Here is a 57,198-nt window from a genome sequence, read left to right on the forward strand (position 1 = left end):
AGAAAAAAGTGGGGAGGTTAGGCCTGGCCTATATGAGAGAGAGAGAGAGAGAGAGAGAGAGAGAGAGTAGCAAAATATTTGGAATTACCAAATAATTCAACAATTTTTTGCAGGAAAATTTCCCGTTTTCCTGTGCTCCACTTATTCCTTTATTGTATAAAGTAAGATGTTGCTGATCGTTATATCTCTCTAATATATTCAATAGCCATTAGTTAAAATGTAGATGCAAAGGTAATGGAAAAGTTTGAATTGGGCAAGAAAATGCACAGAATAATAAAATCACAATCATTCAAAATACCTTTAAGTTGCACATAGAGTTAACTATTATAATTCCAAGGATTCTCCAAAAATAACTTGGATTTTCTAACCCGTAAAATAATATACGGATATACTCAAAACGATTTTCTGTATTTTTTGGCTTACCGTCGTATAGCTCGGAACTGACAATAGTTGGTTGACGTCGATTATTCCCTCGTATTTCTTCAAGGATTTTCAAGGGAATGTCCAGCAATATGATATAAACCCAATTTTTACTTTCGACAATGGAAACAAAGAAACGGCATTTGGGTAGATACACTTCTATCCAAGTACCGTTGTCTTATAGTCCCTGTTATATTATGGCTGATTAGTGTAAAAGGTAGTTTTTCCAAGCGATGAAACGCTTTATGAGTATCTGCCGTTACCAATATTGTGTCTGTTATTATCCCTAAAAGGCGATGTATGAGCGGGACTTAGAAGAACAATTACTAATCGACTAAGAGTCCTGAACCGTTCTGCAAGGGACGGTTTAGAGCCTTCCGGTATTCTTTATATCAGGCAGAAGGATACATGTGGGGCAGTTATCCTTTTCCTTTTTTCTTTGGAAACAGCCTCATATTCTGAGAGAGACGTCCTGAAGCAAATTCGGAAGCAGTGGTTGAAGGTGGAACGAGAATTGAAGCTCAAGAGATACTCATCTCTCTCGGCGTATGGAGTCGGCGTGATTTGTTTAGTGCATTTTGGGTGGGAAGTGCAAGGATAAATAAAGGATTGTATTCTTTTTATTTTGAATGTAAAGCGTAAGGCGATCGGTTAAAGGTAGTTTTCGTGTGTTTTTAATACTCTGTGTGGCATATCACCGTGGGCTAAGAGCTCTATGGGACATCCGAAGTGTTCTTGGAGCTCTTTTTCAGGAATCTCGGTACAGGCGTGGTAATGCAGCATTCGATTGACACAGGCCACATCTTTCACGTTTTGGAGAATAGTTCCGATGTCGTGACTCACAATGATAACGGCGCAATCGCGGTTGATCGTGCCGAGCATTTGGTACATTTGTTCCTGGAAGCGCTTATCAATGTAAGTATTCGGCTCATCAAGTATTACAACTTCGGGACGTGATACGATGGCACGTGCCAAAAGAACGCGCTGTAATTGGCCCCCGCTTAATATCCCGATGGAGCATTTTTTCAGACTTTCAAGTTCCATCTTGCGAAGGGTTTCGCATACTTGTTCGTGTTGACTGCGGGTATAAGGGCGCAGAAATCTCTTCTGCCGACTGAGTCCCGACAATACGACTTCATAGACAGAGATGGGAAAACGACGATCGATGGCATTGTATTGAGGCAGATAACCCATTGTAATCTCAGGTACTGAACGTCCTTCTCGCAAGTAAACGACTTGCCCCGAAACTGGTTTCATCAGCCCGAGAATGATACGGATAAGGGTTGTTTTGCCGCCTCCATTAGGGCCGATAATACCGAGAAAGTCGTGGTCGAAAACAGTCAAAGAGACGTCTTGCAGTGCAATCTTCTCGTCGTAAGCAGCTGTAACGTGTTCGAGTCGGATAATGGGTTGCATCGCTTTATTTCAAGAGTTCGGATATTTGCACCATTTGCTTATCCCAAAAATAGCTCAACGGATTGATCTCTAAGGGGCGTATTTCAAGCTCTTTGGTGATGATATCAGTATCGCGGTTGGCGAATTCCTGTTGAATGAATATTGTCTGGATATTCAGCTGTTTAGCCGTTTTTAAAAGTTGCTTTAATTGTGCAGCCGAGGGTTCGCGTCCCTCTTCTTCGATCGGAAGCTGGATGAGATCGTATTCTTTAGCAAAATAAGTGAGCACAGGATGATAAATGATAAACTCTTTGGCACCGCTTTTTTTTAGATTAGCACGTATGGTCTTGTCTGTTTGTTTGATTTTGGCAAGCAATCGTTCATAATTGGTTCTGAAATAGGCACTATCCTGTACGTCGACCGACATTACCGCATCGTAGATATTGCGTGCAATGATTTGGGCATTGGCACAACTCATCCATGTATGAGGATCTTCTACATTGTTTATATTGCTGATGGGGGCAATACCGTCTGATGAGTCTATGATAATGGTATGCGGTGCATTGTCAGTGAGTTTTTTCATCCACGTACGTTCAAAACCGATACTTCCTACCTTTATATATATATCGCTTTCGGCCAAATCCATCATTTGTCGAGCTGTGGGTTCATAAGTCTCGGGATTACTGCCGTTGGGAACCATCGTTACCACTTTGTATTTATTACCCACGATTTGGTTGACGAAAAAACGAAGTGGTTCGATGGTCACGGTGATCGTGTGTGGTCCTTCGCTCTTCTGAGGGCCGCACCCGATGAGTGTCAGTGCAGTCAATACAATGAATATATATTTTTTCATATCTTAAAAGAACAAACTTACTCCATAAATTAATAGAACATAGCGCACGATTTTACCTAATGTGACACTTGTAAAAGTGATAATGGCATTAGCCCTCATTAATCCTAATGAAACGGTGATAGCGCTTCCGATGACAGGGAGGAAAGCGAAGAATCCCATCCAGGCGCCGCGCCCAGCCATAAATCGTTCGGCCTTGTCAAGGCTTTCTTGTTTGACGTGCAGGTATTTCTCGACCCATTCGGGCTTACCCAAACGTCCGATTCCGTAGTTGAACATCGATCCTGCCACGTTGCCTATGGTTCCGTAGAGCGCGAGTTGCCACGGATTAAGACCAGCTGCCATTAATCCGAGCATTACAGCTTCGCTACTGAACGGGAGTATGCTGCCTGCTAACAGCGCCGATGTCAGCATTCCCCAATAGCCGTAGTGAATTAACAGGTCGATCAATGCATCCATAAGTTGTATGCGGTTATGCCGATTGATAGCCCGATAATGCCGTAAAAGGCAATGTTTGTCAATCGGGTGCGTGTTAGGGCGATGAAATGGGCGATCAGTGGAGCTGTATTGACAATCAGAATACGCATCAGTATATCAAAGTGTCGAGGTTGCAGAAGGATAAAGACAGCACTACTGATACTCATTGCGATGAAAAGTTCGTAGAGCATTCGTGTACGAATTTTGTCAGCATAGCTGTTGCGTAGATAGTGGATGGTACCTATCGCAGTCATCAGAACAATGTAGGCGAAGGTCACAATTTGATGCTCGGTGACAGCAGAATAGTCGAATAGCGGTTGAAACTGTATTATATTCGTGAAATGTTGAATAAATTTGTCTATCTCATCGGTATAAATATAGTAACCTCCGACAAACCAATAAGGTGCGATTAATCCTAAAACGGAAGCCCAAAATGTTCGATTGCTGAATGCGAGGATATTAACAGTCAGTAGAATCCATAAAATTGGAATGAAGAAAATAATTTGGATAAATACCGTCGAAGCGATTCCGATGCAGAGAAAAGCATAAAATACGTGTCCGGAGGCTTGCTTATTTTGGTAAGCATAGAATAAAGCTGTGTAGCAACCGATGATGCATAATTGCACGATTCCGCCCTCAATAGACGTGAATAAAATATTGGCTGCTGATACCAAGACAAGAAAGGTACTGGAAACCATACGGCTGTAAATACGAATCAACGAGTTGGTATTATTCAATTCGATGACAAGATAAGTAGAAACAATCAGCAGTATCATCTGAATCCACAACCTATCGCTGATAAGTCGGCAAGCAAAACATACGAGAATCGCATACACTGCCGTTATCGGTAATGTAAATCTACTTTCTGCTATCTTATTTTGCATTCTTTTATATACCATCGCTTCTTTGTTATAGTCAGGCCGATAAATCTTTGAAAAAGGATGGGAATCGTCTCGTAAAAACTCTTTTGGTCTGTTACTTATAAATCTTTTCCGATGTCACCGCGGAAGTATTTGCCCTCGAAATCAATCTTTTCAGCCACGGAGAAGCTCTTTTTCAGAGCCTCGTCTTTGTCTTTCCCGTAGCTGCTTATTGCCAATACACGTCCGCCGTTGGTAACGAGCCGACCATCTTTAACGACTGTTCCGCTGTGGAAAACAATGCTGTCTCCCGCTCCGTCAAGACCGGTAATGGGATATCCCTTTGTATATTGCTGCGGATAACCGCCGCTTACAAGCATTACGGAGACAGCTGCGCGATGGTCGAAAACCACTTTTCGGCGGTCGAGATCTCCTTGCGCAATGCCTTCAAAGAGATCGACGATGTCGCTTTTGAGTCTTAACATCACACTCTCTGTCTCGGGATCACCCATCCGACAGTTGTATTCGATAACCATCGGATTACCTTTCACGTTGATCAAACCAAAGAAGATAAAACCTCGATAATCAATCTTCTCCTCGGCAAGTCCGTCTATCGTAGGACGGATAATGCGTTCTTCAACTCGTTGCAGCCACTCTTTCGTAGCGAAAGTAACTGGCGAAACACTGCCCATTCCACCCGTATTGAGGCCTGTGTCGTGCTCGCCGATACGTTTATAGTCTTTGGCTTCGGGCAGGATCTGATAATGTCGGCCGTCGGTTAATACAAACACCGAGCACTCGATACCGTCTAAGAACTCCTCGACGACTACCTGTGCCGAGGCGTCTCCAAACTTTCCGCTGAGCATTTTACCTAATTCGGCCTGGGCTTCGGCCAATGTCGGGAGGATGAGCACGCCCTTACCGGCACACGGACCATCGGCTTTGAGCACGTAAGGAGCCGTTAGCGAGGCAAGAAAAGCTCGCCCCTCATCGAGAGTCTGGCTATTAAACGTGCGATGTTTAGCCGTTGGAATGCCGTGTCTTTGCATAAAGGCTTTGGCAAACTGTTTTGAACCTTCGAGACGGGCACCGCTTTTCGAGGGGCCGATTACAGTGATATGAGCTGTCTGGGGATCGTTCTTGAAAGCGTCGCGAATACCGTTTACCAGCGGGTTTTCGGGTCCGACAACTACCATATCAATGTTATTTGCCACGGCAAAAACTTTCAGTCGGTCAAAGTCATTCACTTCGATGGGCACGTTCTCACCCACTTCGGCTGTGCCGGGATTGCCCGGCGCGATGTAAAGGTGATCTATCTGCGGGCTCTGTGCTATCTTCCAAGCCAACGCGTGTTCGCGCCCGCCACTGCCCAACAATAGTATTCTCATTGCATTTATTTTAAATAGTCATCGAAATATTGTGATATTCGCTCGTGGAGATGCGTACTTTGGTGACCTCGCATATTGTGAGGCTCACCGGGATAGACGAAGAAATCGGGTTGTGTACCTACCTGAATACACTCTTGCAAGAAATTGAGCGCGTGCTGAGGAAGTACCACCGGATCATTCATTCCTATGATAATTTGCAACTTTCCTTTTAAGTTCTTGGCTTTGGGAAGCAAACTGCTCTCGGCGAAACCTTGTGGATTGCTCTGCGGAGTGCCCATATAGCGCTCGCCATACATCGCCTCGTACCACTTCCAATCAATCACAGGACCACCTGCAACACCTACTTTGAAGACCTCGGGATGGGTTGTCATCAAGTTGGTGGTCATAAAACCGCCGAAGCTCCAACCGTGAATACCCATCCTACTGGTATCTACATAGGGCAACGATTTGAGATATTCCACACCCCGCATTTGGTCTTTCATTTCCTCAATACCCAGATGATGGAAAGTGGCTTGCTCGAAATCACGCCCGCGGTTGCAGCTGCCCCGGTTGTCGAGAATAAAGAGCAGATAGCCCTTTTGTGCCATATAAGTCTCCCAACCTCGACTCCAGTAATGCCAACGAGCTTCTACATTGCGTATACCCGGACCTCCATAAACGTATATAATAGTAGGATAGCGCTTTTGGGCATCAAAGTTTACGGGCTTCACCAACCGATAATAGAGGTCGGTTTTTCCGTCGGCGGCCTTGATGGTACCGCACAAATATTCCGGTACTTGGTATCCCAGCCACGGGTCTTCAGCTTTGAAGTAAGACAAGCTCTTGCCTGTTGCTACATTGATAATATCAATATTGCGAGGTATGTCAGGTGTTGTGAAATTGTCGATAATCCAGTTTCCCATCGGCGATAATGCCAATTTATGGCCTCTATCGGACTCATTGATATTGGCGTGACAACCCTTTCCGTTATCAAGCAAGCGTCGCTTACCAGTCTGAATACTGACGGCGAACAGGTTATTTTGTATCGGATTGCACTCGTTCGATAAGATGATGGCCTCTTTCCGAGTTCGGTTGAACCCCATCAAATCAAGTACGAGCCACTTGCCGGCAGTAAGTTGCTTTAGCTGTCGGCCTTTGATGTTGAACAAATAGAGGTGTTTGAATCCATCTTTTTCGCTTTGCAGAATAAATTTAGAGGCATCCCAAGGCAAGAAAGTAATCGGATTGACGGGGTGAACATATTTATCACTATGCTCACGGTATAACGTTGAAACTCGATTTCCGGTCGTTGCGTCGTATGTATCAAGTGAAAAGTCGGTCTGTTTGCGGTTGAGTTCGATGAGGTAAATCAGCCGGTTATCGGGACTCCAACAAATATTCGTGAAGTAACGATCACTCGGATCACCTGTATTGAGATAGATCGTACGACCCGTTTTCAGGTCGTAAACGCCTATTTTAACTTGATGTATAGGTTCACCTGCCATCGGATACTTCTCAGGTTGGAGCATAGCAATGCGTGTGTTGATATCTACTAACGGATAGTCTGTAACCATACTCTGGTCCATCCTATAAAAAGCGAGCTTCTGTCCGTCATTGCTCCAGAATGTACCTTTATATATACCGAATTCGTCGCGATTAACAACCTGACCGTAAACGATGTCTCGACTGCCGTCGGTAGTGAGTTGGTGGGTTTTGCCCTTAGCGTCGGTGAGATAGAGATTGTGGTCTTTCACGAATGCCACGGCACGTGAAGCGGCATTCCATTCGGCGTGTGTTTCGCCGATGCAAGGTTGACTCCAAATGCACTTCTGTTGTTTCCAGTCGAACAAGATACGGTCGGTACCGTTGCTGATGAGTACTAATGGTTGATCCGGATAGGGGAATGTGGCATTATAAAGTGAGTTGAGCTTACGACCGTCAGTAGTCTGACAGCCGTGGTTATTTAGAGTCTCGACCGTAAAAAGCAGCGATTCTTTGCCCGTTTTCTTGTCGATAAGACAGCAATGGTCATAGTCTGTGCGTATCAATTCGTCGCCCCACCACGCCGTGTAGCGGTTCTTCGGCACCATATTGTGATAATTGTTGCCGCCGAAATTGAGGTCTTCAAGTGTGAATTGTTTCTGAGCTGATGCAGTCATAGCGATAAACAGGAACAGGATTAGATTCTTAGTCTTCATCATCTTCATATTGTTTATAGTTTTTCCCCTTGTTGTTTTCATTGCTACGACGACCTCCCCGTCCGGTAAACTTGCTGCCTTTGTAAGCTGGTTTGCTACCTGTGCGCGCACCTCTCGATCGGTCTGTCGGTCGTCTTTCACGTCTTTCGCTCCGTTCCCAACGGTTCTCGCGATTATCTTTACGCTCTAACGAATGGAACGTAAACGACCGAATATCAGCGTTTTCATTCTCTTCCTCCTCATTGAGACGCTTTTTGAATTCGCGATTCTTTTTGAATCGGTGCTTCTCTGCCATTAGTTTACGTTCCTCTGGTGACTTGACTACGCCGCCTTCACTGCGGAATTCCTTCAATTTTCCATCGAAAATAGAGTATTTCCGGAACTCACATTCCAACGAACCATTGAATACCGGAATCTTGATCGATGGTTTCAGACCGATCTGTTCAAAACATTCCTCACGATAACTCAGTATCCACGCGTCGTTGTTCATAAACTGATGCTTGAGCCGTTCACCAATCATTTTGTAGGTTCCGAGTAGATTTGGCGTTGAGATTCGCTCTCCGTAAGGTGGATTCATTACGATAATGCTCTTCTCGGTAGGCTTTATAAAGTTCTTGAAGTCGGCTTGTTTAATGGTAATATCATTCGTTAGGCCGGCTGCTCTTATATTCATTCGAGCCGTGTTGACTGCTTTAATGTCGATGTCATAGCCGTAAATATGATGCGAGAACTCGCGTTCCTGAGAGTCATCATTATAGATTCGGTCGAAGAGTGCAGCATCATAGTCGGGCCATCGTTCAAAAGCGTACTCCTTTCTAAACACGCCCGGACTGATGTTTCGTGCTATCAAAGCGGCCTCAATGGGGATAGTGCCCGAACCGCACATTGGGTCTATGAAGTCGGTCTCACCCTTCCAGCCCGTCATCAAGATCATACCTGCGGCCAAAACTTCATTCAGCGGTGCTTCCACTGACTCTTGCCGGTATCCTCGGCGATGCAAAGACTCACCGCTGGAGTCGAGACTTATTGTAGCATCTTCGTCTGCAATGTGAATGTGGAGACGCATATCAGGATTAGAAACAGAGATGTTCGGACGCGTACCTGTATGTTCTCTGAATTGATCGACGATAGCATCTTTCACCTTGTAAGTAACGAATCGGGAGTTGCGAAATTCTTCTGAGTAAACCACTGAATCAACGGAAAAAGTCTTGCCTTTCTCTATATACAGGCTCCAATCTATTTTTTTGATTTCCAAATAGACGTCATCAGCTGAGCGAGCCTTGAACTTTTTGATCGGCTTTAAGATGCGAATGGCAGTGTGTAATTGGAAGTTGGCACGATACATTATTTCTTGATTGCCGGTGAAAGACACCATTCGGCGCCCGATCTGTACATTGTTTGCCCCCAGTTGGGTAAGCTCTTGAGCCAAAACTTGCTCTAATCCCATAAACGTTTTGGCAATGAGTTCAAATTCCATTATTGTGGTTTGTATGTTAAAAGTGTTTGTTTCAGTCTTTCTTAAACTTCTTAGTGTCGGGCTCCAAATCCTCAGTTACCTGCAATGCAGAGAATGCATCAATGGTCTTGGTCAATGTTTGAGTCAAACTCCTCATACTTATTCAAGCCCGTGTATCAATTATTTTGCCTACAAAATTAGCAATAATAATTTAAAAGTAGATAATTATCTATGTTAAATTGACAATGTTTAAAGATGAATAAAGTAGAGAAGTGAAAAGGTAAAAAGATCGTTTACGGCAATGCCGGTATTTCTTCGTTTTTTCACTTCTTTATTCTTTTATTTTCAATTAACCGTTAATTGCTTTACGAAAAGACGTTAAACAGCGTGCGTTTAACCGTTAAGTGCAGTGCATTTAGATGTCTTTTGTAGAACTGATTATATCTGATTGATTTACAGTAATATACAGGTAATATCTCTTTTGATTTTCAACCTTGAATTATTTTTCGGTGAGTGGGTGTAGCAGTGGAGGATGAACGATGAGAGATAAACGATGAAATCGTGAACTGTAAACCGTTTATATAATAAATACGGTTCTGAATCTTGTCATATAAGAGTGATAAAATAATGAATTGTCAACTTTCAATTGTCGACTCATAACTATTTTCATTTCCGGCGTGCAACTTTCTTTGCCGTTCTGTCGTCTAACATTCAAAAACTTAAAAACAATATGAATATGAAACGATATGTTTTATTTTTCACAGTCGCTGGTTTGTCATTGGGACTCACGTCGTGTTTTCAGAATTGTCGGGCGATGGACAACGGTCCTGTCGTTACCAGCCAGAGAAAGGTCAGTCAGTTTGAAAAAATCGAATCAAGTGTGCCCTATGATGTGTTTTATACACAGGGAGAGAAATGCAGTGTGAAGATTGAAGGTCCCGAAAAGTTGGTGAAACGCATTGCGACCGAGTCAGATGGAACAACGTTGAAGGTGTATTTCCCAATTCGTGAAACATTCCATTTCGGTCGTAACTGCGGTAATGTGGAAATCTTTATAACCTCACCTGATGTGACGAATCTGGTATTACGAGGTTCGGGAACACTCACTGTAAAAGGTAAGATAGATAGCGATACGCTCAATCTTCATCTTCTCGGCAGTGGCGATATGATTGTTCCGGATATCATTTGTGATCGTTTGATTACTTATTTACAAGGTAGCGGTGATCTTACAGTTAAAAAAGCACAGGCCGTTATATCACAGGTGAAGTTATTGGGATCAGGTGATCTGAATGTTGGTCAGCAGAATGTGAGAAATACCAACATCTCTCTTACCGGTTCGGGTGATATTAATATGCGTATGACGGGCTGTAAAGCGGTATCGTGTAAATTGATCGGATCCGGCGATATCAAGTTGACCGGCAACGTGGCGACACTCAACCAATCAGTGACAGGTTCGGGTGATATTGACGTCTCGAATTTAAAGGTGGGACGATAAATTGCAGGCGGGCAGATAGGCCTATATATTTTATTGACTCTGGGCTTATTAAAGTTCAGTCAATAAAACAAAAATGTAATGAAAAGTTTCCCCTTATCATTCAGAATATGTAACTTTGTAGCGCAATAACTGACAAGCAACAATTCTGAATGAAATATGCAATCATTGCAGCAGGTGAAGGCTCTCGTCTGGCTCGTGAAGGTATTTGGGAGCCTAAACCGCTGGTAGAAGTTGGGGGAGAACGACTGATTGATCGGCTGTTTCGGATTTTCACAGCCAATAATGCCGATGAAATCGTTGTAATATGCAATGATCTTACGGCCCTCGTCAGTCAATATTTAGAGAAAATTCAACGCCGTGGTTTAAATGGACTACGCGTTCCTTTGCGGTTCATTGTCAGGACAACGCCGAGTTCGATGCATAGTTTCTTCGAGTTAAGCGGACTTCTTGGCAATGCACCTTTCATATTAACGACTGTTGATACAGTTTTCCGTGAAGAAGAGTTTGCCACTTATGTGGCTGCGTTTGAGCAGACTTTGGCTGACGGGAAAGACGGTCTTATGGGCGTGACAGGCTTTATCGACGATGAGAAACCGCTTTATGTGGCAACCGATGAAGCGCTCAATGTCACGGGATTCTATGATGATAAGGTGCAGAACTGCTGTTATGTCTCGGGTGGAATTTATGGACTGGGCCCTGATGCAGTGGAGACACTGCAGCGATGTATAGCCAACGGCGAGAGCCGGATGCGTAATTTTCAGCGCGGATTGATCAGAGATGGTCGCCGACTGAGGGCTTATCCTTTCAGTAAAGTGTTGGATATTGATCACGCGGATGATATTTCGAAAGCCGAAAGATTCTTAATCGAACTGTGAGCGGATGCGATCCGGGAGAAGAATTATTGCCGTGAGGCGGACTGAGAGATTCTCACCTAACTCCGTGGAGAATGACCGTGCCATCTTGCAGGCTGTTATCGATCGGCTGGGTAGTGACATCCCGATGATTGACGAGGAAAGACTTACGACCGCAACGACCGCTGACGTTTTTCTGTCTATGGGTAGATTGCCTCGCACAACAGCTTTGTTGCGTAAACAGGAAGCAAGTGGGGCCATAGTCATTAACCGTAGTGTGGGCGTAGAAAACTGTGTGCGGAGTCGGCTTGATGCGCTGATGCGCGCTGAGAATTATCCAATGCCGCCGCTGACGAGTCGTTCTGGCTATTGGCTTAAACGCGGAGATGCAGCGGCAGAGTGTGCTGACGATGTTGTGTTTTGTCGTGATGAGACTGCTTTGGAGATTGCTCGTAGGTCGTTTGCGGACCGCGGTGTGGTAGATGTTGTAGTGAGTTCGAATGTTGAAGGCGATTTAGTGAAATTCTATGCAGTATCCGGCGGCTTTTTCCGTTATTATTATCCGAGTGACGATGGGCAATTTAAGTTTGCCGTTGAACGACATAACGGACCCGCACATCACTATGCTTTCGATGTCGATAGATTACAAAGAATAGTGGATCGACTGGCCCATCGTATCGAAATTGACGTCTATGGCGGTGATGTGATCATCGATGCGAACGGACAAATGTATATCATTGATTTCAATGATTGGCCCAGTTTCTCACGCTGTCGTGATGCTGCAGCCGAAGCCATTGTGAATGATTTAAGTACGAAATGAGTAAATTCAACGATCTGTTACAGGCCTCTTTCAAGTCGGTTGATACCGAAGAGTGGCTTGATGTACACTTCACGCGTCCCATTGGATTGGTATTTGCGTTGTTGTGGAACAGACTTGGAGTGCATCCCAACGTGATAACCATTCTCTCGATTTTCCTTGGTGTGGGGGCGGGTGTAATGTTTTATTACACTGATTTTGTGCACAATATTCTGGGTGTAGTGCTGTTGATGTTGGCTAATTTTTGTGATTCGACCGACGGACAGATGGCTCGGCTTACAGGAAAGAAGACACTTGTGGGACGGATTTTAGATGGATTTTCGGGAGATGTATGGTTTTTCGCCATCTATGTGGCTATCTGTCTGCGGTTGCAAGGGCAACAGATGCCGGGCACCGATATCCATTGGGGTGTGTGGATATGGTTGTTGGCTGTCGTGGCAGGCTTGTTTTGCCATTCGCCTCAAAGTTCGTTGAGTGATTATTATAGACAAATCCACCTCTATTTCTTGAAAGGAAAGGCAGGTAGCGAACTTGATAATTCGGCCCAGCAACGTGCTATCTATGATAGTTTGGCCAAAAGAGCGCTTCTCGCCCGTGCTTTTTATTACAACTATTCGAACTATTGCAAGAGTCAAGAGCGACGTACTCCCCGGTTTCAGAAATTCTTCTCGGCTTTTAAAGTCAAGTATTCCAATATAGAAGACGCACCGGATGAGCTGCGCAAACGTTTTTTGGACGGCAGTCGTCCATTGATGAAGTACACCAATATACTTACGTTCAACGTGCGAGCTATTTGTATTTATATGACGTGTCTGCTCAATTTCCCGTGGATTTACTTGCTCATCGAGATGACAGTGATGAATATTCTCTATGTCTATATGCGTAAACAACACGAGGCTTTGTGTGTTTCGTTAAGTCGGGAGGTACTATGATCAAAGGGTATCTGTTCGATTACGGCGGCACATTAGACACGGCCGGCTGCCACTGGGGACAAATGTTGTGGCACGCTTATGAGCGACAGCGGATACCGATAACTAATGAACAGTTTCGAGAAGCCTATATTTACGGTGAGAGGACATTGGGGCGGGCACCCATTATACAACCTGATTACAGCTTTTGGAAGACACTCGACATTAAGATTCGCCTCGAAATGGAACATCTCTGTACGCAAGGTGCGTGGGAAGCGGACGAGCGTGAGTTTGCTACGAGACATCAAGCCGTACTTGACGATGTGTATCAGCGAGTGCAGGAGATAACCGCCCACAGTTGCGAAGTATTGCAACGGCTTGGCGACCATTATCCGATGGTACTCGTAAGTAATTTTTATGGCAATATAAAAAAGGTATTGCAGGAGTTCGGTTTCGACTCGCTCTTTAAACAAGTGGTCGAGTCGACCGTCGTGGGGGTTCGCAAACCTGATCCTCGTATATTCTTATTGGGTGTGAAAGCATTAGGTTTTCAACCGACAGAAGTGGCCGTGGTGGGTGACAGTTTATATAAAGATATCGGACCGGCACGGCAGATTGGGTGCCATACAATATGGTTTCGGGGTGAAGGATGGAGCGTGCAAAAGAGCGACGAGATTATCCCCGACCGTGTGATTACAGATTTATCGCAAATAGGATAACAGATGAAAAGATTGTTCAGGATATACATTACATTGTTGATTTGCGCGTTACCGGTGTCGGTCTCGGCGCAAACGATAACGGGCATTGTGACCGATGCGCAGACCGGCGATACACTGGCATTTCCCAGTGCGTCATATCACGGACATCAGGTGGCCGTTAGTGGCAATGGGTCGGGGCGATTCTCCATTGTGAAACACGTGGGATGGGTGCTCACAATCAGTTCAGTAGGATATAAATCTCAGTCAATTGTGGTACAGGAAAGTACACCCGACATAATGAATGTGCGCTTGAAATCGGATACGAAACAGTTGGCCGAGGTGGTGATCAAGCAAAAACGCGGCAAGTATTCACGTAAGAACAATCCTGCTGTGGAGTTGATGCGCCGTGTGATAGCCGCTAAGAAACGGACCGACTTAGATAATCACGACTTCTATCAATATAATAAGTATCAGAAACTGACGCTCGCTTTCAATGGCATTACACCTCAAGATTTGGACAGTGGACTAATCAGTAAACACAAATGGATGGCCAGTCAGATCGAGCTTTGCCCCTATAACAATAAACTGATATTGCCCGTTTCGGTAGACGAAACTGTCACACGCCATCTCTATCGTAAGAATCCACGGTCTAAAAAAGATATTATTACGGGGCAGAACACTACGGGCATCAATCAATTGATACAGACAGGGGACATCCTTAACACAATGATGAAAGATGTTTTCACGGATGTCGACATCTATGATGATCAAATCCGGCTACTGCAATATCCTTTTACGAGTCCTATCGGTAAAGATGCTATCGGCTTTTATCGCTATTATATTGAAGATACTGTGTATGTAGGTCAAGACCGTTGTTATCATTTGCAGTTTCTTCCGAATAATCAACAGGACTTCGGTTTCAGTGGAGAACTTTATATTTTAGCTGACAGCACACTGCATGTAAAGCAATGTAACCTGCGCCTTCCTAAGAAAAGCGATGTTAACTTTGTTGAAAATTTACAGGTAAAGCAAACTTATACCCGACTTCCCGGTGGCGAGTGGGTGTTGACGGTAGATGATATGATAGTCGAATTGTCTGTGGCGAAATTCCTGCAAAAGTTGATCGTTATCCGCACTACGCGTCTTAACGATTATGCTTTTGATGTATTGCCACATAAACTCTTTAAAGGAAAGGCCCGTGAACGTTACGAAGCCGATGCAATGATGCGTGATGAGGCTTTTTGGGACAGATATAGAACGGTTGAGTTGACTAAAAGCGAGTTGTCGATGAACGAGTTTGTTCATCGTATCGAGCAACTCAAAGGCTTCAAATACATTATCTTTGGGGCTAAGGCTTTGATCGAGAATTTTGTGGAAACAGGCTCTCCCAAGCATCCCAGTAAGGTGGATATCGGACCGATCAATACGATTATTACACGTAATTTTATCGATGGATTCCGCACGAGAGTCAGTGCACAGACTACCGCTAATCTCAATCCACACTGGTTTTTAAGCGGCTATTACGCACACGGTTGGGGTAGTCGTAAAGACTATTACAAAGCTGAACTTACTTATTCGTTTAATAAAAAGGAGTATCTTCCGCGTGAGTTTCCCAAACGCACGCTTACTTTTACATCCACGTATGACATCACTTCGCCCTCGGATAAATTCGTTCATACAGACAAGGACAATGTCTTTACAGCTTTGAAATGGGCCAAGGTGGACAAAATGATGTTCTACAATCGGCAACAACTCGCATTTGAGCGTGAGGAAGAGTGGGGCTTTAAGACGATGTTGAGTTTGAAAACAGAGGCTAATGAAGCAGCAGGTACGTTGTTTTTCCAACCTTTAAAGAATCCCGATCCACGGCTTTCGGATCTTATCTCTAATCTCTCCGATTTGGAGGCAGGCAGACTTTTGCATAACGGTAAGATTCGAACAACCGAGCTGAAACTGAAATTCGAGATTTCACCGGGCCGTACTTATATCAATACCAAGCAGCGTCGGATTCCGATTAACCTCGATGCACCTGTCTTCAGTATTTCGCATACGATGGGATTCAAAGGTCTTTTGGGCGGCGAATACGATTATAACGTGACCGAATTGGGCGTTTACAAGCGCTTTTGGCTGAACAGTTGGGGGAAGGTAGATACCCGAATCAAAGCCGGGGCACAATGGAATAAGGTGCCGTTCCCGCTTTTGATCATGCCTGCGGCAAATCTTTCTTACATCGTTAATGAAGAATCTTTCGGACTGATTAACAATATGGAGTTTCTCAATGACCGCTATGCCAGTATGGAAATGGAGTGGGATTTGAACGGAAAACTGTTCAATCGTATTCCGCTTCTGAAGAAACTGAAATGGCGCGAACTTTTGGGTGTCCGTTGTTTGTGGGGACATCTTACCGATAAAAACAACCCCACACTTGCACAAAATGCCTCAGATGGTGTGCTGATGCAGTTCCCTGACGGTTGCAATGTGATGGATCCACACCGCCCCTACGTTGAATTAGTAGCCGGTATACATAACATTTTTAAGATTCTTCACGTCGAATATGTGCGGCGAATGACCTATAACAACTTACCCACAGCACATAAACACGGTGTCCGACTGATGATGAGCGTTACGTTCTGATAATGGACAGCGAGACTCTTATTTCTCTCCGTGTTTCAGAAATATGATATCTACGTCTTCGGCCGTTATCAGACAACCTTTCGGCAATTCATCAAGTAGAGGTTTGATCGTGGCTAAGTAATCGCGGATTGGGTCTTCGTTATCAATGATTTCTAATGTTACAGGTACTTTTTCTGCGAAATCCCAAAATGAAGGCGCTATATAATCAGACGATGTTCCATAGCCCATTACACCTTTGTAAATGGTCGCTCCTGCAATACCTAACTCCCTTGCTGTGCGTGCTAAATACTCGTAAAGCGGTTCGCGTTTGTATCTGTCAGTGTTGCTCACATAAATTCTCAGCCGTTTGGCTCTGTTGTTTATTTCCATAGCATATTTTTGGGGTATTACGCCAACGTATAAATCAGGATGTGATACGTCAGTCTTGCGTGTAGAATCCTATTGTTCATCGGTGTTGAACACGAAGACTGACGCACTTGGTTTCATCTATTTCATTTTCGTTTGCTTGATTTTCTCTACATAAGCATCAATAACAGCCACGGCAGTAATGTTGACAATGTCGCGGACAGAGCTCTCGAAGTCAGTGAAATGAATAGGTTTGTTCAGTCCCATTTGAATCGGACCAATAATTTCGGCATCTGCATCCAAGGCTTGAAGCAGCTTATAGCTACCATTGGCACTGCTGATATTGGGAAAAACAAGTGTATTGACGTCGAGCCCTTTGAGGCGGGTGAAAGGATATTTGTCGTCGCGCAGTTCGCGATTGAGGGCGAAGTTTACTTGCATCTCGCCGTCAATGGCTAAATCGGGATACTGTTGCTGCAATTGGGCCACGGCATTGTGTACTTCCAAAGAACTGCCGTGATCGTCGGTTCCGAAGTTGGAATAGCTGATCATTGCAATGTGCGGTTCATCGTTGAAAAAGCGAACAGTGTGCGCACTGAGCCGCGCTACATCAATGAGAACATCCTGGTTGGGATGGCGGTTGATCAGCGTGTCGGCGATATAATAAGTTCCTTTCTTGGTATTGAGAATGTGCATCGTACCGAAGGTTTTGTAATCGGGACGGATACCGATGACTTCTTTGGCCACCTTGATCGTATTGGAATAGCGTGTGTAGAGCCCCGTGATGAATGCATCGGCTTCGCCGGTCTCTACCATCATCATTCCGAAATAGTTGCGTTCGTACATTTTGTCGTAGGCTTCTTGGAAAGTGTAGCCCTGACGAGCGCGTTTTTCAAAAAGATGTTTGGCGAAAGTGGCACGGCGACCCTGCTCTTGATCGGCTCGCATATCAATGATTTGGATATCGCTTAGGTCGAGTTTCAGGCGTTGTGCTTGCCGGCGAATGCGATCGGAATTGCCCAACAGAATAGGAAAACACATTCCTTCTTGCTTGGCTTGTACGGCAGCTTTCATCATTGTGGGATGTCCGCCTTCAGCAAATACCACGCGTTGTGGATGACGCCGAGCCGTATCGTGGAGCTTCTGTGTGAGTTTGGTTTCTTGTCCGAGCATCTGTAAGAGCGTACTCTTATAGGCTTCCCAATCCGTAATCGTGCGACGTGCCACGCCACTTTCTATCGCAGCTTTGGCCACAGCAGCGCTTACCTCTGTAATCAGACGTGGATCAACAGGCTTGGGGATGAAGTATTTCGGACCGAAAGTCAGATCATTGACGTGATAAACATCGTTCACCACATCGGGAACGGGTTGTTTTGCCAATGCGGCAATAGCCTGCACGGCGGCCATTTTCATCTCTTCGTTGATAGCTTTGGCGTGTACATCAAGTGCGCCTCGAAAGATATAGGGAAAGCCAATAACGTTGTTTATCTGGTTGGGATAGTCTGATCTACCTGTCGACATCAACACATCGAGCCGACTATTCACAGCATCTTCGTAAGAGATTTCGGGCACGGGATTGGCCAGGGCGAAGACAATCGGATTCTTGCTCATCGATTTGATCATCTCTTGCGTCAGAATATTGCCTTTTGAAAGGCCAACGAACACATCCGCATTCTTGATGGCCTCTTCGAGCGTATGCACGTCTTGCCGGCTCGTTGCGAATAAAGCCTTCTGTGAAGTCAGTTGCTTTCGCTCTTTCGTAATCACGCCCTTAGAGTCGAGCATTACGATGTTTTCTTTGCGGGCGCCCAGCGCACAATACATCTTTGTACACGAAATGGCTGCTGCCCCAGCTCCGTTGACCACAATTTTTACCTTCCTGATATCCTTTCCCGCCACTTCGAGTGCGTTCTTTAATCCTGCGGCCGAGATGATGGCAGTACCGTGCTGGTCGTCGTGCATCACCGGAATGTCGAGCGTTTTCTTCAATCGCTCCTCAATATAGAAGCATTCAGGAGCCTTGATGTCTTCCAAATTGATGCCGCCGAATGTTGGGGCGATTTTCTCTACGGTCTCGCAGAACTTCTCGGGATCTTTTTCGGCCACCTCGATATCGAAGACATCGATGCCGCCGTAAATCTTAAATAGCAGTCCTTTCCCTTCCATTACGGGCTTGCCGCTCATTGCCCCGATGTCGCCGAGCCCCAAGACTGCTGTTCCATTGCTGATTACGGCCACTAAGTTTCCCTTGTCCGTATATTTGTAAACATCATTGGGCGACTTCTGGATTTCGAGACACGGATAAGCTACTCCGGGCGAATAAGCCAGACTCAGATCCGTTTGTGTATGATAAGGTTTGGTGGGTTTGACTTCGATCTTTCCCGGTCGGCCATTCCGGTGATATTCAAGTGCGGCCTCTTTTGTTACTTGTACCATTTTCGAAATATTTTATTGTCGAATCGCAAAGTTACGAAAAAATGGCTTAACACATCCTTTTTTCATTCTTTTTTGTAACTTTGCACGACAAAAGATTGGGTATGCGGAAAACTGTTACACCGACGAAATATCGCCAAGAGCTGAAAGAGCGCATCTTGAAAACCGCTATGGCAGAGTTTAAGCAGCGTGGGGTCAAAGCGGTAAAGATGGATGATATTGCAAATAAATTATCCATTTCGAAGCGCACATTATATGAGGTTTATGCTAATAAAGAAGACTTACTTCTTGCTGGCTTGCGTCGGGAAGTGGAAGAAGAAGACGAGGCAATGCACTGTTTCTGTGAAAAGCCAGGGCTAAATGTTTTGGAGATATGCATTGAGTTTTTTCATCTCAAAATGCGAAAATTATCCGCCATCAATCCGCTGTTCTTTTCCGAACTGTATAAATACAGTCGAGTGGTGAACTTTTTACAGAAAAAGCACGAGCGGAACGACGAGCACGCAAAGATTATTTTTGCGCGGGGCATCAAGGAGGGAGTGTTTCGCAATGATTTCGATTACGACTTGATGATTCGCCTCAACAATACCGTGATGGCCTATGTTATGGAGGAGCAACTGTATAAAGAATATGGTATGGCAGGTATCTTCCGTAATGTCGTTTTGTTGTTTATGCGTGGTTATTGTACGCTGAAAGGTTTAGAGATTTTAGACCGTTCGTTAGAACGTTGGCCGGCAGATACCAATTACTTCGCTGTTAACGGCTAAATACACGGACCTTTTTTTCGCAAAAGTCCTTTCGCTTTCGACGAAAAATGAGTAGCTTTGCAGTGCTAAATCATATAATATGCATACGAGAGAAGAGAAACTGGAAGCTTTTGGACGTTTGTTGGATGTGCAGGACGAGTTACGCGAAAAATGTCCTTGGGACAGAAAACAGACCAATGAAAGCCTGCGTCCTAACACGATAGAGGAAGTCTTTGAACTGTGTGATGCTTTGTTGAAAGGAGACAAAATACATATCAGGGAAGAGTTGGGAGATGTGCTGGAACACATCATTTTCTATTCGATTATCGGTAGTGAGACCGGAGATTTCGATATTGCTGATATCTGTAATCACGAAGCCGACAAGTTGATTTCACGTCATCCGCATATCTATGGCGATGCGAAAGCCGACAATGTAGAGCAAGTTTTGCAGACATGGGAGCAGATTAAGCAGCTGGAAGAGAATGGATATAGACGTGTGTTGTCGGGTGTTCCCAATGCACTTCCGGCTTTGATCAAAGCTTATCGGATACAGGATAAGGCTCGGAACGTGGGATTCGACTGGCAAGATAAAACCGATGTGTGGGAAAAAGTGCGTGAGGAGTTGGATGAATTGGAGATAGAATTAAAGCGTGGAGACAAGGAGCGGTCTACCCAAGAACTTGGAGATTTCCTGTTCAGTGTCATCAATGCTGCCCGACTTTACCACCTGAATCCTGATAATGCACTTGAACATACCAACCAGAAGTTTATGGTTCGTTTCAATTACGTAGAAGATCAGGCTATCAAGGAGAATAAATCACTGAAAGATATGACGCTGACGGAGATGGATCGGTTATGGAATGAGGCTAAGAAAATGGAAAGAATTTAAATGAAATAAATCAATTGGATATGAAGAAACCAGCTCTTTTGATAGGATTTTGTATTGTACTCTCCGCTTTCTTCGGTTGCAAAGACACCAAGAATACGCAAGGTTCGAGTAATGGCTCGGATAGTTTGGGGGGTAAGGGGGCCTTTGCCGACTCGACCGTTTATGGTGTTTGCGGAGAAGAAACAGCAATGCATACGTTGCAACTTATCACGGATCAGGGTGATACATTGAGCTTCTTGATCAATGCGGACAATGAGGAACGTGTACAGGGCGGTTTGCTTGCAGGCGATCGAATGGCCGTTGTAGCCGGGAAAACAGTCGACGGAGAACGTACGGCGAAAGAAGTCATCAATCTGACAACGTTAATTGGTAAATGGACTAGTCTCGACAAGAATTTTGAGATACAAGAAGGCGGCAACGTAAAATCTTATGTAGAGGCTGAGAACAATCCTTGGACGGTGTGGAAGATATGCAATGGTAAACTGCTGTTGAATAAAGACACGTTCACGATCAATAAGTTGGGAGCCGACAGTTTGTACTTAGAAAATGAGAAAGGTATATTTTCTTTCAAACGCCAAAAGTAACGGTGGAATCATTCAAGGTTCATATTCTGGGATGCGGAAGCGCTTTGCCAACATTACGCCATAATCCGTCCTCACAGTTGATAGAGATTCGTGAGAAGTTTTTTATGGTCGATTGTGGCGAAGGTACACAGATTCAACTGCGCCGTTCTCGTACACATTTCAGTCGGATCAGTGCTGTTTTCATTTCCCATTTGCACGGGGATCATTGTTTCGGACTGATCGGACTGATCTCCACTTTCGGTATGCTGGGACGTACCGCACCGCTACACATTTATGCAACAGCTGAATTCAAACCGATGCTGGATGCCCAAATGGAGATGTTTTGCAGAGGACTTGAGTTTGAAGTCATCTTTCATCCCGTCAGCACTACATTGCATCAAACCGTTTACGAAGATAAAAGTCTCACGGTGGAGACAATCCCTTTGGACCACAGAATTGCCTGCTGCGGATACCTTTTCAGAGAAAAAGGCACATTACCGCACATTCGTCGGGATATGATCGACTTTTACCATATCCCTATCAGTCAAATCAATAACATCAAGAACGGAGCAGATTGGACGACGAACGACGGCGAGGTAATTGTTAACAGTCGACTCACTTATCCCGCAGCAGCTCCTCGTTCTTATGCCTATTGCAGCGATACACGTTATATTCCGACCTTATATAAATTGGTAAAGGGTGCAACACTACTCTATCACGAGGCTACTTACACCACCGAATATACCCGACACGCCAAGCAATATTATCACAGCACCGCTGCCCAAGCTGCTCAAGTGGCCCACGATGCACAAGTCGGTAGGTTGGTATTAGGCCATTACAGTGCTCGGTTTGACGATGAAACTGTACTCTTAAACGAGGCTAAAGCTATCTTTGAAAATACAATTCTATCGAATGAAGGTTTGGTTATTGACGTGAAAGAATAATTTATGTTAACTTAATGGGCAAAGAGTTATTGAGATAGTATCTGTTTTGGAGAAAATCAATTACATTTGCATAGAGTTTCAATAAGGTGCATCGCTTATGATCAGAAATATACTTATAGCAACGTTTTTTGTAACTTTATGGTTCGGAATCCCTGCAACAGCCGAGGCAGAACAAATAATTGAGGTTATGGATAATAATGTTCAGAAGGTCACAATATCCATAACCGAATCGACTTTACACATTACCGGAGCCAATAGTGAAGTTCTTAATGTTTATAACTTAGCAGGTGTTCGTGTGTTAAGTTTTAAAGTCGACGGTGCAGATAAGCATTATGAGCTCAACCTTCCGAAAGGTTGCTATATTCTGAAAATAGGTAAAGTAGTCCGTAAAATATCAATCCGATAGCTCACTTTGAAATCTTTCAGATATTTCTTCTTTTTTGTTTTCGTGGTGTTTACATTAGTATCGTGTCGCGAAAAACAAACAAATCCCAATCATAATTTATCCTTAGCTGCTTATGAAGATATGCAAGTAACCGAATTCAGGATGAATCCACATCTCATACGGGCAGCTATTGGTAGATTGGCTACGGTTGACAAGGACTCTATGACGGCCGACTTCAAAACCAAAAAATACTACTTCCGTCACAGCCCTTTCCTGTGGATAGATCGCCACGGAGTTGATTACAGAGCTGATACATTGCTTGCTTATCTCCGTCAGGTGGATAAAATGGGATTCAGTTCGGAACGATTTCGTGTGCAGCAAATTACACAAGATCTTGACAGATTACGTAGATTGCAAGTCGGTCAGTCTATTAATACGATATTGGCGCGCCTTGAATACAATCTTACCAAAGCTTATCTGCGTTATGTGATAGGGCAACGTTTCGGCTTTGTTAATCCAAAATACGTTTTTAATAGGCTTGACATTTACAAGCAAGATTCGTTAAACATCTCTTATCGTGGTCTTTTTGATATCGGAATGGATCGTCCTGGTCCTAAATTTTACCACACGGCACTGCGCAAGATCAGTGCAGACAGCGTGAGCGAGTATTTAAAAGAAATACAGCCTCGTAATAAGTTGTACCATCGTTTGATAGCAGTGCTTAACAGCAATGATGTTTCTCTTGCCGGAAAAGAAAAACTTTTGTGTAACATCGAGCGATGTCGGTGGCGTTTGAATGACTCTCCCGATCGTCATTCAAAATATGTATGGGTCAATATTCCGTCATTTCATCTGTTGGCAGTAGACAACGACAGCGTACTGTCTATGCGTATCGGATGTGGATCTATGGACACGAAGACCCCACAGTTAACAAGTTCTATCAATCGGATGGATGTCAATCCACAATGGGTTATACCGCGAAGTATTATTGAGCGGGACATCATTCGCCACGCAGGAAATAAAAGATATTTCGACGAACGGAGATTTTTCGTTCGTGAACGGCGCACAGGAAAACGGATAGATATTGCCGGTGTGACTCCTGCGATGCTTCAAAGCAAAGATTATTTAGTTGTCCAGGAAGGTGGCGAAGGCAACTCCTTAGGACGAATCATCTTTCGTTTCAACAACAATTTTTCCGTTTTTCTGCACGACACTTCATCCAAAGACGTTTTCCGTCAGGATAATCGCGGTGTGTCTCACGGTTGTATTCGTATAGAAAAACCGTTTGAATTAGCAGTCTTTTTATTAGATAACAAGGACGCAGAAATCATTAATAAAATTCGTTATTCAATGGAGGCAGATGTCAGCAATATCAGACATCAATCGGAAAATGCGGATAGGAAGTCTCCCAAGAAAGTCTTGGACCGTTCCCGATTGATTGGAAGCCTACCGTTGAAAACACCTGTTCCGTTATTCATTACTTATTATACGATTTATCCATCACCCCAGGGCACATTGCAAGTGTTCAACGATGTATATGGTTTCGATCGTGTAATTTATAATCATCTGCGCAATTACAGATAATCATTCCGATAACATCAGACGAAAACCGTATGCTTGCAAGGTTATCGGATTCTACAACCCGACGACAGACTTTTGCCGAATTGGTATACCGATACCGTGAACCGCTGTATTGGAAAATACACCATATCGTCATTACTCATCCCATTTATCGTGAAATGGTAATCAAGCAGCGTGTACTTTTCGATCAAATGCATCGTTATCATTATATAGATACGTCAGTCGATAAGGCTTGTCAAGAGGCTATACGTATGATGGATGAGAACGATATGGAGATTAAACGATTGCGGCAAGCCCATCACGCGAAGTTTTTGAAAATTCCTTTCAGCGGGTAAAGTGATGAGAGTTATCAAGGCAGAAAATAATTTCATAGGATAGCTTTCAAGCGGATGACTCCTAACATGATGTCCTGATTATTTTCAGGTCAGATTTTGAGCAAATAGCACAGGATTTTAATTTATCATTTACTCGTATATTATTGTAAACCAGATAGATATAGATTGCTTTCTAATTAACCGTTAATTGCCTTGCAACTAACGGTTAATTGCACGCCGTTTAACGGCTTTTTACAGTGTAATTAACAGCATTTCAGAACTTCATTCGATTTTAGGTATATAGTTATAAAAAGATAAACGATGCAAAATGAATGGTGAGACGAACTGTTGTATCCTACCGATGAGCCAAGTTTCAATGCTCATTTATCCATTGTCTGATACTTTCCCGGCCAAAGTCTTGATCGATATCACGTGATGATTTGTTAATAAATAGATATAGAATTTTGTGTTTTCAAATATATTTCATAAATTTGTCGACAAAAGGAGAAACGCTGTTATGGAAAAGATTACCTTAGATAACTTTGAAGCCGAATACATAGACTGTATCGAAGAACAGGAGATTGACAAGTTCGTTTGTCGTGAGATGAGTCGTCAGATTCATCGATATATCAAGGGAATGTCGGGTAGTAAATGTATAATGGAGAAGTTCGAGGAGCGACTCTCAACCCTTTCGTTGCCTGAGAAAGAAGAGGCACTGGCTCGATATATCGATTTGAACCGTAAGGCTATACGCGGTTTGGATTTCAAAATCGTACTGGCCAGGTCAATGGCCAATTACTGCGACACATTTGATTACTTGTTGACGCTGGTCAATAATAAGCGAAAAATGGTGTATTATCTCAACCGAATCAAAGAGAAATACATACGTTTCCACGAAGTCTTCGAGCAAAACGGAAAGTTCGGAATCAAAGATTACAAGGGTGATGTACTCATTCAGCCGCTATATAACTTTCTGCGCACATGTTATGTTTATGTAGATGACTTGAAAGAAATGCCGATTATCGCAGAAAAGGAAGGTAAAGTGGGACTTATCTTACCTGATTATCACGATACGGTGGTGGCTGATTTTATTTACGATGATATCGCATTGCGTGACGAACCGCCCTATTTCGAAGCAACAAAAGACGGCAAGATAATGCTGTTAGATATATAAATCCGATTTAATTATCAACAAACGACAATTTCACAAATGATTCATTTCAGACTGCTGTTGACCACAGCACTCCTCACATTGTGCCTTTCTCATACAAAGGCAAAGATAGACATTGTGCCGATTCCTGAAAAAATGGAATATGGAAATGGGCATTATCAATTCGGAACGAGTATTCGTATTGGCTACACTGACCTTTCATTGAAACCCGCTTCCGAATATTTGGGCAACCATTTGACACAATTGCTTGGTCGGAAAGTAATCACTGTATATAATAATAAAGGTAATGTCCGACTGTCTTTGGACAAGAATTTGCCCAAAGATGGCTATCGTTTAACAATTGATAAGACGGGGATCGACATTCGTGGAAACAACTATTGCGGTGTAATCTCGGCCATTGCCACAATTCGTCAGATGTCTTTTAAAACGCAATTGCCGTACATCCACATCACGGATGCACCACATTTCGAGTGGCGCGGATTTATGTTGGATTGCTCACGACATTTCTTTTCCAAGGCTGAAGTCAAAGAGTTGATCGACTTGATGGCGCTTTATAAACTGAATCGGTTTCATTGGCATCTGACAGATGATCAAGGATGGCGCGTTGAAATCAAACGTTATCCATTATTGACAAGCAAAGGATCGTGGCGGAAGTATAATGATCAGGATCGCGTCTGCCTTCAAAGGGCTATTCAGGAAGACAATCCCGACCTATTGCTTCCAGCCTCGAAAAAACGTGTTGAGGGTACGGATACCCTGTATGGAGGATACTATACACAGACTGATGTCCGTGAAGTCGTAGCTTATGCGAAGCAACGCGGCGTCGAGATTGTACCCGAAGTAGATATGCCCGGTCATTTTTTGAGTGCTGTTTCCAATTATCCGGGACTCTCTTGTTTTGATACAGTAGGGTGGGGAAAGACTTTTTCGTCGCCCATTTGTCCGGGAAAAGATAGTGCATTAGAATTCTGTCGTAATGTATGGAAAGAACTTTTCGACCTTTTTCCGTATGAATACGTTCACATCGGAGGCGATGAAGTGGAGAAGATTAACTGGAAGAAGTGTCCCGACTGTCAACATCGCATCGCAGAAAAAGGATTGAAAAACGAAGAGGAATTGCAGTCGTGGTTCATCCACCAGATGGAAAACTATTTCAATGCAAACGGTAAGAAAATGATCGGTTGGGATGAGATAACAGAGGGTGGATTGTCAAAGACCGCCACAGTGACGTGGTGGCGCACGTGGGCTCCTAATGTTGTGAAAGACGTTACGGCACAAGGAAACGATGTTATTTATTGTCCTAATGCAGAAATGTATATCGATTATCCCGAGCAAAAGGCCAGTGTGCGGAAGATTTATGAGTATAATCTGTTGCCGCCTGGACTGACCCCGTCGCAGAAATCACACGTTAAAGGCGTTCAGGCCAACCTTTGGACAGAGTGGGTACCTACTCGTAATCGGATGCTTTATATGTATTTCCCACGTATGATTGCATTGGCAGAACTTAGTTGGAGCCGTCCCGAACGAATGGATTATGTAGATTTCAGTCGTAGATTGCTTTATCAATTCAATATTTTGAATCGAATGGAGATTCCATACCGCATTCCTGAGATAGACGGATTTCACAATGTAGCAGCATTTGTCAAACAAGGTACACTCAAAGTAACATGCGCCGATCCGACAGCTATTGTCAGATATACAATCGATGGCAGCTTCCCGACTGTAAAATCACCGCAATTTACAAATCCGATTACTGTGGATGAGACTACACATTTCATTCTCCGACCATTTGGTAAAAATGGAAGGGCGGGTGAAATAGTCAAGGCTGATTTCGTCAAGCAAGGGTATTTGGAACCGGTTTCCATACAAGGGGATTTGAAATCAGGGCTGAAAGCTGATTGGTACGAGTTCTCAGGCGTAACGTGTAAACATATCGGTAAGGCGCCGTTCAATGCTTCTTATCAAGTAGATGATGTAAGAATTCCTACTAATGTAAAAGGAAATATTGGGCTGATCATTACTGGTTATATCAAAGTTCCTACCGATGACATTTACACTTTTGCATTGTTGAGCGACGATGGGAGTTGGTTGAAGATAGACGGTAATATGGTAGTAAACCAAGATCGAGAGCAGTCGCCCCACGAGGAAGTTTGTCAACAAGCCTTAAAAGCGGGTTTCCACAAATTTGAAGTGCGCTATTTCGATCATAACGGAGGGCAACTCCGTCTCAATGTTTATGGTCAAGATGGCAAGCGTCTTCATCCTTCTGACATCTATTTTTGCACAAAATAAGAATTTACTTATAGTTGATCAAATATAAAAGGCTTCGTCTCCGATGTGAGATGAAGCCTTCTTATTTTACGATTAGCTGTTGGATTAGTTTGGTTTGAATTTATTTTGCATTCCGTCTGATTTATCGTACCTTTGCATTCAAATTTGAAGCGAACTAATGGGAAAAGTTATATTAACGGGCGATCGCCCCACTGGAAAGTTGCATTTGGGACATTATGTAGGGTCGTTGCGGCGCAGAGTGCAGCTGCAAAACGCGGGCGACTACGACCGGATGTTTGTGTTTATGGCTGATGTACAGGCTTTAACCGACAATGCCGATAATCCCGAGAAAATCAGGCAGAATATTGTTGAAGTAGCACTCGATTATCTTGCGGCCGGATTAGACCCCGAAAAATGCACATTCTTTATGCAAAGTCAGATCCCGGAATTAGCCGAACTTACCGTTTATCTGATGAATCTTGTAACGGTTTCACGCGTGCAACGCAATCCAACTGTCAAGACTGAGATCAAGATGCGTAATTTCGAGGCCAACATCCCGTTAGGTTTCTTCTGCTATCCGGTAAGTCAGGCGGCCGACATCACACTCTTTAAGAGTACCACTATACCTGCGGGTGAAGATCAGGAACCGATGATCGAGTTGACCCGTGAGTTAGTGCGTCATTTCAACAGCACGTATGGTGACGTGTTAGTAGAACCGAATATTGTACTGCCTGACAATCAAGCATCAATGCGTTTACCTGGAACCGACGGTAAGGCAAAGATGAGCAAGAGTCTTGGTAACTGCATTTATTTGAGTGATTCGGCTGAAGACGTGTGGCAAAGTGTGCGTAGTATGTATACCGATCCTGATCATTTGAGAGTAGATGACCCTGGTAAAGTAGAAGGAAATATGGTGTTTACCTATCTTGATGCATTCTGCCAACCTGAAGACTTTGCCGAGTTCTGGCCTGAATATCAAAGTCTAGATGAGCTTAAAGCGCATTATCGTCACGGCGGATTGGGTGATATGAAATGCAAGAAGTTTCTCAATAGTGTTCTTAATAAAATGCTTGAACCGATGCGTTTGCGTCGTCGTGAGTTCGAGCAAGATATTCCTGAGATATTCAATATACTGCGCAAAGGCACAGAACAGGCTCGTGCCGTGGCTGCACAGACGATGGATGAGGTGCGTCGTGCTATGCAAATCGATTATTTCAACGATGCCGAGCTGATTCGCCAACAAAGCGAGAAGTTTTGCAGCAAGTAAATATCGCACGGTTGTAACATCGGGTTTGCATATCGAAGTATCAGGAATGAAAATTCCATAGATGGCCTGATCGATACCGACTTTTACCGAATAAAAATTTCATAATATCGATTTTTGACATTATCTTTGCAACGTATTCAACGAATTATTTAAATAAATAGTAATTATGGTAATTGAAAAAGTTCACGCAAGAGAAATTCTTGATTCAAGAGGTAACCCCACAGTTGAAGTAGAAGTAACATTGGATAACGGTGTGATGGGGCGTGCTAGCGTTCCCTCCGGAGCTTCAACCGGTGAGAACGAAGCGCTTGAACTCCGCGACGGAGACAAGAATCGTTTCGGCGGTAAGGGTGTATTGAAAGCTGTTGAGAATGTAAATAATATCATCGCACCCGCTTTGAAAGGTTGTTGTGTACTCCAACAACGCTCTATCGACTACAAGATGCTCGAACTCGATGGCACTCCCACCAAGAGCAAGCTCGGTGCTAATGCCATCCTTGGTGTATCTTTGGCTGTTGCGCAAACAGCTGCCAAAGCACTCAATATTCCTCTTTATCGTTATATCGGCGGTACAAATACCTATGTTTTGCCTGTTCCGATGATGAATATTATCAATGGCGGTGCTCACTCAGACGCTCCGATCGCTTTCCAAGAGTTTATGATTCGTCCGGTAGGTGCCAAGAATGAGCGCGAAGCAATCCGTATGGGCGCTGAAGTTTTCCACGCATTGGCTAAAAACTTAAAGAAACGTGGTCTCTCAACAGCCGTTGGTGACGAAGGTGGTTTTGCTCCGAAGTTCGACGGAATAGAAGATGCGCTCGACTCGATCATTACTTCTATCAAAGACGCTGGCTATGAACCGGGTAAAGATGTCAAGATTGCGATGGACTGTGCAGCCAGTGAATTTGCTGTATGTGAGAACGGAAAGTGGTTCTATGACTATCGCCAGCTGAAGAACGGAATGCCGAAAGATCCTAACGGTAAAAAGCTCACGGCCGACGAACAGATTGCTTATCTCGAGCATCTGATCACGAAATATCCGATTGACTCAATTGAGGATGGACTCGATGAGAATGATTGGGAGAACTGGGTGAAACTCACCAGCACTATCGGCGACCGTTGCCAATTGGTTGGAGACGACCTCTTTGTAACCAATGTGAAGTTCTTGGAAAAGGGTATTAAGATGGGAGCAGCCAACTCTATTCTGATTAAGGTAAATCAAATCGGTTCGCTCACCGAGACACTTGAAGCCATTGAGATGGCTCACCGCCACGGTTATACTACCGTGACATCTCACCGTTCGGGCGAGACCGAGGACACAACGATTGCTGACATTGCTGTTGCAACTAACTCGGGACAGATTAAGACCGGTTCGATGAGCCGTACCGACCGTATGGCTAAATATAACCAGCTGATCCGTATCGAAGAAGAACTCGGCGGCGTTGCAGGTTATGGTTATGCCAAACTGAGATAAGTTTTATTGTATATTATAAATGAAAGGCCGCCGCAAAATCATTTGCGGCGGCCTTTTTACTTTATTACTTATTTCCTATTATTTCTTTCTATATATTGATTTCATCTTAATTTCTCTTGTTTTTGCTTTTTCGTTCCAATTTCGGGATATTTACTTTTTGTCCCACTCGGAGCTTTTTAATGTTTGGGTTGACTGCCTCAATATAACAGTCCATTCCTGCCCCTAAATTTATACGACTGATATCGCTTAATGTCTGACCTGCTCGTACAGTGACGGTAGTTGCTATACCAACAATACGATAGGCACCTGTCTGAATACGAATATCACGATTGTATTTTACAAATGCAGAATCTTTAGTCTTACGTTGCTGTTCGCCGACTTGTTGTTCCGGTTGTTGCCGAATTGTTGTTCGAGATATCAGTTCATTCGTGATTACTTTTCGTGTAGAACGAACAGGTTTTATTGTCGAGATAGAGACGCTTGATGACTGGTTAACCTGTTTCAGTCGATTCACCATATAGTTTACAGAAATAGCAGCACCTATTAAAAACAGAATGAAACAGATCATTAGTCCATAAGCTAATCGAGAATTTCGTCGAAGTTGTGAAGATAATTCATCAATTCGCATATTTAATTCTGATATATCAGGCTCATATTTGTTGATTCCTTGTGCCTCTTCTTCTATCACAGACTCATCATTTTTATTTACAGGTATAGTTGCCTCACTTACGGGTTCCTGTATTTCAATGAACGGCGTTTGTTCAAGAGATTCCATAGAAGATTCTTTTGCACAAACATCTGTAAGCACCTTATCATCTGTTTCGGATATATCATTCAGCTGCGTTAGATCATTCATCGACAACCGTATTTGAGAAGATGATTTTTGCACAGATACCGGTTGTGATTCTTCTTTAATTTCTTCTATCCTTTCCTCTGGTCCTATCTCTTCCAAATTACTATGCAGAGATACTGTTTCAAATTGTGAGAAAGGCCGGTTTACCAAGTCGCGCATCGCTGTGTCGGGTATGAATGAGATTTTGTCTCGACTGTTGATTATAATTCGTTCGCCCGTATTAACGTCAACACTTTCACGCGCATTCATCACTGATAATTTGAATATGCCCAGGCCCTTAATCTTGACTTGTTTGTCAGATTGCAATCCATCGGTCAGCACATCAAACATACTACTGATGAATGACATGGCATCATCTGCTGATAAACCGTGTTTATCGGCAATGTCCATAGCAAAGTCTAAGATATTCTGTTTACTCATCTGCACCTCCTCCATTCTTTAACCGAGCCTTGACAGATGCTGTCGGCTTGAAAATCAGTACGAGTTTAGGTGGAACCAGCATTCGTTGTTGTGTTGCCGGATTGACTACAATACGCTCTAAACGCTTCTTTACCTCGAAAGAACCGAATCCCGACACAGCTACACTATTTCCTTCGCAGAATGTATCGCCCATTTTGTCGACAATCGCACGCACCAACCGCTGCGTGTCAGCTTGTGTATAACCGCTGCGTTGTGATAGTTCGGCTATAAAGTCTTTATTATTCATACCACCTCTCCATATAAATCAAATTCTTCACTCGCTGTAATTCGTACGTCGTAAAAGTTTCCCTTGCGCAGCGGTCGTATTGTAGAAATCAAGACTTCGGGATCAACTTCGGGTGAACAAAACTCCGTCCGTCCGATATAATAGTCGCCTTCTTTGCGATCGATGATTACTTTCATCACCTGTCCTACTTTCTCGGCTTCTATTTCGGTACTGATTTCCTGCTGCAATTCCATCAATCGATCCAAACGCTGTTGTTTTACTGCTTCGGGCACATCATCCTCGAAATGTTCGGCACTGTATGTTCCCTCTTCCGCAGAATAGGTAAAGGCTCCCATTCGTTCGAATCTTGCCCAACGTACAAATTCCATCAACTCCTCAAAGTCTGCCTCGGTCTCACCGGGAAAGCCCACCAACAGCGTTGTGCGCAAATGAATACCGGGAACAGCTGCCCGAATCTTCTCAATCAACGATATCGTTTCGGCTTTGCTGACGTGCCGTTGCATACGTCGTAAAACCGGGTCGGCAATATGCTGAAAAGCGATGTCTAAATACTTACACACATTGGGCTGCTCGCGAATCACATCCAAAAGTGCCAATGGAAACTGGTTGGGATAAGCATAATGCAGACGAATCCACTTTACGCCTTTTATATCAGCCATCTTGCTTACGAGCTCGGCAATGCGACGTTTGCCGTCGATATCAGCACCGTAATAAGTCAACTCCTGTGCTATCACTTGTAACTCCTTTACACCGCCGACTACCAATTCCCGCACTTCCTGTAAGATCTCGTCTTGCGGCCGACTATGATGCTTACCCACAATCAGCGGTATTGCACAATAGGCACAATGCCTATCACATCCTTCACTGATTTTCAGATAGGCATAATGTCGCGGTGTAGTAAGGCTCCGCCTACCGTCACATACGGCCACATCAGCCTTACCAAGGTCGTTGAGCAATAGTTTATAATTGAATTTCCCATAGAATTTGTCTACCTGCGGAATCTCCTCCTCCAACTCTTTTTGATAACGCTGCGACAAGCATCCCATTACATAGAGACGCTTGAGCCGGCCTTCCTCCTTGGCCTTTGCAAATGCCAAAATAGTGTTGATACTTTCCTCCTTTGCACTCTCAATGAATCCGCACGTGTTGATGACGGCTATCTCGCCTTGCGGTAACTTGCTGTCGTGCGTGCAATGATAGCCATTGGCTTCAAACTGCCGCATCAGCAGTTCGCTGTCTACAAGATTTTTCGAGCAGCCCATCGTAATAATATCTACCTGATTCTTTCTCATCTACACATTGAAAAGCGAATCTACGAATTGTCGTTTATTGAAAAGTTGGAGGTCTTCCATTCCTTCGCCCAAGCCGATATACTTTACTGGTACTTTCAGTTGGTCGCTGATACCGATTACGACACCGCCTTTGGCCGTTCCGTCGAGTTTTGTAATAGCCAATGAAGTGATTTGTGTCACTGCGGCAAACTGTTTAGCCTGTTCGAAAGCATTCTGTCCTGTCGACCCATCCAATACAAGCATAATCTCGTCGGGAGCTTCGGGTAATACCTTCTTCATTACATCCTTGATCTTTTTTAGCTCATTCATCAAGCTGATCTTATTGTGTAATCTACCTGCCGTATCAATCAATACCACATCAGCACCGTTGGCCTTGGCCGAACTCAGCGTGTCGAAAGCCACCGAAGCGGGATCGCTCCCCATCTGTTGTTTGATTACCGGCACGCCCACACGCTCGCCCCAAATACTGATTTGCTCAACGGCTGCTGCTCTGAACGTATCGGCAGCACCCAAGAACACTTTCTTGCCAGCTTTCTTAAACTGATAAGCCAGCTTACCGATTGTTGTCGTTTTTCCTACGCCATTCACACCAACGACGAGAATTACATAAGGTTTGTGGTCGGCCGGGAGGTCCCAATTCTCATTGTCGTCACTGTTGTTTTCGGCTAATAGCGCCGCTATCTCGTCGCGCAGAATTCCATTCAATTCCGATGTCGATACATATTTATCGCGAGCCACCCGTGTTTCGATTCGCTCAATCACCTTCAGCGTTGTCTCCACGCCTACGTCGCTCGTGATTAACACCTCCTCCAAGTTGTCTAAAACACTGTCATCTACCTTGGATTTACCGACAATTGCGCGGCTCAGTTTATCGAAAACGCTTTGTTTGGTTTTCTCTAATCCGCGATCAAGCGTTTCTTTCTTGCTCTTATTAAAAAGTCCGAAAATACCCATAGTCCGTTTATTTTCCCGCAAAGTTAGGGATAAAAAATGAGAAAAGATGGCTTAACGCTAAATATTTTACGGTTTAAGATTATACCCGTATTTCTCTTCCGGACAACCGCTATGGTCGCGACGAGAGGGCGGAATTTATAGTAACGGAGTTACGACAAACACAGTAACAGAGTAACGGCAAACAATGTGATGGAATAGTGATGAATATTGTAACTATAAATTCGGCTAATTCAAATAAGCACTCGTATTTCTGTCAATGAGAGGTATAGGACTTGTAGGGCAGAAGTCCTATACCTCTCATCGACCATAATAAAAATTAATCTTGCAAATATATTTATTCAATATTAAGACTACTGACGTCTGTTTAATTGCTAATTGGTTTAGCGGTAAGTCAATTATTTTAGAATTTAAAAGGCTTAAAGGTTTCAGCTTCCAATCACTTAGGAAATTACAAGCTAAATTCTCTATCAGAATCAATCCTTACTACTGAACAAAGATGCTGCACGAACACGTGACAATGTTTCTGGCGTCATTTGCAAATAGCTGGCTATATACACTAACGGTGCACGCAATACGACTTGGGGCATCAGTTTACACAACTTTTTATAACGATCCTGTGCAGACTCAAAACGAACAAGGTCCGCGTGTACTTGCGAAAGAATGAGACTCTCTTCGAGAATCTTGCGATAAAGAATCTGAATATTGACATTATGCAGAGCCACCTGCTCCAAACGCTGTTTCGGAAGGGCATAAATGATGGTCGGTTCCAGGGCTTCTACCAATAGATGCGTGGGCTCTTCACGGAACAGACTTTCGATGCACATCACGATTGTGTTCTCTACACCGAGATGTTCGGTTAATTCCTTGTCATTCTTATAATAAAACTGGCGCAAGAGGCCTTTGTCGATATAATAAATGTTCTTACACACCTCGCCTTCGTTCAAGACCATTGCACCCTTGGCAAATTTCATCGGCACAAGAATACTTTCCAGCAAATCGAGCTCGTCGTGAGTCATTGTGCTGTATTTACGTGCCAACTCTCGCGCAATATCGCGCGTTGTATTTATCATTCCTTTCATACCTTTATACCTTTTGTCTGATTAATCGAGTTTAAGCACGGCAAGGAACGCTTTTTGCGGAACTTCGACATTGCCTATTTGCTTCATCCGTTTTTTACCTTTCTTCTGTTTTTCGAGCAGCTTCCGCTTACGACTGACATCGCCTCCATAACATTTCGCTGTGACATCCTTTCGCACGCACTTGATAGTTTCGCGTGCAATAATTTTTGCACCGATTGCAGCCTGTATGGCAATATCGAACTGTTGACGTGGAATTAAATCTTTCAGTTTCTCACACATTCGTCGACCGAATGTCACAGCGTTGTCTTGATGTGTCAATGTGGACAGCGCATCTACTGGCTCACCGTTAAGCAGAATATCGAGTTTAGCTAACTTAGACGGTCGGAAACTGTCAATGTGATAGTCGAACGAGGCGTAGCCTTTTGAGATGGATTTCAATTTGTCATAAAAATCAATGACAATCTCGCCCAAGGGGAGCATAAAATGCAGCTCTACACGATTGCCGCTCACATATTCTTGCTTGATCAACTCGCCGCGTTTGTCGAGGCAGAGCTTCATAATCGGTCCAATAAACGACGATGCGGTGATAATCGAAGCACGGATATAAGGTTCTTCGATATGGTCGATCATCGTCTGATCGGGTAATCCTGACGGATTGTGTACTTCTTTCTCATTCCCTTGTTTGTCATATACCATATAAGAGACGTTGGGAACAGTGGTGATAACGTCCATATTGAATTCGCGATCCAGGCGTTCTTGTACAATCTCCATATGTAAAAGACCGAGGAATCCACAACGAAACCCGAACCCCAAAGCTACCGACGATTCAGGCGAGAAAGTAAGTGAGGCATCATTCAGCTGTAACTTCTCTAATGATGCGCGCAAATTCTCATAGTCAGACGGATCGATGGGGTAGACGCCGGCAAATACCATCGGCTTCACTTCTTGAAAACCGGCAATGGCTACTGTGCAAGGACGCGCCACGTGTGTTATCGTATCACCAACTTTTACCTCTTTAGCGTCCTTGATTCCGCTGATAATGTAACCTACTTCGCCCGTCGTCATCTCATTTTTAGGAATCATATCCATTTTCAGTACACCTACTTCGTCGGCGTCATATTCCATCCCCGTATTGAAAAACTTTACCTTATCTCCTTTACGGATACTTCCATTTTCAATCTTAAAATAAGCAATGATACCGCGAAAACTGTTGAATACAGAGTCAAAGATCAACGCCTGCAAGGGTGCATTGGGATCGCCAACGGGGTGCGGAATCCGTTTAATTACGGCCTCTAAAATATCCGACACACCTTCGCCCGTCTTTCCTGATGCTCTAATGATATCAGTCCGATCGCAACCGAGCAAGTCGATGATCTCATCTTCTACTTCATCGGGCATTGCACTGGGCATATCAATTTTGTTGATCACCGGAATAATTTCCAAATCGTGGTCAATCGCCATATAAAGGTTAGAGATGGTCTGTGCCTGCACGCCTTGTGTGGCATCCACGACAAGCAAAGCTCCCTCACAAGCAGCGATACTCCGCGATACCTCATAAGAAAAATCCACGTGTCCCGGGGTATCGATTAGATTCAGAATATATTTCTCTCCGTCAAGCGTGTGTTCCATCTGAATGGCGTGGCTTTTGATAGTGATGCCGCGTTCGCGTTCCAAATCCATATCATCCAGCATTTGTCCTTCCGTTACCTGGATAGTCTGCGTATATTCCAGCAGACGGTCAGCGATGGTGGATTTACCATGATCAATATGGGCAATGATGCAGAAGTTTCGTATATTGTTCATTTACTTTCTCTCAATATGAATGCACAAAGATACGAAAAAAGCTGTATATATGGCATCCTTGCTCCGATGATTTCCTTTATTAAATAAAATAAAATGTAAAATGGCACCTTTTATACAGACTTTCTATACTTCTTCTATATGAGAACGATATGAAAATCGTACTTGATTTCAAGGAAATCAAATTTTATTTGTAATTTTGTGCCCATAGAAATCATCAAAATGAAAAAGAAAATTTTACTTGTCCTAATCCCTTTCGTGCTGATAGCGTGCCACGAATCTCTTGAAGATAGGGCTGCACGCGAGGCTAAAGAATACACCGAAAAATATTGTCCTACTCCTGTCAATAACTTTACACGTACAGACAGTGTTGTTTTTGATAAAGCGACGAGAACTTACCACTACTATTGTACACTGACAGGAATAATGGATAGTGCGGTAATCATTAATAAGAATAAAAGTAAAATTAACGATGGATTGCTACAATCAATCACGAAATCGACCAATATCAAGGCCTATAAAGAGGCCGGATTCAACTTTGCCTATACGTGCCGATCACAAAAGAATCCTCGGCTTATACTCTTTGAAGGAATGTATACACAAAAAGATTATGACAAATAAAAAGATTATGGGCATCTTTTCTTTCATTCAGAAGATAAAGATGCCCGTATATCTATATTATTCTGCCGGCTTCATATTGGTGTAGACGTTCTGTACATCTTCATCATCTTCCAGCAAATCAATCATCTTATCAATAGACTCACGCTGTTCTGCGGTTACGTCTTTCAGGTCATTCGGAATGCGGGTAAACTCTGCTCCCGTGACCTCGAAGCTATTGCTCTCTAAGTATTTTTGAATTTCACCGAAGCTGGTAGCCTCTCCATAAATCGTGATTTCGCCAGTCTCCTCATCTTCATCGTACTCATCGTCTACACCGAGATCAATCAATCCAAGAATCAGATCGTCCATATCCAATCCTTCTTTCTTCTTAAACGTGAATACACACTTATGATCAAAAAGGAATGAAAGGCTGCCCTGCGTACCTAAATTACCGCTAAATTTATTGAAAACTGCGCGTACATTGGCTACGGTACGTGTTGTGTTGTCTGTGGCTGCATCTACAAAGACAGCTATTCCGTGTGGCCCATACCCCTCATAAGTCACTTCCTTGAAATCTTTTTGATCCTTTCCGAGAGCGTTCTTAATCGCGCGCTCCACGTTTGCATTAGGCATATTCTCGCGTTTAGCCGTCTGAATCACGGCACGCAAGTGTGGATTGTTTTCCGGGTCGGGACCACCGGCCTTCACGGCAATAGCAATTTGCTTGCCGATTTTTGTAAATGTACGGGCCATATGTCCCCATCTTTTCAGCTTGGCAGCCTTTCGATATTCAAATGCTCTTCCCATCTGGGTTCTTGTTTTAGCGGAGCTCTGCTCCGAGTTTACTTTTAATATTTGTGATTAATTTATTCATTATCGCCTCAATCTGCTTGTCGTTGAGTGTCTTTTCTTCGTCTTGCAGAATGAAATTCACGGCATAACTCTTTTTGCCGGCAGGCAAATTCTTACCTTCGTAAACGTCGAATAGTTCTACTTTTTTCAATAACTTCTTTTCCGTTTGATAAGCCACCCGCTCGATTTGACTGAATTCTACGCCTGAATCGATAAGCAAGGCGAGGTCACGACTAACCGAAGGATATTTTGAAATCTCGCTAAACGTTACGTGATTCTTCTTCACCGCCTTCATCACAGTAGTCCAATGAATATCCGCATAATAAACATCCGCGGTGAGATCGAAAACTTTTAGTAATCGACTGGCTACCAATCCTAACTCAGCTAACACTTTCCCGCCTCTGTTTTTCAGTGTCAGACCGTTTGAGAAAAGGTCATTATCGCTCTTTTCTGTCATTAACAGATCTGTTGGAATGCCTAATCGTGCAAAGATATTCTGCGCATAAGCTTTCAATTCATAGAAAGACGCGTCTTCATCGGGGTGAATCCAGCTGCCTTGAATACGTTTTCCCGTCAGCCAAAGTGCCAAATGTGTCTCTTGGTGATAACCTTTTGCCGGCTCTTCTGCCGTATATCGTGACGCATTGAAGTAATAGCAGTTACCGAACTCAAAGAAACGAAGGTTCGCTGCCCTATGATTCACATTGCGACGAATACTTTCCAAACCGCCGAACAGTAGTGTCTGTCGCATTACGCCAAGATCGGCGCTTAGCGGATTCATCACTTTTACAGTGTTCCCTTCGGTGTATTTATTCAGTCCTTGATAGTAAGTAATTTTCGAGAAAGAGTTGTTTAGAATCTCGTTAAAACCGCATCCCACCAACTGTTCACCGATTAGATTCTCCTGTTTGTGCATCTGGTCTTCTTCGCCCAACATCGTGAGCGAACTTTTCAACTGCTTAGGAATCTCTACGTTATTATATCCGTAGATTCTCAAAACATCTTCTACGATATCGCAAGGACGCTGAACATCTACACGATAAGCGGGCACTGTAAGTTCGAGTCCGGCTTCATCTTCCCGGTCGATACGCATTTCCAAACTCTTGACAATGCTTTTGATGGTGGCTTGACCAATCTCTTTTCCGATCAAGTTATGCACATAATCATATTTCAAAGTAATCTTTGCATCGGCAATCGGTTCCGGATAGACGTCCTTGATTTCCATACTCACCTTGCCACCGGCTAGTTCCCGACATAGAATAGCAGCTTGTTTTAAGGCATAAATCTGGCCGTTGGGGTCGATGCCACGTTCGAAACGATAGCTTGAATCGGTACTGAGACCGTGCCGACGGGCACTTTTGCGAATCCAAGTGGGATGGAAATAAGCACTTTCCAATACTACGTTGCGTGTCGTCTCATACGTTCCGCTACCTTTTCCACCGAATATTCCAGCAATGCACATCGGTTCTTCGGCATTACAAATACTTAGATCGTGAGGCCCAAGCGTGTGTTCTTCGCCGTCCAAAGTTACGAATTTAGTACCCTCTTGTTGTGTACGCACCACGATTTTATGGCCTTCCACCATATCCGCATCAAAGCAGTGCATTGGTTGTCCGTATGCCATCATCACGTAATTGGTGATATCTACGATGTTGTTGATTGGCCTGAGACCGATCACACGCAATTTGTTTTGTAACCATTCGGGGCTTTCTTTCACCTCGCAATCTGTGATGCTTAAACAAGCATAACGGCGACACGCCTCCCTGTTTTCAATCTCCACGTCGATGGGCAACTCGTGATTATCTATCCGAAAAGCTTCGCAATTGGGACGATGGAGCGACGTTGGGTGCCCATTCTGTACCAACCAAGCATACAAGTCGCGTGCAACCCCATAGTGACTCAATGCGTCTGCGCGGTTAGCTGTGATGTCAATCTCAATCAGCCAATCGCTTTCCAAGTGGTAATATTCCGCTGCTGGCATACCCACCACAGCCGAATCGGGCAGTATGATGATGCCATCGTGCGACTTGCCGATACCGATTTCGTCTTCGGCACAGATCATTCCGTAAGACTCTACACCGCGCAACTTCGACTTCTTAATCACAAACTCCTTGTCGCCGTCATAGAGCACGCATCCTAAATCGGCCACAATCACCTTCTGTCCGGCCGCAACATTCGGAGCCCCGCACACGATTTGCGACGGAGTTTCACGTCCCAAGTCAACGCTGGTAACGTGCAAATGGTCTGAGTCTGGATGCTTCTCGCAGCTGAGTACGTGTCCAATGTAGAGCCCTTTCAAGCCCCCCTTGATGCTTTGAACCTCTTCTAAAGCATCTACTTCCAGTCCTTCGGATGTAAGTGCAGCACAAACCTCCTCGGGAGTAAGGTTGAAATCAACGTATTCTTTCAGCCATTTATAAGAAATATTCATTATCGTGATATTTGTTTATACTCAAATTCGACGCAAAATTACTAAAAAATCACCATTCAACAAAATGAATATCAGAAAAAGGCAATTATCTGCGGGACACAAAAAGGGCCGTATTTGCACGCCCAAAACAATACCGGCGATACTTATACGGCCCTGATAGACTTTACTCTTCAATAAATTTCAGCAGGAAATCGACCGCTCCGTTCACACCAAACTTGGTCACATCCAATGCCAAGTCATAGTTGCGCGCGTCGTACCAATCTTTCCCCGTGAATGTTTTTGTATAGACTTCACGAGTGTAGTCGTTATCCTCGATTATCAATCGAGCTTTCTCTTCGTCCACATTGTAACGTTCCATAACGCGATGTACGCGTCGTTCAATGGGCGAATGCAGGAAAATACTGAGCCGGTTGGGGTGCTCTGCAAATACATTGAAGCTACAACGTCCGATAACGACGCACGACTCTTCTTGTGCAATCCGCTTCATTGTCTCTGCCTGCGCATAAAACAACTGACGGGAAGTGATGTCACTCCCGGTCACCCAGTATTCGTTCATCACGACAAAGCTCTGATAAAAGTGCGAAAAGTCCTCCCACCACGAGGGCCGACGTGCTTCTAAGTCTTCTGCCTCGCGCTCCGTCAGGTTGAACTTTTCGGCAACAGCTTTCAAGATTTGTTTGTCGATGAGTTTCACACCCAATCGTTCGGCCAAGGCAGCACCTATTGCGTGTCCGCCTGTTCCAAATTGCCGATTAATCGTAATCACGAAGTTCTCATTTCTATCCATAGTTGTAAAGGTTTTAGTGAGACATTCTTTTTCTTCGCAAATATATATGATTAATATGAGAAAAGCAAGCTTTTTATAATTCTTTTATTTGTGACTCTCTTTTATTTTTCCAAATCAAGAGATTGAAAGACGGCAAACAAAGTGGTTTCCTAATCTTAGATGAAAAACGCGAAAGAATAAAAATGAAAAGCGAAAACCCGTTTTTCATTTTAAGAAAAGTATAGGATCTCTGTCAAAAGGGTGTAGGGCTTCTTAAAAAAACTTAAGATCTTTTTATGGAAAACTTAAAAGGGTTTTATTTAAAACGATAGTACTTTTTCGCAAAAAGGTATAGGGTTTTGGCAAAAAGCGTTAATTGCCTCGTGAAAAGCCGTTAAACGGCGTGTGATTAACGGTTGATTGCACGCCGTTTAACGGCTAATTAAAATTTGTTTTGTATCTATCTGATTTACAAATTTATATAAGGAATCTCTACGTTGTCATTTTTCTTTTTATCTGTAACACCACCGTGCTTTCAGTAGATGCAGACGGACATACCGATTCTCGAAACCTGCTCTGCACAACGCTCTCCGTCGATAGCAGCCGATACGATTCCGCCAGCATATCCGGCACCTTCTCCGCACGGGAAAAGATTGTGGAGGCGCACGTGTTGCAGTGTTTCGCGATGGCGCAAGATGCGAACTGGCGAAGAGGTGCGTGTTTCCGTAGCGATGAGTACGGCTTCGTTGGTGAGGAATCCGTGGCTCATTGTGCCGAATTTTTTGAATCCTTCCTGCAATCTTTGCGTAATCTGTGGCGGCAACCAGAAGTGTAATGGACTTGAAATGAGTCCCGGGGCATAACTGCTTCGTGGCAAGTCGTAACTTAGTCGGCCATTAACGAAATCGGCCATACGTTGCGCGGGGGCCGTTTGCTGCATATTTCCCTGTTGCCAGCAGGCCTGTTCGAGTTCTTCTTGGAAGCGCATCATCCGCAAAACGTCATCTCCCGCCACATCTTCGGGCCGTATTTCGACTACCATTCCCGCATTGCTCCACTGCGTTCCGCGGTTACTCGGGCTCATTCCGTTCACGACGATCTGCCTCGGACCGGTTGCGGCAGGAATCACAAAGCCGCCGGGACACATACAGAAAGAATATACCCCGCGCCCGTTTACCTGTGTAACAAAGCTGTATTCGGCCGTGGGTAGATAATGGCCTCGCCCGTTTCTGTTGTGGTATTGTATTTGGTCGATGAGCGCAGACGGGTGTTCTAATCGCACACCGATGGCTAGCCCTTTGGCTTCAATTTCTATTCCCGCGTCGGCGAGATAGCGATAGATATCGCGGGCACTGTGACCGGTGGCCAAAATGACGGGACCTCGAAATACGAGTTCGGCCCCCGTGGCTAAGTCGAGGGCTTCAACGCCGACGATATCCGTATCGTTTTCTATCATCAATGCCGTTACTTTGGTCTGGAAATGCACCTCGCCACCGCTCTGCAAGATGGTGTTACGCATATTTTCGATAACTCTCGGCAGCTTGTCGGTACCGATATGGGGATGTGCATCGGCTAAAATGGATGTCGAAGCACCGTGCTGACAAAAGACGTTAAGAATCTTTTCAATGTTGCCGCGCTTTTTACTGCGAGTGTAAAGTTTACCGTCGGAATAGGCCCCCGCACCTCCTTCACCGAAACAATAATTGCTGTCGGCATCCACTTTCTGTGTTTTGGTGATAGCCGACAGATCTTTCTTGCGGTCGCGCACATTCTTTCCGCGTTCCAAGACAATAGGTCTCAGTCCCAGTTCAATCAATCGGAGCGCTGCAAAAAGTCCACTCGGACCGGCACCTACGACAATGACGCGAGGACGGGAAGAAACGTCTCCGTATGAGATTCGCACACACTCATCGTCCTGCGGAAGCTCATTGATATAGACTCTCACGCTCAAATTGACGAAGATTATGCGCTGACGGGCGTCGATGCTACGCCTCAGCACGTGTACGTGTTTCACGGTTCGGGCATCCAAACCTTTGTCTTTGGCAAGAAAGTCGATAATTCCCGCTTCTGAAGCAGCCTGTTGCGGCAACACTCTTATCTGATATTCTTGTATCATTTCGCTTTATAGCTGTAATTATAAAACCGTTATCCATACAACGATTTCATTATCATTTGTAAGTATCTTGGTGCAAATTTACATATTTATCGTTTAATTCGGAACCGTGGGCAGAAAAATATTGTTGCAAATATGCCTGAATGCAGACGGTAGGGATTACAATTGGGACAATAATCAATATTCCAGATTGGTTCGAAAAAAAATATGAAAGGTAAGAAACAATGTGTTCTAATGAGCAAAGATTTTGCCGAATTGAAATCTATCTTACTCAAAGGCTGACATTCGCAAAATTGCTTTACATTTTGCAACGGCAGGCATCACCACTCACTTTTCATCCTTTTCAAAAAGAATCTTAAAACTTTGTGATTCCCCGTTTTATTCATTACATTTGCACAAAGATTACACGAGCCTGGCTAAACCTAACAATGATATACGTTGCTTTACCATACTATAAACCAAGACGGGCATCTTTCTATCTATCGATGGAGGAATATATTGCACGCAATTTCAATGAAGATGAATATTTCTTTATGTGGCAAGTAGAACCCCTTGCATTGGTAGGACGAAATCAGTTAATTGACAATGAAATCAATTTTGATTATTGCAAGAAACATAGCATCGATATTTTGCGCCGAAAAAGTGGCGGAGGCTGTGTCTATGCAGATATGAATAATGTGATGTTTTCGTATATAACGAAAGATGAAAACGTAAATTTCACATTCAATAAATATTTGACAACTATTGTGTTGGTGTTGAATCAATTGGGAATCGATGCCGTTGCGAGTGGGAGAAACGATATTCTCATTAATGGGAAAAAAGTTTCGGGAAATGCCTTTTACCACGTTCCAGGGCGTAGCATTGTACACGGAACGATGCTTTACGATACGAATATGGATAATATGGTGGGCAGTATCACACCCGCTAGCGAGAAGTTGATCAGCAAAGGCGTGCAGAGCATTCGCCAACGAATTGCTCTGTTGAAAGACTATACGGACATTCCGTTGGAAAACTTCAAGTTGGCCGTAAGGGAAAAGTTGTGCAACAAAGAGTTTGAATTGGCAGATGAAGACATCAATGCCATTGAAGAGATTGAGAAAGAGTATCTTTCGCCTGAGTTTATCTATGGAAACAATCCGCGATATACCGTCATCCGCCATCGCAGAATTGAGGGTGTAGGAGACTTTGAGGTGAGAATCGAGATGAAAAACGAAATCATCAAAGGCGTCAATATAATGGGAGACTACTTCCTTACGGGTGATATCGATAACCATTTATTAAAACCTTTGAAGAATATTTGTTTGAGTGAGGATGCAATTGCAGCTGCACTGCCTGATAAAGTGGACGATATAATTATGAATCTAACTAAAAAAGACTTCATAGAACTAATCACTAAACCTTAACAAATATGGAGAATAAAAGAACTTGTCTTTATGACAAACACGTGACATTAGGTGCTCTGATGCAGCCTTTCGGCGGCTTTGATATGCCGATTCAGTATACATCCATCGTTGATGAACATAATGCCGTACGTCAGCATTGTGGTGTTTTCGATGTATCTCATATGGGAGAAGTATATATTACAGGAGAAGACGCCGAGCATTACGTTAATCATATTTTCACTAATGATGTGACCAATGCTCCCAAGGGACAAGTTTTCTATGGAATGATGCTGTATCCTGACGGCGGAACCGTTGATGATCTGCTTGTTTATAAGATGGATAAAAACGAGTTTTTTCTTGTCATTAATGCAGCTAATATCGACAAAGATGTAGCCTGGATGCGCCAAAATACAGAGGGATTTGATGTTGCCCTTGACCATTGTTCAGATTATTACGGTCAGCTGGCCATACAAGGTCCCGAGGCGGAAGATATCGTTGAGAAAGTGCTGAGCATACCTTGTAAAGACTTAGTATTCTATACTGCTAAGACAATTGACAGTAACGGCGAGGCTGTAATTATCAGTCGAACAGGTTATACTGGCGAAGACGGATTTGAGATTTATGGTTCACACGGATTTATCCGTGCACAATGGGACAAGTTGATGGCCGATGGGCACTGCAAACCATGCGGATTGGGGTGCCGCGACACATTACGATTTGAAGTCGGATTACCGCTCTATGGCGATGAACTCAGCAAAGACATCACTCCTGTAATGGCGGGGTTGGGAATGTTTTGTAAGTTGGACAAACCTGATTTTATCGGTAAAGAAGCCCTTGTTAAACAGAAAACCGAAGGTTTCAGTAAAAAGTTAGTGGGTATTGAACTGAAAGATAGGGCTATTCCGCGTCACGGCTATCCTGTATTCAAGGATGGAAAGCAAGTTGGCGAAGTTACAACAGGCTATCACTGCTTATCCGTTGATAAAAGCGTTTGTATGGCATTGATCGACTTCGAATATTCAAAATTGGGTACAGAACTTGAAGTCCAGATTCGAAAAAGGGCTTTCTCCGGCATTGTTGTCAAGAAGAGATTCTATGACAAACACTACAAAAAGGACTGATAAAGCTGCCCAAACAATTACAAAATACCGATTTTCACCATAATAAAATAAGATGTATCGTACCGTCGGAAATTCTTTTAATATCATAATAGATGAAAATTCTTACCGGAGATCCTTTTTTACCGTACGGCATAATATCTTTATTGGAAATTCTTTTGAGACATTACGGCAAGGGAATGGAGCGAAAATCATTGATTTTGACAATATAAAAGACCAAATTAAAACGTAAATCATCATAATTAAAACAATTGATATAATGGCTAAATTTATGGAAGGACTCTATTATAGTGAGTCACACGAATATGTACGCGTAGAAGGCGATCAGGCTTACATCGGTATCACAGACTTTGCACAAAATGCTTTGGGTAATATTGTTTATGTGGATATGCCCAACATTGATGATGAATTAGAATCCGGCAACGACTTTGGAGCAGTGGAAAGCGTAAAGGCTGCCAGCGATCTGACATTGCCTGTGAGCGGAACCGTCATTGAAATCAATGAGGCTTTGGAAGATCAACCCGAGCTCATCAACCAAGATGCCTTTGCAAACTGGATAATCAAGATTAAACTCTCTGACAAGACAGAACTCGACGAACTGATGAATGCAAAGGATTATGAGACTTTCTGTAACAAGTAATGTATCGTGGAGAGTTGGACAAATGAACGAATGGACGAGAAATTGTCGTACACACTCTCTTATTCATTTGTTCACTTGTTTACTTATCCACTCGTTCACTTGCCAACTCATCAATTAGACGAATATTATGCAATACAAATTCTTCCCACATACGCAAGAAGAGATTACGGAAATGCTTAATTGCATCGGCATGAAGTATTTGGAGGACCTATATGCTGAAGTACCTAAGAGTATCCGTTTCGGTCGAAACTATAACCTACCCGAGGCGAAAAGCGAGATTGAAATCAGACAACTCTTTGAGAATCTTGGTCAGAAGAATCGGCAATTGACTATATTTGCCGGAAACGGTGTGTATGATCATTACACGCCCTCCATTGTTCCCAACTTGGTGGAACGTTCTGAATTCCTGACCAGTTATACGCCCTATCAAGCCGAAATATCGCAGGGAACGCTGCATTATATCTTTGAATATCAAAGTATGATGACCGAACTGACAGGAATGGAAATTTCTAATGCATCTATGTATGACGGCAGTACGGCTACGGCTGAAGCAGCTTTGATGGCTGCAGCATCAGCTAAAAAAGCTAATACGGTGTTAGTCTCTGAGACCGTTGATAAGAAAATCCTCAACGTAATCAAGACTTATGCCTCCTTTCACGGGGTATCTATTGAGTTGATTGTGGAGAAAAGGGGTGTTACTTTGCGTGAAGCACTCAATGCAAGATTAATCGAAGGCGGCGTGGCCGGCGTCATCGTACAGCAACCCAATCGCTTCGGAATCATCGAGGATTATACAGGCTATGCCGACATTTGCCACGAACAGAAAGCGCTCTTCATAATGAACAGTAATCCGGCAGATCTTGCTCTGCTGAAAACACCAGGTGAATGGGGAGCCGACATTGCCGTAGGCGAGGGGCAATCGCTTGGTATTCCGATGGCATTCGGCGGTCCTTATGTGGGCTATATGTGCTGTACGGAAAAGATGATGCGTAAAATGCCGGGCCGAATCGTTGGTAAAACTGTCGATAAAAACGGGCAACGCGTTTTTGTTTTGACGCTTCAAGCACGCGAACAACATATCCGTCGCGAGAAAGCTACATCCAACATCTGTTCCAACGAGAGTCTGATGGCTCTGTTTGTCACTATTTATATGAGTGTTATGGGCAAGCAAGGATTAAAAGATGCAGCACAAGCATCCTATGACGGAGCACACTATCTGTGCAACGAGTTGGTCAAGACGGGCCGCTTCACATTGGCCTATGAGCGGCCTTTCTTTAACGAATTCTGTGTCAAATTTAACGGCAACGTAGACGCTTTGCAGAACAAGTTTTTGGAGAACGGTATTCTTGGTGGCGTGAAAGTGGCAGAAGATACGATTATGTTTGCCGTTACCGAGAAACGAACCAAGACTGAGATCGACAGACTTGTAGAATTGTCCAACATTTAATCAGCAATCAAATGAACAATAAATTATATGGAAATTTGATCTTTGAGTTATCTCATCCGGGGCGAAGAGGATATTCCTTGCCGAAAAACGACTTCGGTAACAACGAGTTGCCATCGGCAATGCGCAGAGCGAAAGATGCCGAACTTCCCGAGTGTGATGAAATGACTGTTGTGCGCCACTATACCAATCATAGTGAAAACAATTTCGGCGTGAACAATGGTTTCTATCCTTTGGGCAGTTGTACGATGAAGTATAATCCCATCATTAATGAGGAAGTAGCAGCCTTGCCACAGTTTCAGAATCTTCATCCACTACAACCAGCCGAAACTTGTCAAGGTGCATTGGAAGTATATTACAATCTGCAACAGGCGCTTTCTGAATTATCAGGCCTGAGTGAGTTCACGTTGAACCCGTTCGCAGGTGCTCATGGAGAGTTGACCGGACTGATGATTATCCGCGCATATCACCAAAGTCGCAATGACAACAAGCGTATTAAAGTGATCATTCCCGACTCTGCGCATGGCACAAACCCCGCTTCTGCTGCCGTATGCGGTCTTGAAATAGTGGAAGTGAAAAGTACACCGGAGGGCATTGTCGATGTAGAAGACCTGAAAAGGCTGCTTGATGACGGCGTGGCTGCAATGATGATGACCAATCCTAACACGTTGGGACTCTTTGAACAGAAGATTCCCGAGATAACCAAATTAGTACATGGTTGTGGCGGTTTGATGTATTATGACGGCGCAAACCTCAATCCCCTGCTCGGCGAATGCCGCCCGGGAGATATGGGCTTTGATGTAATGCACATCAATCTGCATAAGACATTCTCAACCCCTCACGGTGGCGGAGGTCCCGGAGCAGGACCGGTCGGTGTGAGAGAAGGACTCGAACAATTCCTGCCTTCGCCCAGAGTAATTAAAGAGAACGGCTGTTTCGTCATCCAGAAGAATAATTACACGCTTCCGGGAGAGACGACTCCGCTCGCGGTGGGTGCTTACCTCGGCAACTTCTTGGTTCTTCTGCGTGCTTATACTTACATTCTGACGCTTGGAAAAGAAAATATCAAGATGGTAGGTCCATTAGCAACGCTCAATGCCAACTACATCAAAGAGATGCTCAAAGATGTTTACGAACTACCCATCGAAGGCCTGTGTAAACACGAATTCGTGTTCGACGGTTTGAAAGACAAGAGCACCGGTATCACCACGATGGATGTTGCCAAGCGTCTTTTAGACTATGGCTATCACGCTCCGACGATTTACTTCCCTCTTTTGTTCCACGAAGCAATGATGATCGAACCAACAGAGAATGAAAGCAAGCAGACTATCGATGGATTCATTGAAGTGCTCCGCAAAATCGCCGAAGAGGCGATCGAGGAGCCCGAGACCGTGAAATCTGCGCCACATCACACACCGATCGGTCGTGTCGACGACGTGCTGGCAGCTAAACATCCGATAATGACTTACAAACAACTGGTCAATGACAAAGACTGATTTGCTTATCATCGGTAGTGGACCCGGTGGGTATCGTGCTGCCGAATATGCTGCAAAGAACGGTTTACAGGTAGTGGTAGTTGAAGAAGCTCAGGCCGGCGGAACGTGTCTTAACTGTGGATGTATCCCCACGAAGACACTTTGCCGCAATGCAGAGGTTTTCAGCGAGCTGAAAAGTGGTGACATTTACGGTCTCCCGTTACACTCACCATTACCTGAAATCGACTTCCAAAAAGTCATTGAACGCAAGCAGCAAATCGTTGAGCAGTTGCGCAGCGGTGTAGAAATGCTGATGTCCTTGCCGGGTATCACTTTTCTGCACGGGAAAGCACAGTTGAAAGGTGGTAAGACGGTTGTTGTAGGCGATGAAGAAATCACTGCCGACAACATCATTATCGCTACCGGATCACACGCCAAGATTCCGCCCATCGAAGGGATCGACCTGCCCAATGTGATCACATCGACGGAGTTGCTCGACATCAAGCATATCCCGCAACGTCTGTGTATTATTGGTGCCGGTGTTATTGGTATGGAGTTTGCCGGTATTTTCAGCAGCTTCGGTAGTAAAGTTACTGTCATCGAGTTTCTGAAAGAATGTCTTCCTACTCTCGACAGTGACATTGCCAAACGCTTACGCAAGACTTTGGAACGCAACGAGATCGAATTCTACTTGCAATCGGGTGTGAAGAAAATCGAGAAATCAGGTGAGAGCCTCTCTATTACTTTCGAGAAAAAAGGCAAAGAAACAACCATCGAGACCGATATCGTATTGGTAGCTACCGGTCGGGCTGCCAATATCGAAGGGTTAGGATTAGACGAAGCGGGCATTGCTTATGACCGTAATGGTATTACTGTGGATGAGAATATGCTGACAAATGTACCAGGTATCTATGCAATTGGCGATGTCAACGGACGACAGATGCTGGCTCACGCAGCTACATTCCAAGGTTTCCGTGCCGTGAATCACATTTTGGATAAGGCAGATAGCATTCGTTTCGACATTATGCCATCTGCAATCTTTACTAATCCCGAGGCTGGTAGTGTAGGAATGACAGAGGAAAACTGCAAGACCAACGGCATCGAGTATAAGTGTTATAAAGGCTACTATCGCTCGAACGGCAAAGCATTGGCAATGAATGAGTCGGAAGGACTTATCAAATTAATTGCTGATACAAATGGACTGATCCTTGGTTGTCACGCTTTTGGTGCTCATGCAGCCGATATCATTCAGGAAGTGACTGTGCTGATGAATCGCGACACGACGATTGCAGCACTGCGAGACATCATCCATACACATCCTACCTTGGGCGAAATTCTGCAAGATATTGCTCTGATGGCATAAAGTCCGGTAAAAATAAGAACGGAGTAACACGGTTGAAACAACCCAATGTTACTCCGTTTTTTCGTACAAGGATCTCCATACTTATATGATTGTATATCAATAAGATAGAGATTCCGTTGTAATTAATGGTTAATTGTCTTGCAATTAACGGCGTTTTACACGATGAAAAATCGTTAAACGCAGTGCGATTAACGGTTTATTGTGCACAGGTTTACTTTGTCTGCTTTTACACAAATCGATAAAGCTCAATATGATGAAATCCGTTAAGGAAATCTTTCGCAGCCATACGCTTCTTACCCGATATTTGGAGTTCTGATATTTCCAATACGCCGTCACCTGTATTGATATAAAGATGTTTGTCTGCAACAAACATACTTCCACATACTCCGAGACTGCATCGATCCGCTTTGGCAGTCTTATAGATCTTGATAACAGTATCTTTTTGTTCTGCATTGACTTCATTGTGCATCACGGTCCACACACCAGGATAAGGAGTCAGTCCACGAACGAAATCATATATGCGTTTAGCCGACTGATTCCAATCAATCCGACACGTCTCATTAAATATCTTCGGTGCCGGTTTCAGCCCCTTATGTTCACATTGTGGCATCGATTTTACATTGCCGTCTGTACGAATCACTTCGTCAACTGTAACCAAACATAATGTTGCTCCAAGGCGCATCAAACCTTCGTAAACAAATTCAGCATCGGCATCGTCAGGTATATCGAATGTCCGTTGCATGATAATGCTCCCCGTATCGATGTCGTGATCCAAGAAGAACGTAGTGACTCCCGTCTTTGTCTCGCCGTTGATAATAGCCCAGTTGATGGGGGCTGCACCGCGATACTGGGGCAACAAAGCAGCGTGAACATTGAAAGTTCCGAAACGAGGCATCGCCCAAACTGCTTCGGGCAACATTCGAAAGGCCACAACAACCTGCAAATCAGCTCGATAAGTTTTTAATTCTGCTAAGAAGTTCTCGTCTTTCATCTTGACCGGTTGCAGAACTGGCAGACCGCGACTAATGGCAAACTCTTTGACAGGCGAGGCTTTCAATACTGACCCGTGACGGCCGACAGCCTTATCGGGTTGGGTGACAACGGCCACGACATTATACCCGCCGTCTACCAATCGGCGCAGAGACTCTACCGCAAACTCGGGTGTTCCCATAAAGACAATACGCAAATCTTCCTTTCTCATCGTCTGTTTATCTTAGAGTAAAAAGCAGTTTATTTCTTGCAAAGGTAGCAATAAATCTGTGAAAGTCAAATTTTTATTTTGTCATCTCTGAGATTTGCGCTACCTTTGTGACTCGCAATATAAATTGTTTAACGATGAATCAAGCAGAAGACATCAAGAATGCTGTTGCAGTTTTAAATAAGGGAGGCGTTATTCTCTATCCCACCGACACCGTTTGGGGTATCGGTTGCGACGCGACAAATCCCGAAGCCGTGTCCAAAGTGTATCAGATCAAGCATAGAGATGACTCAAAGGCGATGATCTGTTTAGTAGATTCCGATGCACGTCTGCAAAGATATGTGCGCGATGTGCCCAATGTTGCGTGGGATTTATTGGATTTAGCCACCAAGCCCACAACTGTTATCCTCGACAATGCCGTTAATCTTGCCCCCAATCTCATTGCTGAAGATGGTTCGATTGCAATGCGAATCACTAAAGAACCGTTCTCCAAAGAACTTTGTTTCAGATTTCAGAAAGCCCTTGTCAGTACCAGTGCCAATATCAGCGGAGAGCCTGCTGCAGCGAATTATGCGGATATTTCGCAAGAAATTATCGACGCCGTAGACTATGTTTGTTGGTCGAGAAGACAAGAACATAAACCTCACACGCCGAGTTCTATTATTAAATTAGGAATTGACGGCGAAGTAGAAATCATTCGAAAGTAACTAATCAACGATTTTATACAGCAAGAAAAGAAATGGAATCGGGCCAAGAGCTGCATATTACACCTATCCAACGGATCATTCAATGGCGCGAATCTCACGTCACCGACCGGCAGTTTATCATTCTGTTGTCGTTTTTTGTAGGTTTTTTTGCTGCCGTGGCAGCGTATGTCTTGCATTGGCTCATCCGGCAAATCCAGTATTTACTTACCGCAGGATTTGATATAACTACTTACAATTGGCTTTACCTCGTTTTCCCGGTTATCGGAATTTATATCACGTCACTCTTCGTCCGGTATATTGTTAAAGACAATATCTCACACGGAATCACACGTGTGCTCTATGCCATTTCGACCAAAAGGAGTCAACTGAAAGGACACAACTGTTGGAGTTCAGTCATCGCCTCGGCTATCACCATTGGCTTCGGAGGATCCGTCGGAGCCGAAGCGCCTATCGTACTCACAGGTTCGGCCATTGGCAGTAACCTCGGACAGTTCTTCAAGATGGACAACAAAACCCTGATGCTACTCGTGGGAAGCGGGGCCGCTGCCGCCATCGCAGGCATCTACAAGGCACCCATCGCCGGACTGGTCTTTACGTTAGAGGTTCTGATGGTCGACCTCACAATGGCCTCTCTGCTACCCATCCTCATCTCGTGTGTTACAGCCACGTGCTTCACTTATATCTTCACGGGCAGTGACTCACTCTTTACTTTTCATCTTGACGGCGAATGGCTCTTGGAAAGAGTACCTGCCAGCATTCTGCTCGGTATTTTCTGCGGTTTGATAAGCCTGTATTTCATTCGTGCAATGAATGCGTGCGAAGGAGTTTTCGCACGATTCAAGAATAAAATCTATGCCCGATTAGTCCTCGGAGGTATCGTTCTCAGTCTGCTCATATTCCTTTTTCCATCACTTTACGGTGAAGGATATTCGGCTATCAATATCCTATTGAACGGCAAGACCGAGACTGATTGGGACACCGTAATGAACAACTCCGTCTTCTATGGCAACAGTCATTTCCTTGTTGTCTATATCGGACTCATTATTCTTACCAAAGCTTTTGCCACATCAGCCACTAACGGCGGAGGCGGATGCGGCGGAACATTTGCTCCATCTCTGTTTATCGGCGGATTCAGCGGCTTTTTCTTTGCCCGAATTTGGAATATCAATCAAATCGGAGTCTACATCCCCGAAAAGAATTTCACGCTGCTCGGTATGGCAGGTGTAATGACCGGCGTGATGCATGCACCGCTCACGGGCATTTTTCTCATCGCAGAGCTCACCGGTGGATACCAGCTGTTTATGCCGTTGATGATTGTCTGCATCTGTTCTTATCTCACCATCAACATCTTCGAGCCGCACAGCATTTACGGAATGCGACTCGCCCGAGAAGGAAAACTTATCACCCACCACACCGATCACGCTGCACTCACCTTGATGAGTCTCGATAGTATTATCGAGAAAGACTATACGCCCGTAACGCCCGACCTTCTTTTGGGCAAGCTGGTACAGGTAATCAGTCGAAGCCATACCAATTTTATTCCCGTCATCAATCAAGGCAATACCTTGCTCGGAATCATCGATCTCGCGCAGATCCGCCACATTATGTTCCGCACCGAACTCTATCACAAGTTCACCGTAAGCCAATTGATGAAACCCGTCGACATTATCTTGGGTATCAACGACCCAATGGAAGACGTAATGAACAAGTTCGATCAAACCACGCTCAATTATCTTCCTGTTGTCGATATCAACAATCACATCATCGGCGTCATATCCCGTACGCGGATGTACACGATGTATCGGAAGATGGTCGAAGACCTTTCGGCAGAGTAGGGGAGCTGCAACCGACCCGGGACAGCAACGGTATACGCGTGTATTCAGGAATGACTTAGACAACCTAATCTTTATCAATAAATCTTGGATAACAAGACAATATGTGCCTGGAAACACCCAGAAATGAAAATTTATCATTAATTTTGCACGCAACAAGATAAAAATGCATTTAGGCAAAGCCGTTTATCTTTTTTACGACAAAGGTAGAAGAATGTATTTCAGTGATTAACAAGCAAGCACAGATTAAAAAGATGAAAAAAGTATTATTGGCAGTTATGTTGTGTGCTGTAGTGTCGGCGTGCAGCAAAGATGAACCGGAAAATAACGGGAAACAGCCCTCTAAGCCCGAACAGATGGAAACACAGGAGGTGAACGATGAAGACCTTTCCAAATATTTTGATTTGGACAAAAATCTCACAGTCCATCAGGCGTTGAAGAAGATAAAAGCCACGAGCGGCACAAAGACCATCAACGGGAAGACGTTCAGCATTACCGCCGTCGACGAAACGAACCGCAACGAACAAACGGGTACATTCACCGTAACAGTTATGGGCAGTATATCGGGAAAGCCGTTCAAGAAAACGATTTCCTTTGAAGGATTCGCACCAAAGCCTACCGATGAGGCGATGGCAAAACGTGTAGTAGCGACGTGGAAGAGCGACACGAACTATCAGAAAGACTTTGATTTCGACACGCTCTACCGACTCGGCAATACAGCGAAATTCACTACCGAATACCTCTCGAAGTTTATCAATTTCACGTCCTCCACACCCGACGGGAAGCACCATTACACTTTCACATCCGAAGACTTTGCTAAAACTGCTATCGGTAACATCCGATATCTCGCTGACGGAACTATCACCTTTACCGTTACCTACAACGGAATCAAAGGCAATACAGGCAGTGGCATAAACGGTGCTCCCTCGTTGCAGTTCGACAAAAACGATTATTACAGTCGGCAACTGTCTGTAAACGACAACTTGACCAAAACGCTGTATCTTCGCGGTGTATACGAGCATTTGGATCTCTTCTATGCCAATCTGCTGCCATACGACCAATCAAAATTCGTTCCTCGTATCAGTCACAAAGAAAAGAACGACACCGACAACACACTGCTGGTCACCATAAAACTTACTGCAAACGACGGGCGTGAAACCGAGCTGGCCGTATTTACCAAAACAATAACAGGTTTCAAACCCCTGTCTGATCTCAACACCGATTTGCATCTCGCAAGCAGTGCCGAATTAGGCGAACAGCTGGGTAAGAAATTCAGAAACACACCCGACGGCGACAAACTTTCACAGATGGGTACTGTTCCCGTGCAGACCTGGATAGAAAAGGCGCAGATGAGCATTCGCAGGAGCGGTAAGTCTATCGAGCTGTTGCCCCAAAAAGTGAAGACAGGCAACGGAAGCTCCATCATTACGGTATGGAAACCGACACAGAACATCGGTTCAGTGCTCGACCTGTATTTCGAGAATCCGAAATTCGAAGTATCGGAAGCTCGCAAAGAGGGCAACTTCCTGAAAATGAAATTAAGACTGAAAGCGATCAATGAGACAGCTGTAAAGGATGTAGAGTTGCCTTTGACGGTGCATCTGCTGAAACCGTAAACCGACTTTCCGCAGTATTACATTGCTAAATGGAAACAAGGTTTTAGGAGATACCTCCACACCTTTCAAACGAAAGGTCTATACCTTCCAATAAAAAGGTCCGAGCTTTTCATAAAAATCTATCATTTAGGTCTAAGTAATTGGCTATGAACAGCCTTATGAGTTATG

General features: G+C 44.1%; 47 protein-coding genes. 27 read left to right on the forward strand and 20 right to left on the reverse strand.

Translation table 11 applies throughout. The features are described from left to right. Nucleotides 1-1,071: 1,071 nt before the first annotated feature. The 7 genes from RWY97_RS07885 to RWY97_RS07915 form a co-directional block, all read right to left on the reverse strand. Nucleotides 1,072-1,836 carry a metal ABC transporter ATP-binding protein gene (locus RWY97_RS07885; RefSeq protein WP_314740439.1) on the reverse strand — a complete coding sequence of 255 codons (765 nt, stop codon included), beginning with the start codon at nucleotides 1,834-1,836 and terminating at the stop codon, nucleotides 1,072-1,074. A gap of 4 nt (nucleotides 1,837-1,840) precedes the next feature. Then, a complete protein-coding gene (locus RWY97_RS07890) occupies nucleotides 1,841-2,668 on the reverse strand; it encodes a metal ABC transporter solute-binding protein, Zn/Mn family (protein ID WP_315566518.1) in 828 nt (275 codons plus the stop codon). A 3-nt stretch (nucleotides 2,669-2,671) separates the two neighbouring features. Further along, complete coding sequence (locus RWY97_RS07895; protein WP_315566520.1) at nucleotides 2,672-3,124, reverse strand: YqaA family protein; 453 nt, start codon at nucleotides 3,122-3,124, stop codon at nucleotides 2,672-2,674. Then, nucleotides 3,112-4,026 carry a hypothetical protein gene (locus tag RWY97_RS07900; protein WP_314079672.1) on the reverse strand — a complete coding sequence of 305 codons (915 nt, stop codon included), beginning with the start codon at nucleotides 4,024-4,026 and terminating at the stop codon, nucleotides 3,112-3,114. The genes RWY97_RS07895 and RWY97_RS07900 overlap by 13 nt, the downstream gene beginning before the upstream one ends. 95 nt (nucleotides 4,027-4,121) lie before the next feature. Then, on the reverse strand, nucleotides 4,122-5,390 hold the full coding sequence (purD, locus tag RWY97_RS07905) for a phosphoribosylamine--glycine ligase (protein WP_315566521.1): 1,269 nt from the start codon (nucleotides 5,388-5,390) through the stop codon (nucleotides 4,122-4,124). Nucleotides 5,391-5,395: 5 nt separating this feature from the next. Beyond that, nucleotides 5,396-7,570, reverse strand: a complete 2,175-nt coding sequence (locus RWY97_RS07910; RefSeq protein WP_390883285.1) for a S9 family peptidase — start codon at nucleotides 7,568-7,570, stop codon at nucleotides 5,396-5,398. Then, nucleotides 7,557-9,044, reverse strand: coding sequence for a THUMP domain-containing class I SAM-dependent RNA methyltransferase (locus RWY97_RS07915; protein WP_314740446.1), 1,488 nt, complete (start codon nucleotides 9,042-9,044; stop codon nucleotides 7,557-7,559). Before RWY97_RS07915 ends, RWY97_RS07910 begins: the two co-directional genes overlap by 14 nt. A 715-nt stretch (nucleotides 9,045-9,759) precedes the next feature. Here RWY97_RS07915 and RWY97_RS07920 point away from each other — a divergent pair. The 6 genes from RWY97_RS07920 (at nucleotide 9,760) to RWY97_RS07945 (ending at nucleotide 16,426) form a co-directional block, all read left to right on the forward strand. Continuing rightward, nucleotides 9,760-10,518, forward strand: a complete 759-nt coding sequence (locus RWY97_RS07920; RefSeq protein WP_315566523.1) for a head GIN domain-containing protein — start codon at nucleotides 9,760-9,762, stop codon at nucleotides 10,516-10,518. Nucleotides 10,519-10,667: 149 nt separating this feature from the next. After that, a complete protein-coding gene (locus RWY97_RS07925; protein ID WP_315566524.1) occupies nucleotides 10,668-11,393 on the forward strand; it encodes an NTP transferase domain-containing protein in 726 nt (241 codons plus the stop codon). A gap of 31 nt (nucleotides 11,394-11,424) precedes the next feature. After that, nucleotides 11,425-12,189, forward strand: coding sequence for an ATP-grasp domain-containing protein (locus RWY97_RS07930; protein WP_390883286.1), 765 nt, complete (start codon nucleotides 11,425-11,427; stop codon nucleotides 12,187-12,189). Next, nucleotides 12,186-13,118, forward strand: a complete 933-nt coding sequence (locus RWY97_RS07935; RefSeq protein WP_315566526.1) for a CDP-alcohol phosphatidyltransferase family protein — start codon at nucleotides 12,186-12,188, stop codon at nucleotides 13,116-13,118. Before RWY97_RS07930 ends, RWY97_RS07935 begins: the two co-directional genes overlap by 4 nt. Further along, nucleotides 13,115-13,813, forward strand: coding sequence for an HAD family hydrolase (locus RWY97_RS07940; protein WP_315566528.1), 699 nt, complete (start codon nucleotides 13,115-13,117; stop codon nucleotides 13,811-13,813). Before RWY97_RS07935 ends, RWY97_RS07940 begins: the two co-directional genes overlap by 4 nt. A 3-nt stretch (nucleotides 13,814-13,816) precedes the next feature. Further along, nucleotides 13,817-16,426: a DUF5686 family protein gene (locus RWY97_RS07945; RefSeq protein WP_315566529.1), complete on the forward strand. Its 2,610-nt coding sequence runs from the start codon at nucleotides 13,817-13,819 to the stop codon at nucleotides 16,424-16,426. 18 nt (nucleotides 16,427-16,444) lie between these two features. Here RWY97_RS07945 and RWY97_RS07950 read toward each other — a convergent pair whose 3' ends face one another. Together RWY97_RS07950 and RWY97_RS07955 are read right to left on the reverse strand one after the other, a co-directional pair. Further along, complete coding sequence (locus tag RWY97_RS07950; RefSeq protein WP_024992309.1) at nucleotides 16,445-16,795, reverse strand: DUF190 domain-containing protein; 351 nt, start codon at nucleotides 16,793-16,795, stop codon at nucleotides 16,445-16,447. Nucleotides 16,796-16,912: 117 nt separating this feature from the next. Then, nucleotides 16,913-19,207: an NADP-dependent malic enzyme gene (locus tag RWY97_RS07955; protein WP_315566530.1), complete on the reverse strand. Its 2,295-nt coding sequence runs from the start codon at nucleotides 19,205-19,207 to the stop codon at nucleotides 16,913-16,915. 101 nt (nucleotides 19,208-19,308) lie between these two features. Between RWY97_RS07955 and RWY97_RS07960 the strand changes: the two genes are divergently transcribed. From RWY97_RS07960 to eno, 11 genes are all read left to right on the forward strand, one after another. After that, entirely contained in the window at nucleotides 19,309-19,971 is a 663-nt protein-coding gene (locus RWY97_RS07960) for a TetR/AcrR family transcriptional regulator (RefSeq protein ID WP_024992311.1), read from the forward strand. Nucleotides 19,972-20,050: 79 nt separating this feature from the next. Then, complete coding sequence (gene mazG, locus RWY97_RS07965; protein ID WP_315566532.1) at nucleotides 20,051-20,839, forward strand: nucleoside triphosphate pyrophosphohydrolase; 789 nt, start codon at nucleotides 20,051-20,053, stop codon at nucleotides 20,837-20,839. Between the two features lie 20 nt (nucleotides 20,840-20,859). Then, nucleotides 20,860-21,423, forward strand: a complete 564-nt coding sequence (locus RWY97_RS07970; protein ID WP_315566533.1) for a lipocalin-like domain-containing protein — start codon at nucleotides 20,860-20,862, stop codon at nucleotides 21,421-21,423. A 2-nt stretch (nucleotides 21,424-21,425) separates the two neighbouring features. Beyond that, nucleotides 21,426-22,346 carry a ribonuclease Z gene (locus tag RWY97_RS07975; protein ID WP_315566535.1) on the forward strand — a complete coding sequence of 307 codons (921 nt, stop codon included), beginning with the start codon at nucleotides 21,426-21,428 and terminating at the stop codon, nucleotides 22,344-22,346. 187 nt (nucleotides 22,347-22,533) lie between these two features. Then, a complete protein-coding gene (locus tag RWY97_RS07980; protein ID WP_315566537.1) occupies nucleotides 22,534-22,752 on the forward strand; it encodes a T9SS type A sorting domain-containing protein in 219 nt (72 codons plus the stop codon). A gap of 120 nt (nucleotides 22,753-22,872) precedes the next feature. After that, nucleotides 22,873-24,315: a L,D-transpeptidase family protein gene (locus tag RWY97_RS07985; RefSeq protein WP_315566539.1), complete on the forward strand. Its 1,443-nt coding sequence runs from the start codon at nucleotides 22,873-22,875 to the stop codon at nucleotides 24,313-24,315. 29 nt (nucleotides 24,316-24,344) lie between these two features. After that, a complete protein-coding gene (locus RWY97_RS07990; RefSeq protein ID WP_315566540.1) occupies nucleotides 24,345-24,647 on the forward strand; it encodes a hypothetical protein in 303 nt (100 codons plus the stop codon). A gap of 496 nt (nucleotides 24,648-25,143) precedes the next feature. Continuing rightward, nucleotides 25,144-25,800 (forward strand): hypothetical protein, encoded by a 657-nt coding sequence (locus RWY97_RS07995; protein ID WP_021583598.1) that lies wholly within the window; start codon nucleotides 25,144-25,146, stop codon nucleotides 25,798-25,800. A gap of 36 nt (nucleotides 25,801-25,836) precedes the next feature. Beyond that, nucleotides 25,837-28,089 carry a family 20 glycosylhydrolase gene (locus tag RWY97_RS08000; protein ID WP_315566542.1) on the forward strand — a complete coding sequence of 751 codons (2,253 nt, stop codon included), beginning with the start codon at nucleotides 25,837-25,839 and terminating at the stop codon, nucleotides 28,087-28,089. 157 nt (nucleotides 28,090-28,246) lie between these two features. Continuing rightward, a complete protein-coding gene (gene trpS, locus RWY97_RS08005; protein WP_024992318.1) occupies nucleotides 28,247-29,335 on the forward strand; it encodes a tryptophan--tRNA ligase in 1,089 nt (362 codons plus the stop codon). A 166-nt stretch (nucleotides 29,336-29,501) separates the two neighbouring features. Further along, entirely contained in the window at nucleotides 29,502-30,809 is a 1,308-nt protein-coding gene (eno, locus tag RWY97_RS08010; RefSeq protein ID WP_021583584.1) for a phosphopyruvate hydratase, read from the forward strand. Between the two features lie 106 nt (nucleotides 30,810-30,915). Here eno and RWY97_RS08015 read toward each other — a convergent pair whose 3' ends face one another. The 6 genes from RWY97_RS08015 to lepA form a co-directional block, all read right to left on the reverse strand. Further along, nucleotides 30,916-32,097: an HU family DNA-binding protein gene (locus tag RWY97_RS08015; protein WP_315566544.1), complete on the reverse strand. Its 1,182-nt coding sequence runs from the start codon at nucleotides 32,095-32,097 to the stop codon at nucleotides 30,916-30,918. Continuing rightward, nucleotides 32,075-32,368, reverse strand: coding sequence for an HU family DNA-binding protein (locus RWY97_RS08020; RefSeq protein ID WP_315566546.1), 294 nt, complete (start codon nucleotides 32,366-32,368; stop codon nucleotides 32,075-32,077). Before RWY97_RS08020 ends, RWY97_RS08015 begins: the two co-directional genes overlap by 23 nt. After that, nucleotides 32,365-33,660, reverse strand: a complete 1,296-nt coding sequence (rimO, locus tag RWY97_RS08025) for a 30S ribosomal protein S12 methylthiotransferase RimO (protein ID WP_315566548.1) — start codon at nucleotides 33,658-33,660, stop codon at nucleotides 32,365-32,367. The genes RWY97_RS08020 and rimO overlap by 4 nt, the downstream gene beginning before the upstream one ends. Continuing rightward, complete coding sequence (gene ftsY / locus RWY97_RS08030) at nucleotides 33,661-34,614, reverse strand: signal recognition particle-docking protein FtsY (protein WP_315566549.1); 954 nt, start codon at nucleotides 34,612-34,614, stop codon at nucleotides 33,661-33,663. Nucleotides 34,615-35,087: 473 nt separating this feature from the next. Next, nucleotides 35,088-35,693, reverse strand: coding sequence for a Crp/Fnr family transcriptional regulator (locus RWY97_RS08035; RefSeq protein ID WP_021583588.1), 606 nt, complete (start codon nucleotides 35,691-35,693; stop codon nucleotides 35,088-35,090). 21 nt (nucleotides 35,694-35,714) lie between these two features. Continuing rightward, nucleotides 35,715-37,496: a translation elongation factor 4 gene (gene lepA / locus RWY97_RS08040; protein WP_314079622.1), complete on the reverse strand. Its 1,782-nt coding sequence runs from the start codon at nucleotides 37,494-37,496 to the stop codon at nucleotides 35,715-35,717. Nucleotides 37,497-37,715: 219 nt separating this feature from the next. On the opposite strand from lepA, the gene RWY97_RS08045 reads away from it, so the two are divergent. Further along, nucleotides 37,716-38,114, forward strand: a complete 399-nt coding sequence (locus tag RWY97_RS08045) for a DUF8479 domain-containing protein (RefSeq protein WP_273176000.1) — start codon at nucleotides 37,716-37,718, stop codon at nucleotides 38,112-38,114. 57 nt (nucleotides 38,115-38,171) lie between these two features. On the opposite strand, the gene RWY97_RS08050 is transcribed toward RWY97_RS08045, so the two are convergent. From RWY97_RS08050 to RWY97_RS08065, 4 genes are all read right to left on the reverse strand, one after another. Then, nucleotides 38,172-38,900 (reverse strand): YebC/PmpR family DNA-binding transcriptional regulator, encoded by a 729-nt coding sequence (locus RWY97_RS08050; RefSeq protein WP_314740468.1) that lies wholly within the window; start codon nucleotides 38,898-38,900, stop codon nucleotides 38,172-38,174. Between the two features lie 13 nt (nucleotides 38,901-38,913). Next, nucleotides 38,914-41,376 (reverse strand): phenylalanine--tRNA ligase subunit beta, encoded by a 2,463-nt coding sequence (gene pheT / locus RWY97_RS08055; RefSeq protein ID WP_315566552.1) that lies wholly within the window; start codon nucleotides 41,374-41,376, stop codon nucleotides 38,914-38,916. 163 nt (nucleotides 41,377-41,539) lie between these two features. Further along, the gene (locus RWY97_RS08060; protein ID WP_314079611.1) at nucleotides 41,540-42,163 is read right to left on the reverse strand and encodes a cytidylate kinase-like family protein; all 624 of its coding nucleotides are present in this window, start codon (nucleotides 42,161-42,163) and stop codon (nucleotides 41,540-41,542) included. A gap of 514 nt (nucleotides 42,164-42,677) precedes the next feature. Continuing rightward, nucleotides 42,678-44,258 (reverse strand): NAD(P)/FAD-dependent oxidoreductase, encoded by a 1,581-nt coding sequence (locus tag RWY97_RS08065; protein ID WP_315566555.1) that lies wholly within the window; start codon nucleotides 44,256-44,258, stop codon nucleotides 42,678-42,680. A gap of 425 nt (nucleotides 44,259-44,683) precedes the next feature. Here RWY97_RS08065 and RWY97_RS08070 point away from each other — a divergent pair, with 425 nt between their 5' ends. The 6 genes from RWY97_RS08070 (at nucleotide 44,684) to lpdA (ending at nucleotide 51,677) form a co-directional block, all read left to right on the forward strand. Continuing rightward, entirely contained in the window at nucleotides 44,684-45,658 is a 975-nt protein-coding gene (locus RWY97_RS08070) for a lipoate--protein ligase (RefSeq protein ID WP_024992327.1), read from the forward strand. 5 nt (nucleotides 45,659-45,663) lie between these two features. Next, entirely contained in the window at nucleotides 45,664-46,758 is a 1,095-nt protein-coding gene (gene gcvT, locus RWY97_RS08075) for a glycine cleavage system aminomethyltransferase GcvT (protein ID WP_314740474.1), read from the forward strand. A 256-nt stretch (nucleotides 46,759-47,014) separates the two neighbouring features. Continuing rightward, nucleotides 47,015-47,395 carry a glycine cleavage system protein GcvH gene (gcvH, locus tag RWY97_RS08080; protein WP_315566557.1) on the forward strand — a complete coding sequence of 127 codons (381 nt, stop codon included), beginning with the start codon at nucleotides 47,015-47,017 and terminating at the stop codon, nucleotides 47,393-47,395. Between the two features lie 127 nt (nucleotides 47,396-47,522). Beyond that, nucleotides 47,523-48,842 carry an aminomethyl-transferring glycine dehydrogenase subunit GcvPA gene (gcvPA, locus tag RWY97_RS08085; RefSeq protein WP_315566559.1) on the forward strand — a complete coding sequence of 440 codons (1,320 nt, stop codon included), beginning with the start codon at nucleotides 47,523-47,525 and terminating at the stop codon, nucleotides 48,840-48,842. Between the two features lie 11 nt (nucleotides 48,843-48,853). Beyond that, entirely contained in the window at nucleotides 48,854-50,335 is a 1,482-nt protein-coding gene (gene gcvPB, locus RWY97_RS08090; RefSeq protein ID WP_315566560.1) for an aminomethyl-transferring glycine dehydrogenase subunit GcvPB, read from the forward strand. Continuing rightward, complete coding sequence (gene lpdA / locus RWY97_RS08095; protein ID WP_315566561.1) at nucleotides 50,322-51,677, forward strand: dihydrolipoyl dehydrogenase; 1,356 nt, start codon at nucleotides 50,322-50,324, stop codon at nucleotides 51,675-51,677. Before gcvPB ends, lpdA begins: the two co-directional genes overlap by 14 nt. 226 nt (nucleotides 51,678-51,903) lie before the next feature. Here lpdA and fmt read toward each other — a convergent pair whose 3' ends face one another. Further along, nucleotides 51,904-52,878 (reverse strand): methionyl-tRNA formyltransferase, encoded by a 975-nt coding sequence (gene fmt / locus RWY97_RS08100; protein ID WP_315566562.1) that lies wholly within the window; start codon nucleotides 52,876-52,878, stop codon nucleotides 51,904-51,906. Nucleotides 52,879-53,012: 134 nt separating this feature from the next. Between fmt and RWY97_RS08105 the strand changes: the two genes are divergently transcribed. From RWY97_RS08105 to RWY97_RS08115, 3 genes are all read left to right on the forward strand, one after another. Beyond that, complete coding sequence (locus RWY97_RS08105) at nucleotides 53,013-53,582, forward strand: L-threonylcarbamoyladenylate synthase (protein WP_314740483.1); 570 nt, start codon at nucleotides 53,013-53,015, stop codon at nucleotides 53,580-53,582. A 32-nt stretch (nucleotides 53,583-53,614) separates the two neighbouring features. Then, nucleotides 53,615-55,417: a chloride channel protein gene (locus RWY97_RS08110; RefSeq protein ID WP_024992336.1), complete on the forward strand. Its 1,803-nt coding sequence runs from the start codon at nucleotides 53,615-53,617 to the stop codon at nucleotides 55,415-55,417. A gap of 251 nt (nucleotides 55,418-55,668) precedes the next feature. Beyond that, nucleotides 55,669-57,030 (forward strand): lipoprotein 17-related variable surface protein, encoded by a 1,362-nt coding sequence (locus RWY97_RS08115; RefSeq protein ID WP_315566565.1) that lies wholly within the window; start codon nucleotides 55,669-55,671, stop codon nucleotides 57,028-57,030. Nucleotides 57,031-57,198: the final 168 nt, after the last annotated feature.

Origin of the sequence: Hoylesella pleuritidis (genome assembly GCF_963541955.1) — a bacterium.
Classification (GTDB): Bacteria; Bacteroidota; Bacteroidia; order Bacteroidales; family Bacteroidaceae; genus Prevotella; species Prevotella pleuritidis.

Bases quoted from the DNA above. Each gene is read 5' to 3' on its own strand.
- RWY97_RS07920 (WP_315566523.1), top strand. From the start codon at position 9,760: ATGAAACGATATGTTTTATTTTTCACAGTCGCTGGTTTGTCATTGGGA.
- RWY97_RS07985 (WP_315566539.1), top strand. From the start codon at position 22,873: ATGCAAGTAACCGAATTCAGGATGAATCCACATCTCATACGGGCAGCT.
- RWY97_RS08015 (WP_315566544.1), bottom strand. From the start codon at position 32,097: ATGGAGGAGGTGCAGATGAGTAAACAGAATATCTTAGACTTTGCTATG.
- RWY97_RS08105 (WP_314740483.1), top strand. From the start codon at position 53,013: ATGAATCAAGCAGAAGACATCAAGAATGCTGTTGCAGTTTTAAATAAG.
- RWY97_RS07945 (WP_315566529.1), top strand. From the start codon at position 13,817: ATGAAAAGATTGTTCAGGATATACATTACATTGTTGATTTGCGCGTTA.
- trpS (WP_024992318.1), top strand. From the start codon at position 28,247: ATGGGAAAAGTTATATTAACGGGCGATCGCCCCACTGGAAAGTTGCAT.
- rimO (WP_315566548.1), bottom strand. From the start codon at position 33,660: ATGAGAAAGAATCAGGTAGATATTATTACGATGGGCTGCTCGAAAAAT.
- mazG (WP_315566532.1), top strand. From the start codon at position 20,051: ATGCATACGAGAGAAGAGAAACTGGAAGCTTTTGGACGTTTGTTGGAT.
- purD (WP_315566521.1), bottom strand. From the start codon at position 5,390: ATGAGAATACTATTGTTGGGCAGTGGCGGGCGCGAACACGCGTTGGCT.
- RWY97_RS07935 (WP_315566526.1), top strand. From the start codon at position 12,186: ATGAGTAAATTCAACGATCTGTTACAGGCCTCTTTCAAGTCGGTTGAT.
- RWY97_RS08020 (WP_315566546.1), bottom strand. From the start codon at position 32,368: ATGAATAATAAAGACTTTATAGCCGAACTATCACAACGCAGCGGTTAT.
- RWY97_RS08110 (WP_024992336.1), top strand. From the start codon at position 53,615: ATGGAATCGGGCCAAGAGCTGCATATTACACCTATCCAACGGATCATT.
- RWY97_RS08050 (WP_314740468.1), bottom strand. From the start codon at position 38,900: ATGGGAAGAGCATTTGAATATCGAAAGGCTGCCAAGCTGAAAAGATGG.
- RWY97_RS07990 (WP_315566540.1), top strand. From the start codon at position 24,345: ATGCTTGCAAGGTTATCGGATTCTACAACCCGACGACAGACTTTTGCC.
- lpdA (WP_315566561.1), top strand. From the start codon at position 50,322: ATGACAAAGACTGATTTGCTTATCATCGGTAGTGGACCCGGTGGGTAT.
- RWY97_RS08115 (WP_315566565.1), top strand. From the start codon at position 55,669: ATGAAAAAAGTATTATTGGCAGTTATGTTGTGTGCTGTAGTGTCGGCG.
- RWY97_RS07895 (WP_315566520.1), bottom strand. From the start codon at position 3,124: ATGGATGCATTGATCGACCTGTTAATTCACTACGGCTATTGGGGAATG.
- RWY97_RS07890 (WP_315566518.1), bottom strand. From the start codon at position 2,668: ATGAAAAAATATATATTCATTGTATTGACTGCACTGACACTCATCGGG.
- gcvH (WP_315566557.1), top strand. From the start codon at position 47,015: ATGGCTAAATTTATGGAAGGACTCTATTATAGTGAGTCACACGAATAT.
- RWY97_RS07995 (WP_021583598.1), top strand. From the start codon at position 25,144: ATGGAAAAGATTACCTTAGATAACTTTGAAGCCGAATACATAGACTGT.
- gcvT (WP_314740474.1), top strand. From the start codon at position 45,664: ATGGAGAATAAAAGAACTTGTCTTTATGACAAACACGTGACATTAGGT.
- RWY97_RS08060 (WP_314079611.1), bottom strand. From the start codon at position 42,163: ATGGATAGAAATGAGAACTTCGTGATTACGATTAATCGGCAATTTGGA.
- RWY97_RS08045 (WP_273176000.1), top strand. From the start codon at position 37,716: ATGAAAAAGAAAATTTTACTTGTCCTAATCCCTTTCGTGCTGATAGCG.
- RWY97_RS08065 (WP_315566555.1), bottom strand. From the start codon at position 44,258: ATGATACAAGAATATCAGATAAGAGTGTTGCCGCAACAGGCTGCTTCA.
- RWY97_RS07885 (WP_314740439.1), bottom strand. From the start codon at position 1,836: ATGCAACCCATTATCCGACTCGAACACGTTACAGCTGCTTACGACGAG.
- RWY97_RS08000 (WP_315566542.1), top strand. From the start codon at position 25,837: ATGATTCATTTCAGACTGCTGTTGACCACAGCACTCCTCACATTGTGC.
- gcvPB (WP_315566560.1), top strand. From the start codon at position 48,854: ATGAACAATAAATTATATGGAAATTTGATCTTTGAGTTATCTCATCCG.
- RWY97_RS07925 (WP_315566524.1), top strand. From the start codon at position 10,668: ATGAAATATGCAATCATTGCAGCAGGTGAAGGCTCTCGTCTGGCTCGT.
- pheT (WP_315566552.1), bottom strand. From the start codon at position 41,376: ATGAATATTTCTTATAAATGGCTGAAAGAATACGTTGATTTCAACCTT.
- RWY97_RS07955 (WP_315566530.1), bottom strand. From the start codon at position 19,207: ATGGTACAAGTAACAAAAGAGGCCGCACTTGAATATCACCGGAATGGC.
- RWY97_RS07940 (WP_315566528.1), top strand. From the start codon at position 13,115: ATGATCAAAGGGTATCTGTTCGATTACGGCGGCACATTAGACACGGCC.
- gcvPA (WP_315566559.1), top strand. From the start codon at position 47,523: ATGCAATACAAATTCTTCCCACATACGCAAGAAGAGATTACGGAAATG.
- RWY97_RS07910 (WP_390883285.1), bottom strand. From the start codon at position 7,570: ATGATGAAGACTAAGAATCTAATCCTGTTCCTGTTTATCGCTATGACT.
- RWY97_RS07970 (WP_315566533.1), top strand. From the start codon at position 20,860: ATGAAGAAACCAGCTCTTTTGATAGGATTTTGTATTGTACTCTCCGCT.
- fmt (WP_315566562.1), bottom strand. From the start codon at position 52,878: ATGAGAAAGGAAGATTTGCGTATTGTCTTTATGGGAACACCCGAGTTT.
- lepA (WP_314079622.1), bottom strand. From the start codon at position 37,496: ATGAACAATATACGAAACTTCTGCATCATTGCCCATATTGATCATGGT.
- RWY97_RS07950 (WP_024992309.1), bottom strand. From the start codon at position 16,795: ATGGAAATAAACAACAGAGCCAAACGGCTGAGAATTTATGTGAGCAAC.
- RWY97_RS08035 (WP_021583588.1), bottom strand. From the start codon at position 35,693: ATGAAAGGAATGATAAATACAACGCGCGATATTGCGCGAGAGTTGGCA.
- RWY97_RS07900 (WP_314079672.1), bottom strand. From the start codon at position 4,026: ATGCAAAATAAGATAGCAGAAAGTAGATTTACATTACCGATAACGGCA.
- eno (WP_021583584.1), top strand. From the start codon at position 29,502: ATGGTAATTGAAAAAGTTCACGCAAGAGAAATTCTTGATTCAAGAGGT.
- RWY97_RS08070 (WP_024992327.1), top strand. From the start codon at position 44,684: ATGATATACGTTGCTTTACCATACTATAAACCAAGACGGGCATCTTTC.
- RWY97_RS07980 (WP_315566537.1), top strand. From the start codon at position 22,534: ATGGATAATAATGTTCAGAAGGTCACAATATCCATAACCGAATCGACT.
- ftsY (WP_315566549.1), bottom strand. From the start codon at position 34,614: ATGGGTATTTTCGGACTTTTTAATAAGAGCAAGAAAGAAACGCTTGAT.
- RWY97_RS07960 (WP_024992311.1), top strand. From the start codon at position 19,309: ATGCGGAAAACTGTTACACCGACGAAATATCGCCAAGAGCTGAAAGAG.
- RWY97_RS07915 (WP_314740446.1), bottom strand. From the start codon at position 9,044: ATGGAATTTGAACTCATTGCCAAAACGTTTATGGGATTAGAGCAAGTT.